Annotated in this window: 57 protein-coding genes, 1 tRNA gene and 1 other RNA gene (2 of these 59 cut by a window edge); 26 read left to right on the top strand and 33 right to left on the bottom strand. The window is 69.6% G+C overall.

Features of this window, described 5'->3' with window-relative positions:
* The 3 genes in view from AC1DG4_RS03130 to AC1DG4_RS03120 are tightly spaced (at most 2 nt apart) and all read right to left on the bottom strand, a layout consistent with a single transcriptional unit that may run on beyond the window.
* Positions 1–767: the 5' portion of an acetyl-CoA C-acetyltransferase gene (locus tag AC1DG4_RS03130; protein WP_477380676.1), read on the bottom strand. 418 nt of this gene lie to the left of the window's left edge; 767 of the gene's 1,185 nt are visible here — the first part of the coding sequence; its start codon is at positions 765–767; its stop codon lies beyond the left edge, outside the window.
* Between the two features lie 2 nt (positions 768–769).
* A complete protein-coding gene (locus AC1DG4_RS03125; protein WP_477380678.1) occupies positions 770–1,414 on the bottom strand; it encodes a 3-oxoacid CoA-transferase subunit B in 645 nt (214 codons plus the stop codon).
* Between the two features lies 1 nt (position 1,415).
* On the bottom strand, positions 1,416–2,207 hold the full coding sequence (locus AC1DG4_RS03120) for a CoA transferase subunit A (protein ID WP_477421064.1): 792 nt from the start codon (positions 2,205–2,207) through the stop codon (positions 1,416–1,418).
* A 104-nt stretch (positions 2,208–2,311) separates the two neighbouring features.
* Between AC1DG4_RS03120 and AC1DG4_RS03115 the strand changes: the two genes are divergently transcribed.
* From AC1DG4_RS03115 to AC1DG4_RS03100, 4 genes are all read left to right on the top strand, one after another.
* Entirely contained in the window at positions 2,312–3,109 is a 798-nt protein-coding gene (locus tag AC1DG4_RS03115; RefSeq protein WP_477421062.1) for an IclR family transcriptional regulator, read from the top strand.
* Between the two features lie 186 nt (positions 3,110–3,295).
* On the top strand, positions 3,296–3,727 hold the full coding sequence (locus tag AC1DG4_RS03110) for a MarR family winged helix-turn-helix transcriptional regulator (protein WP_477380684.1): 432 nt from the start codon (positions 3,296–3,298) through the stop codon (positions 3,725–3,727).
* Positions 3,724–4,953 carry an MFS transporter gene (locus AC1DG4_RS03105; protein ID WP_477380686.1) on the top strand — a complete coding sequence of 410 codons (1,230 nt, stop codon included), beginning with the start codon at positions 3,724–3,726 and terminating at the stop codon, positions 4,951–4,953. Before AC1DG4_RS03110 ends, AC1DG4_RS03105 begins: the two co-directional genes overlap by 4 nt.
* A 101-nt stretch (positions 4,954–5,054) precedes the next feature.
* Positions 5,055–5,330 (top strand): hypothetical protein, encoded by a 276-nt coding sequence (locus AC1DG4_RS03100; protein ID WP_477380688.1) that lies wholly within the window; start codon positions 5,055–5,057, stop codon positions 5,328–5,330.
* A gap of 16 nt (positions 5,331–5,346) precedes the next feature.
* On the opposite strand, the gene AC1DG4_RS03095 is transcribed toward AC1DG4_RS03100, so the two are convergent.
* Positions 5,347–5,742 carry a DUF6855 family protein gene (locus AC1DG4_RS03095; RefSeq protein WP_477421060.1) on the bottom strand — a complete coding sequence of 132 codons (396 nt, stop codon included), beginning with the start codon at positions 5,740–5,742 and terminating at the stop codon, positions 5,347–5,349.
* Positions 5,743–6,505: 763 nt separating this feature from the next.
* On the opposite strand from AC1DG4_RS03095, the gene AC1DG4_RS03090 reads away from it, so the two are divergent.
* Complete coding sequence (locus tag AC1DG4_RS03090) at positions 6,506–7,228, top strand: hypothetical protein (RefSeq protein ID WP_477380692.1); 723 nt, start codon at positions 6,506–6,508, stop codon at positions 7,226–7,228.
* A 128-nt stretch (positions 7,229–7,356) separates the two neighbouring features.
* The gene (locus AC1DG4_RS03085; RefSeq protein WP_477421058.1) at positions 7,357–8,361 is read left to right on the top strand and encodes a helix-turn-helix domain-containing protein; all 1,005 of its coding nucleotides are present in this window, start codon (positions 7,357–7,359) and stop codon (positions 8,359–8,361) included.
* Between the two features lie 98 nt (positions 8,362–8,459).
* Here AC1DG4_RS03085 and AC1DG4_RS03080 read toward each other — a convergent pair.
* Positions 8,460–8,532: transfer RNA gene (locus AC1DG4_RS03080), tRNA-Lys, on the bottom strand.
* Between the two features lie 164 nt (positions 8,533–8,696).
* On the opposite strand from AC1DG4_RS03080, the gene AC1DG4_RS03075 reads away from it, so the two are divergent.
* The 5 genes from AC1DG4_RS03075 (at position 8,697) to AC1DG4_RS03055 (ending at position 14,655) form a co-directional block, all read left to right on the top strand.
* Positions 8,697–9,545 carry an inositol monophosphatase family protein gene (locus AC1DG4_RS03075; RefSeq protein ID WP_477380696.1) on the top strand — a complete coding sequence of 283 codons (849 nt, stop codon included), beginning with the start codon at positions 8,697–8,699 and terminating at the stop codon, positions 9,543–9,545.
* Positions 9,545–10,132, top strand: coding sequence for a hypothetical protein (locus AC1DG4_RS03070; RefSeq protein WP_477380698.1), 588 nt, complete (start codon positions 9,545–9,547; stop codon positions 10,130–10,132). The genes AC1DG4_RS03075 and AC1DG4_RS03070 overlap by 1 nt, the downstream gene beginning before the upstream one ends.
* A gap of 11 nt (positions 10,133–10,143) precedes the next feature.
* Positions 10,144–10,965 (top strand): protein phosphatase 2C domain-containing protein, encoded by an 822-nt coding sequence (locus AC1DG4_RS03065; protein WP_477380700.1) that lies wholly within the window; start codon positions 10,144–10,146, stop codon positions 10,963–10,965.
* 71 nt (positions 10,966–11,036) lie between these two features.
* Positions 11,037–14,207: a tetratricopeptide repeat protein gene (locus AC1DG4_RS03060; protein ID WP_477380702.1), complete on the top strand. Its 3,171-nt coding sequence runs from the start codon at positions 11,037–11,039 to the stop codon at positions 14,205–14,207.
* Between the two features lie 136 nt (positions 14,208–14,343).
* Positions 14,344–14,655: a YciI family protein gene (locus AC1DG4_RS03055; protein ID WP_477380704.1), complete on the top strand. Its 312-nt coding sequence runs from the start codon at positions 14,344–14,346 to the stop codon at positions 14,653–14,655.
* A gap of 84 nt (positions 14,656–14,739) precedes the next feature.
* On the opposite strand, the gene AC1DG4_RS03050 is transcribed toward AC1DG4_RS03055, so the two are convergent.
* Together AC1DG4_RS03050 and AC1DG4_RS03045 are read right to left on the bottom strand one after the other, a co-directional pair.
* A complete protein-coding gene (locus tag AC1DG4_RS03050) occupies positions 14,740–15,921 on the bottom strand; it encodes a M20 family metallopeptidase (protein ID WP_477380705.1) in 1,182 nt (393 codons plus the stop codon).
* The gene (locus AC1DG4_RS03045; protein ID WP_477380706.1) at positions 15,918–17,339 is read right to left on the bottom strand and encodes an MFS transporter; all 1,422 of its coding nucleotides are present in this window, start codon (positions 17,337–17,339) and stop codon (positions 15,918–15,920) included. Before AC1DG4_RS03045 ends, AC1DG4_RS03050 begins: the two co-directional genes overlap by 4 nt.
* Between AC1DG4_RS03045 and AC1DG4_RS03040 the strand changes: the two genes are divergently transcribed.
* Together AC1DG4_RS03040 and AC1DG4_RS03035 are read left to right on the top strand one after the other, a co-directional pair.
* Positions 17,338–18,456 (top strand): AsnC family transcriptional regulator, encoded by a 1,119-nt coding sequence (locus AC1DG4_RS03040; RefSeq protein WP_477380974.1) that lies wholly within the window; start codon positions 17,338–17,340, stop codon positions 18,454–18,456. The two genes, AC1DG4_RS03045 and AC1DG4_RS03040, sit on opposite strands and share 2 nt — an antisense overlap.
* 45 nt (positions 18,457–18,501) lie before the next feature.
* Positions 18,502–18,834, top strand: coding sequence for a DUF7882 family protein (locus AC1DG4_RS03035; protein ID WP_477380708.1), 333 nt, complete (start codon positions 18,502–18,504; stop codon positions 18,832–18,834).
* 44 nt (positions 18,835–18,878) lie between these two features.
* Here the strand turns inward: AC1DG4_RS03035 and AC1DG4_RS03030 are convergent, their stop codons facing one another.
* The 3 genes from AC1DG4_RS03030 to AC1DG4_RS03020 form a co-directional block, all read right to left on the bottom strand.
* On the bottom strand, positions 18,879–20,252 hold the full coding sequence (locus AC1DG4_RS03030) for an Nramp family divalent metal transporter (protein ID WP_477380710.1): 1,374 nt from the start codon (positions 20,250–20,252) through the stop codon (positions 18,879–18,881).
* 242 nt (positions 20,253–20,494) lie between these two features.
* Positions 20,495–20,864: a transfer-messenger RNA gene (gene ssrA / locus AC1DG4_RS03025) on the bottom strand.
* Positions 20,865–21,046: 182 nt separating this feature from the next.
* Positions 21,047–21,385: a hypothetical protein gene (locus AC1DG4_RS03020; protein WP_477380712.1), complete on the bottom strand. Its 339-nt coding sequence runs from the start codon at positions 21,383–21,385 to the stop codon at positions 21,047–21,049.
* 173 nt (positions 21,386–21,558) lie between these two features.
* Here AC1DG4_RS03020 and AC1DG4_RS03015 point away from each other — a divergent pair, with 173 nt between their 5' ends.
* A complete protein-coding gene (locus AC1DG4_RS03015; RefSeq protein WP_477380714.1) occupies positions 21,559–22,215 on the top strand; it encodes an SIMPL domain-containing protein in 657 nt (218 codons plus the stop codon).
* A 37-nt stretch (positions 22,216–22,252) separates the two neighbouring features.
* Here the strand turns inward: AC1DG4_RS03015 and AC1DG4_RS03010 are convergent, their stop codons facing one another.
* A complete protein-coding gene (locus AC1DG4_RS03010) occupies positions 22,253–24,205 on the bottom strand; it encodes an MSCRAMM family protein (RefSeq protein ID WP_477380716.1) in 1,953 nt (650 codons plus the stop codon).
* A gap of 60 nt (positions 24,206–24,265) precedes the next feature.
* Positions 24,266–25,771, bottom strand: coding sequence for a GTPase HflX (hflX, locus tag AC1DG4_RS03005; protein WP_477380718.1), 1,506 nt, complete (start codon positions 25,769–25,771; stop codon positions 24,266–24,268).
* A gap of 74 nt (positions 25,772–25,845) precedes the next feature.
* On the opposite strand from hflX, the gene AC1DG4_RS03000 reads away from it, so the two are divergent.
* A complete protein-coding gene (locus AC1DG4_RS03000; protein ID WP_477380719.1) occupies positions 25,846–26,487 on the top strand; it encodes a class I SAM-dependent methyltransferase in 642 nt (213 codons plus the stop codon).
* 64 nt (positions 26,488–26,551) lie between these two features.
* Here the strand turns inward: AC1DG4_RS03000 and dapF are convergent, their stop codons facing one another.
* Complete coding sequence (gene dapF / locus AC1DG4_RS02995) at positions 26,552–27,424, bottom strand: diaminopimelate epimerase (RefSeq protein WP_477380721.1); 873 nt, start codon at positions 27,422–27,424, stop codon at positions 26,552–26,554.
* Between the two features lie 145 nt (positions 27,425–27,569).
* Here dapF and AC1DG4_RS02990 point away from each other — a divergent pair, with 145 nt between their 5' ends.
* Positions 27,570–28,190, top strand: a complete 621-nt coding sequence (locus AC1DG4_RS02990) for a ClpP family protease (protein ID WP_477380723.1) — start codon at positions 27,570–27,572, stop codon at positions 28,188–28,190.
* A 1-nt stretch (position 28,191) separates the two neighbouring features.
* Entirely contained in the window at positions 28,192–28,836 is a 645-nt protein-coding gene (locus tag AC1DG4_RS02985) for a ClpP family protease (RefSeq protein WP_477380725.1), read from the top strand.
* On the opposite strand, the gene AC1DG4_RS02980 is transcribed toward AC1DG4_RS02985, so the two are convergent.
* Complete coding sequence (locus AC1DG4_RS02980) at positions 28,818–29,189, bottom strand: helix-turn-helix domain-containing protein (RefSeq protein ID WP_477380727.1); 372 nt, start codon at positions 29,187–29,189, stop codon at positions 28,818–28,820. The genes AC1DG4_RS02985 and AC1DG4_RS02980 overlap by 19 nt on opposite strands.
* Positions 29,190–29,348: 159 nt before the next feature.
* Here AC1DG4_RS02980 and AC1DG4_RS02975 point away from each other — a divergent pair, with 159 nt between their 5' ends.
* Positions 29,349–29,600 carry a DUF4242 domain-containing protein gene (locus AC1DG4_RS02975; protein WP_045273768.1) on the top strand — a complete coding sequence of 84 codons (252 nt, stop codon included), beginning with the start codon at positions 29,349–29,351 and terminating at the stop codon, positions 29,598–29,600.
* A gap of 39 nt (positions 29,601–29,639) precedes the next feature.
* On the opposite strand, the gene AC1DG4_RS02970 is transcribed toward AC1DG4_RS02975, so the two are convergent.
* The 13 genes from AC1DG4_RS02970 to AC1DG4_RS02910 all read right to left on the bottom strand — a co-directional run bounded on the left by AC1DG4_RS02970 (position 29,640) and on the right by AC1DG4_RS02910 (position 42,828).
* A complete protein-coding gene (locus tag AC1DG4_RS02970) occupies positions 29,640–30,110 on the bottom strand; it encodes a GNAT family acetyltransferase (protein ID WP_477380729.1) in 471 nt (156 codons plus the stop codon).
* The gene (gene miaA, locus AC1DG4_RS02965; RefSeq protein WP_477380731.1) at positions 30,107–31,045 is read right to left on the bottom strand and encodes a tRNA (adenosine(37)-N6)-dimethylallyltransferase MiaA; all 939 of its coding nucleotides are present in this window, start codon (positions 31,043–31,045) and stop codon (positions 30,107–30,109) included. The genes AC1DG4_RS02970 and miaA overlap by 4 nt, the downstream gene beginning before the upstream one ends.
* On the bottom strand, positions 31,042–32,592 hold the full coding sequence (gene miaB, locus AC1DG4_RS02960) for a tRNA (N6-isopentenyl adenosine(37)-C2)-methylthiotransferase MiaB (protein ID WP_477380733.1): 1,551 nt from the start codon (positions 32,590–32,592) through the stop codon (positions 31,042–31,044). Before miaB ends, miaA begins: the two co-directional genes overlap by 4 nt.
* A 92-nt stretch (positions 32,593–32,684) precedes the next feature.
* Positions 32,685–33,518 carry a regulatory protein RecX gene (locus AC1DG4_RS02955; protein WP_477421056.1) on the bottom strand — a complete coding sequence of 278 codons (834 nt, stop codon included), beginning with the start codon at positions 33,516–33,518 and terminating at the stop codon, positions 32,685–32,687.
* A gap of 37 nt (positions 33,519–33,555) precedes the next feature.
* Positions 33,556–34,608, bottom strand: coding sequence for a recombinase RecA (gene recA / locus AC1DG4_RS02950; RefSeq protein WP_477380736.1), 1,053 nt, complete (start codon positions 34,606–34,608; stop codon positions 33,556–33,558).
* Positions 34,609–34,881: 273 nt separating this feature from the next.
* A complete protein-coding gene (locus AC1DG4_RS02945; protein WP_477380738.1) occupies positions 34,882–35,106 on the bottom strand; it encodes a DUF3046 domain-containing protein in 225 nt (74 codons plus the stop codon).
* Between the two features lie 4 nt (positions 35,107–35,110).
* A complete protein-coding gene (locus tag AC1DG4_RS02940; RefSeq protein ID WP_045273774.1) occupies positions 35,111–35,419 on the bottom strand; it encodes a helix-turn-helix domain-containing protein in 309 nt (102 codons plus the stop codon).
* Positions 35,420–35,560: 141 nt separating this feature from the next.
* A complete protein-coding gene (locus tag AC1DG4_RS02935; RefSeq protein WP_477380740.1) occupies positions 35,561–36,100 on the bottom strand; it encodes a CinA family protein in 540 nt (179 codons plus the stop codon).
* Positions 36,100–36,687, bottom strand: a complete 588-nt coding sequence (pgsA, locus tag AC1DG4_RS02930; protein WP_477380742.1) for a CDP-diacylglycerol--glycerol-3-phosphate 3-phosphatidyltransferase — start codon at positions 36,685–36,687, stop codon at positions 36,100–36,102. The genes AC1DG4_RS02935 and pgsA overlap by 1 nt, the downstream gene beginning before the upstream one ends.
* A complete protein-coding gene (locus tag AC1DG4_RS02925; RefSeq protein ID WP_477421054.1) occupies positions 36,687–39,500 on the bottom strand; it encodes a DNA translocase FtsK in 2,814 nt (937 codons plus the stop codon). The genes pgsA and AC1DG4_RS02925 overlap by 1 nt, the downstream gene beginning before the upstream one ends.
* Positions 39,501–39,593: 93 nt before the next feature.
* Positions 39,594–41,270 carry a ribonuclease J gene (locus AC1DG4_RS02920; protein ID WP_477380745.1) on the bottom strand — a complete coding sequence of 559 codons (1,677 nt, stop codon included), beginning with the start codon at positions 41,268–41,270 and terminating at the stop codon, positions 39,594–39,596.
* Positions 41,271–41,399: 129 nt separating this feature from the next.
* A complete protein-coding gene (gene dapA, locus AC1DG4_RS02915; RefSeq protein WP_292716490.1) occupies positions 41,400–42,377 on the bottom strand; it encodes a 4-hydroxy-tetrahydrodipicolinate synthase in 978 nt (325 codons plus the stop codon).
* Between the two features lie 28 nt (positions 42,378–42,405).
* Positions 42,406–42,828, bottom strand: coding sequence for an EF-Tu/IF-2/RF-3 family GTPase (locus tag AC1DG4_RS02910; protein ID WP_477380747.1), 423 nt, complete (start codon positions 42,826–42,828; stop codon positions 42,406–42,408).
* A 40-nt stretch (positions 42,829–42,868) separates the two neighbouring features.
* On the opposite strand from AC1DG4_RS02910, the gene AC1DG4_RS02905 reads away from it, so the two are divergent.
* A complete protein-coding gene (locus AC1DG4_RS02905; RefSeq protein ID WP_477380749.1) occupies positions 42,869–43,408 on the top strand; it encodes an NUDIX domain-containing protein in 540 nt (179 codons plus the stop codon).
* Between the two features lie 48 nt (positions 43,409–43,456).
* On the opposite strand, the gene AC1DG4_RS02900 is transcribed toward AC1DG4_RS02905, so the two are convergent.
* Genes AC1DG4_RS02900 through AC1DG4_RS02890 form a run of 3 tightly spaced genes read right to left on the bottom strand, consistent with a single transcriptional unit; the run spans position 43,457 to position 45,533 of the window.
* The gene (locus AC1DG4_RS02900; RefSeq protein ID WP_477380750.1) at positions 43,457–44,218 is read right to left on the bottom strand and encodes an SDR family NAD(P)-dependent oxidoreductase; all 762 of its coding nucleotides are present in this window, start codon (positions 44,216–44,218) and stop codon (positions 43,457–43,459) included.
* A 32-nt stretch (positions 44,219–44,250) separates the two neighbouring features.
* Positions 44,251–44,727: a dihydrofolate reductase gene (locus AC1DG4_RS02895; RefSeq protein ID WP_477380752.1), complete on the bottom strand. Its 477-nt coding sequence runs from the start codon at positions 44,725–44,727 to the stop codon at positions 44,251–44,253.
* The gene (locus tag AC1DG4_RS02890; RefSeq protein WP_477380754.1) at positions 44,724–45,533 is read right to left on the bottom strand and encodes a thymidylate synthase; all 810 of its coding nucleotides are present in this window, start codon (positions 45,531–45,533) and stop codon (positions 44,724–44,726) included. The genes AC1DG4_RS02895 and AC1DG4_RS02890 overlap by 4 nt, the downstream gene beginning before the upstream one ends.
* Before the next feature lie 102 nt (positions 45,534–45,635).
* Here AC1DG4_RS02890 and AC1DG4_RS02885 point away from each other — a divergent pair, with 102 nt between their 5' ends.
* Positions 45,636–46,073, top strand: a complete 438-nt coding sequence (locus AC1DG4_RS02885) for a thioredoxin family protein (protein WP_477380756.1) — start codon at positions 45,636–45,638, stop codon at positions 46,071–46,073.
* On the top strand, positions 46,070–46,660 hold the full coding sequence (locus tag AC1DG4_RS02880; protein ID WP_477380757.1) for a DUF4395 domain-containing protein: 591 nt from the start codon (positions 46,070–46,072) through the stop codon (positions 46,658–46,660). Before AC1DG4_RS02885 ends, AC1DG4_RS02880 begins: the two co-directional genes overlap by 4 nt.
* 226 nt (positions 46,661–46,886) lie before the next feature.
* Here the strand turns inward: AC1DG4_RS02880 and AC1DG4_RS02875 are convergent, their stop codons facing one another.
* Positions 46,887–47,321: a hypothetical protein gene (locus tag AC1DG4_RS02875; protein WP_477380760.1), complete on the bottom strand. Its 435-nt coding sequence runs from the start codon at positions 47,319–47,321 to the stop codon at positions 46,887–46,889.
* 140 nt (positions 47,322–47,461) lie between these two features.
* Between AC1DG4_RS02875 and AC1DG4_RS02870 the strand changes: the two genes are divergently transcribed.
* A complete protein-coding gene (locus tag AC1DG4_RS02870; RefSeq protein WP_477380762.1) occupies positions 47,462–48,466 on the top strand; it encodes an ATP-binding cassette domain-containing protein in 1,005 nt (334 codons plus the stop codon).
* Positions 48,463–49,293: an ABC transporter permease gene (locus AC1DG4_RS02865; protein WP_477380764.1), complete on the top strand. Its 831-nt coding sequence runs from the start codon at positions 48,463–48,465 to the stop codon at positions 49,291–49,293. Before AC1DG4_RS02870 ends, AC1DG4_RS02865 begins: the two co-directional genes overlap by 4 nt.
* 63 nt (positions 49,294–49,356) lie before the next feature.
* Here AC1DG4_RS02865 and AC1DG4_RS02860 read toward each other — a convergent pair whose 3' ends face one another.
* Positions 49,357–52,512: an ATP-binding protein gene (locus AC1DG4_RS02860; RefSeq protein ID WP_477380765.1), complete on the bottom strand. Its 3,156-nt coding sequence runs from the start codon at positions 52,510–52,512 to the stop codon at positions 49,357–49,359.
* Positions 52,509–53,255, bottom strand: coding sequence for a 4-hydroxy-tetrahydrodipicolinate reductase (dapB, locus tag AC1DG4_RS02855; protein WP_477380767.1), 747 nt, complete (start codon positions 53,253–53,255; stop codon positions 52,509–52,511). The genes AC1DG4_RS02860 and dapB overlap by 4 nt, the downstream gene beginning before the upstream one ends.
* Before the next feature lie 130 nt (positions 53,256–53,385).
* Here dapB and AC1DG4_RS02850 point away from each other — a divergent pair, with 130 nt between their 5' ends.
* The 3 genes in view from AC1DG4_RS02850 to AC1DG4_RS02840 are tightly spaced (at most 35 nt apart) and all read left to right on the top strand, a layout consistent with a single transcriptional unit that may run on beyond the window.
* Complete coding sequence (locus tag AC1DG4_RS02850; protein ID WP_477380768.1) at positions 53,386–53,865, top strand: GNAT family N-acetyltransferase; 480 nt, start codon at positions 53,386–53,388, stop codon at positions 53,863–53,865.
* Positions 53,855–54,079: a hypothetical protein gene (locus AC1DG4_RS02845; protein WP_477380770.1), complete on the top strand. Its 225-nt coding sequence runs from the start codon at positions 53,855–53,857 to the stop codon at positions 54,077–54,079. The genes AC1DG4_RS02850 and AC1DG4_RS02845 overlap by 11 nt, the downstream gene beginning before the upstream one ends.
* 35 nt (positions 54,080–54,114) lie before the next feature.
* Positions 54,115–54,246 carry the start of a hypothetical protein gene (locus tag AC1DG4_RS02840; RefSeq protein ID WP_477380772.1) on the top strand. It continues 264 nt past the right edge of the window, so the window shows 132 of its 396 coding nt (coding positions 1–132); it begins with the start codon at positions 54,115–54,117; the stop codon falls past the right edge of the window.

The raw sequence follows: 54,246 nt of genomic DNA, 5'->3' as shown, positions 1-54,246 counted from the left end.
GCGCCGTCTGAGATCTGCGAGGAGTTGCCGGCGGTGATCGACCCGCCCTCGGCGAACGCCGGTCGCAGGCCTGCGAGCGTCTCGACGGTCGTGTCGGGCCTGATCCCCTCGTCCGCCGTCAGGACCACCGGCTCGCCGCGCCGCTGAGGCACGCTGACCGGTATGATCTCCCCCTCGAACAAGCCCGAGTCGCGGGCCGCAGCCGCACGCTGGTGCGAACGCGCCGCGACCTCGTCCTGCGCTTCGCGAGTGAGCTCGAAGCGCGGGTTGTGCCGCTCGGTCGACGCGCCCATGCTCTCCTGGTCGTAGGCGTCGGTGAGGCCGTCGTAGGCCATGTGGTCAAGCACCTCGACGGATCCGTAGGTCCAGCCGTCACGGGACCCCATCATCAGATGGGGCGCCCGTGTCATCGACTCCATGCCGGCGGCGACCACCGTGAGGGCGTCTCCGGTGCGGATCATCCGTGCGGCGTCGATGATGGCCGTCAGCCCCGACAAGCACACCTTGTTGACGGAGTGCGAGGGCACGTCCCACCCGATGCCCGCCCCGATCGCCGCCTGCCGCGCAGCGTTCTGCCCCGATCCGGCAGCGAGCACCTGCCCGACGATCACAGCATCGATCTCGGCCGGATCGACTCCGCCCTGCTCGAGCGCGCCGCGGATCGCGAACGACCCCAACTGCGGCGCCGTGAAGGAGGCCAGCTGACCCTTCAGACGCCCCTGCGGCGTGCGCGCGGCCGCGACGATGACGATGTCGTCTGCACTCATGATCACTCCAGCCCTTCCGCGACCAGCAGCGTCGGCTGGGTCGCATCCTTCACATCCTGCACGCTCACCCCTGGTGCGAGCTCCACGAGCCGCAGACCGTCGGGCGTGACGTCGATCACGGCCAGATCCGTGATGATCCGATGCACCACCGCGCGACCCGTGAGCGGCAGCGAGCACTCGTCCACGATCTTCGCGGAGCCGTCGCGGGCGACGTGCTCCATGAGCACGATCACGCGCCCCGCTCCGTGCACGAGGTCCATCGCGCCGCCCGGGCCCTTGACCATCTTTCCGGGGATCATCCAGTTGGCGAGATCCCCGGTGGCGCTCACCTGCATCGCGCCGAGGATCGCGGCATCGATCTTGCCCCCGCGGATCATGCCGAAGCTGAGCCCGGAGTCGAAGAACGCTGCGCCGGGCAGCGTGGTCACGGTCTCCTTGCCGGCGTTGATGAGGTCGGGGTCGACCGCGTTCTCGGCAGGATAGGGGCCGACGCCGAGGATGCCGTTCTCGGACTGCAGCACGAGGGTCACGCCCTCTGGCACGTAGTTGGGCACGAGCGTGGGCAGCCCGATGCCGAGGTTCACGTAGGAGCCGTCGGACAGCTCTCGGGCGGCGCGCGCCGCCATCTCGTCGCGTGTCAGCGCCATGTCAAGCCTCCCCGTTCCCGGAGCCGATCGAGGGGCGCACGGTGCGCCGCTCGATGCGCTTCTCGATGTCGGATCCGACCTCGACCACGCGGTGGACGTAGACACCGGGCAAGTGGATCTGATCGGGATCCAGCTCCCCCGGCTCGACGAGGCGCTCGACCTCCGCGATGCAGATGCGGCCCGCCATCGCGGCGAGCGGGTTGAAGTTGCGCGCGGCCTTGTTGAAGATCAGGTTGCCGTGCCGGTCGCCGAGGGCGGCGTGCACGAGTGAGAAGTCGGTCGTGATCGCCTCCTCCAGCACGAACTCGCGCGGCTGCCCGTGCAGCTCGAAGGTGCGCACGTCCTTGGCGGGCGACGCGATCGCGACCGATCCGTCGGCGGCGTACCGCCGCGGTAGCCCGCCCTCCGCGACCTGGGTGCCGACACCGGTCTGCGTATAGAAGGCGGCGATGCCGGATCCGCCGGCGCGGAGTTTCTCGGCGAGCGTGCCCTGCGGCGTGAGCTCGAGTTCCAGCTCACCGGACAGGAACTGGCGCTCGAACTCCTTGTTCTCCCCCACGTATGAGGAGGTCATCTTGCGGATCCGCTGCGCGCCGAGCAGCAGCCCGAGCCCCCAGTCGTCGACGCCGCAGTTGTTGCTGACCACGCTGAGGCCCGAGGTCCCCTGCGCGAGCAGCGCCGCGATCAGCGCGCTCGGATTCCCGGAGAGCCCGAACCCGCCGACGGCGAGCGAGGCTCCGTCCGGGATKTCGGCCACCGCGTCCGCCGCGGAGGCCCTTTTCTTGTCGATCACGCGCCACTCCTTCGTGTGGGATACGGTTCCACTCTGCGCCGGGCGGACACGGGGTACAAGCCCGTGCTTGCGATGTGGGCGTCGCCGTCGGTAGCGTCCACATCATGGAACAGGCAGCCCCTGCGAAGCGCTCCGTGCCCGGAGCCCAGGCGATCGCGCGCGCCGCCGAACTGCTCCGCCTCGTGACGGCGTCCCCGGACGGCGCCGCGCTGCAGCGACTCGCCGCAACCTCAGGGCTCAGCCGCTCGACCGTGCACCGGCTACTGTCGGCCCTGCGTGCGGAGGGCCTCGTCGACCAGGATCCGCAGACCGCTCTCTGGATGCCCGGCCCCGAGCTCTATCTCATGGGAACAGTGGCCGCGGCGCGCTATGACATCACTGAGCTCGCCCACGACATCGTCCGCTCTCTGGCCGTGAAGACCGAGGAGAGCGCGTTCCTCTCGGTGCGGAGGGCGGACGAGACCGTGTGCCTGCTGCGCGAGGAAGGGGCCTTCCCCATCCGCTCCTTCGTGCTCAGCGAGGGCGTGCGCTTCCCGCTCGGCGTCGCGAGCGCCGGGCTTGCGATCCTGTCCTTCCTGCCTRACCACGATGTGGATGCGTATCTGAGCCGTCACCCCGAGCTCGGCGAGCGCTGGGGGCGCACGCACGCCCAGACTCCGCTGCGCCGACGCCTGGCGGAGACCAAGGCGCGGGGGTACGCCGTCAACCCCGGCCTCATCGTCGAGGGCAGCTGGGGCATGGGGGCCGCGGTGTTCGACCGCGACGGCCGTCCGGAATGGGCGCTGAGCCTCACGGGAGTGGAGTTCCGGTTCGGACCGGATCGCCTGCCGGCGCTCGGGCGTACCTTGCTCGCGCACGCCCATCAGCTGTCCGCCCGCATCGCCGGCCGAGCCGCCCGCTGAGCGACGTCCGCCCGCCCGTCCGCGCGCCCGCCGGTCCTCCGCCCGCCGGTCCGCCCGCGCGCCCGCCGGTCCTCCGCCCGCTCCCGTCGCAGAGGTTGCCGCTTCGCGCGACGTTGAGCGGCATCTTTTGCGACGGGAGCGAGTAGTGTCTTGCCGGTTACATACCATCGGGTATATACTTCAGTTATGAATCACGGAGAGATCCTGCAGTCGATCGTCTTCTCGACGCACGCACTCACCCGGATCGCCGCGCAGGAGGCCGGCAACGACGCTCCCGCAGCGCAGTGGCGGGCGCTGAGCCTGCTCGACGGCGACAACGGGCAGCGCGTGGGCGAGCTGGCGCGCGCCAGTCGGACGACCCAGCCGGGCATGACCCGGATGCTCGGCCAGCTCGAGCAGGAAGGCCTCGTGCTGCGCTCCCCCGACCCCGAGGACTCCCGCGCGACGGTCGTCACGATCACGGCCGAGGGGCGCATCGCCCTGCATGCCTGGCGCGACGAGATCCAGCGGATCCTCGCGCCGCGATTCAGCGACCTCGACGACACGGACTGGGAGCACCTCTCCCGCGCCGCCGAGATCCTGCACACGCATTCGCTTCTGGAAAGGACAGCACGTTGAATTCCACCGGTTCCTCGGTATCGATCTGGCGACAGCCCGCACAGGTCTGGGCGGTCGCCTTCGCCTGCGTCGTTGCGTTCATGGGCATCGGGCTGGTCGACCCGATCCTCCCCGCGATCGCCGCCTCGCTCAAGGCGACGCCGGTGCAGACCGAGCTGCTCTTCACCAGCTACCTGCTCGTCACCGGCGTGGCGATGCTCTTCACGAGCTGGATCTCCAGCCGCATCGGAGCCAAGGCCACCCTGCTGATCGGTCTGTCGCTCATCGTGGTGTTCGCCCTGCTGTGCGCGCTCAGCGGCAGCGTCGACATGATCATCGGCTTCCGCGCCGGCTGGGGTCTCGGCAACGCGCTCTTCATCTCGACCGCGCTCGCGACCATCGTGGGATCGGCGAGCGGCGGATCGAGTGCCGCCATCATCCTCTACGAAGCCGCCCTCGGCCTCGGCATCGCGATCGGCCCGCTGCTCGGAGGCCTTCTCGGCGAGGTCGCCTGGCAGGGCCCGTTCTTCGGCGTCGTCGTGCTCATGGCGATCGGCTTCATCGCCGTGCTGACTCTGCTCCGGGGCCCGTTCGAGCAGCGCCAGCCCGTGCCGTTCTCGGCTCCCTTCAAGGCCCTCGGACGGCCCGCACTGGGCGTGCTGGCCGTGGCCGCACTGTTCTACAACATCGGCTTCTTCGTGCTGCTGGCGTTCTCGCCGTTCCCGCTCGGATTCAGCGCGATCGGCATCGGCCTGACGTTCTTCGGCTGGGGCATCGCGCTGGCGGTCACGAGCGTCTGGGTCGCGCCGATCCTGCTGCGCCGGATGCCGATCACGCGGATCATCCTGTTCGTTCTACCGTTGCTGGCGATCGACCTGATCGTGGCCGGAATCCTGGTGGCGATCCCGATGGCGCTGGTGATCTGCATCATCGTCGGCGGACTGCTGCTCGGCGTCATGAACACCGTGCTCACCGAAGCGGTCATGGAGGCGACAGATCTGCCCCGCTCGGTCGCATCGTCGGCCTACTCCGCGGTGCGCTTCATCGGCGGCGCGGTGGCTCCGCCCGTCGCGGCGCTCCTGTCCCACCTCTGGGGCGACACCGTTCCCTACCTGTTCGCGGGGGTCTCGGTGCTGATCGCCGCGCTCGTGGTGCTCTTCGGCCGTGGTGCGCTCGCGCACATCGACCGCGGCTCGCACGACGCCGCGGAGGATGCGGAGGCGATCCTCATCGGCGACGCCGCCTGAGGATCGGCACCCGACCCGAACGGGTGCCGCGAAACGGCCCGTCCCGCACAACGCTGCGCGGGGCGGGCTTCGTCGTCGGCGGCGGGCTCTACGCTGGAGACATGCTGATCGGTCTCATGCGCCCCGTCGAGTCCAAGACCCACACCGTGCAGGCCGAGGAGCTGGACGAGATCCAGGATCTGCTCGCCGCCGAGACTCCGGAAGGATGGCAGGTCGCGGCCGCTCCGGTCGCGATGGCGAAGAAGGACACGGTCCTCACCGCGGAAGGCACGATCGTGCGCCGTGATGGCGTGCAGGAGATCGAGGCGGATGACATGGCCACGCTCGAGGCGAAGGTGCCGGACGGATATCAGTTGCTCTCCGTGCGGGTCGTCTGAGCGCGGCGGAACGCGCTCAGAGCGCCCGCACGCGGTTGTTCCGCGCGTTGTGCTCCAGTTCCACCAGCCCGAGCTGCTCGAGCAKCGGCGGGAGATACATGCCGAAACGCCCCCGATAGCCCTTGCGCAGGCCGTACCACCCGCCGACGGGGTTGTCCTCCGCGCGGCCGAACGCCTCCACGGTTCCGTCGGCTGCCGGCTTCTGCTCGTCCGCGGCTCCCAACGCGACCCAGTCGCCCTGGGCCACCAGCCAGGCGTGCAGATCCTCGATCGCCCTCGACTGGTAGCGCAGCGTGGTCGACCCCACCTGGCAGACGAGCTCGTCGCCGTCCCGGTGCATCGTGTACTCGCTCGAACCCGGCGCCGTGCGCAGCCGCCAAGGGCTCTCGGCCGTCCCATCCCCATCGATCATGGCGCGAGTCTACTGAGCGCGATCGGCGACGGCGAGGTCTTCGGCCGGCTGCCCGCGCCGATGACCGGTCCTGCGATCGAAGAACGGTGCGGCCGGGGGGACAATCCGGCCGCACCCGCCATCCCCCAATGACGACAGGACTAGCGGGAAAGCGTCGTCAAGCCTCTGGGATTCTCGACGGCGCCCTAGCCATGCACAGGTGAGACGCCAGGAAGCGCGATCGATGACGCGCTCGTCACGAGAGATGCCGGCCAGAGCGATTTCGGTGCGGCCGCTGGGAAACACCGGCCGCACCGAAACCGTCCATTGCGACAGGCTTTATGGGAGGACATCGTCGAATCTCTGGAGCTTCGACGGTGCCGCTGCCTGCGCTGATGAGTTCGCGGAGAACTCACCAGACACGAGACTGCCTCGCACGGTCATCGGGTGGTGACGATTGACTCGATCTGCGGGATGGCAGGTACGGTCTGCGGGCGACCAACTCGATCAGACGCGACCGATCTTCCGTCCGCTGGAAAACGCCCCCAAAAGACGCGACTTCCGCGTTTTCATTACGTGAGTCCTGCGGCGACTTCAGCGTTCGATCGACATGCAGAGCCCGCTTTGGCCATCGTCACCCGCAGTCATGGCCAAAGCGACGGGCGAAGTCGTCGGCCACAAGCACGTAATACAGGCTGGTGCACCAAGCCCCGAGGGGTTCGGGGGATATCAGCTGTGCGCCTGGGGAATCGCGGCGTATATCGACACTGGGGAGAACTATCGCATGAACACGCTCAAAAACGAGGAGAACGCGGGCACGGCCAAAACGGTACATCGACGCACGATCGTCAAGGGGGCCGCGTGGTCGTTGCCCGTGATTCTCGCCGCGACCGCGCTGCCGGGCGCTGCCGCGTCGGGCGCAACCTGCCCCAGTCTGAGCAGCTATTACGGGGACTACTCCGGCTACCAAGCCACGGGGCTCGACAGCCGGAAGCGATGGACATCAACCTCCAGCAGCTCCGTCACCGCGGGTTTGGGCAACACATCGGGCCCGACAGGTTACGCCGCTCTGGCCTACTCGAGTAGCGCGCCCGGGGCCACGACGCTCCAGCTCGTCTCCCTGTCCTATTCGTACACGTTCCACTTCGCGGTCAACTGGACATCCGTTCCGGCCGGATGGACGTTGACATCGACGACCTCCAGCGCGGGAACATGGACGTACACGTTCACCTACAACAACGTCGGGGGCACGACTCTGATCACATCGTCGACAGCCCCCGGTACGGTTGTCGTTCCTAAAGCAAGCGTCGCAGGCCAGATCATCGCGAGCAGCGTGCCGTACGGCACAGACACCAATTCAGCGGCGTTCAACGCGTACAGCTCAGTCATCAATTGGTCGTACATCCCGACCTTCTCGGGCACCCCTGGCTGCACATCAGCCGATGGCAACGACGGCACAGTCCGCGTGCGTCAGGCCGGCTTCACTGGGCAGATGGTCTCGAGCTGAGTGAATCGACGTTCACGGGCGGCCGTCTTGTGACCAGGACGGCCGCCCGTGGCCCTCATCGTCCGCTGATGCAGCCGGTTTCGCTCGACATCGGAGTAAAGTACTGGCTGCGCTCTTAAGGAGGGCACTTGGCCATCTATCTTTCGAACGGAACTGATCGGGCCAACAGCCAGTTCTTCACTCCCGCCTGGCTGGACACGCACGCCGCGAGCGCAAGTGCCGCAGCGCTCTTCGAGCGGCATGGAGTCAGCTTCTTCGGCCGCTACGGCCAAGCGTTCCGGATCAGGTCCGCGGCGTTCCCCACGATGTTCATCGCGCACATCACCACGCCACCTGCGCGGCTGCGTTGGGAGCGATCCGGCGCGAACGCTCACCGACACCTCTTCATGTTCGTCAACAAGGGCAGTATCGAGATCTCCGACTCAGCGCAAAGCCTGGTCACGGACGGCGACGGTCTGTGCGTGCTCCTGGCCGGCTCGGGCACGGCCGAGTTCTCCATGCTCACCACCACCGAGCTCCTGCTCTTCGCCTTCGATTCCCATGAAGCCGATCCGATCGACATCGCAGCGGCCCGTGACAGTGATATCTCGTCCAGGAGCACGGTGTTCCGCGCGGCCTACGCGTTCCTGCTGGCTGTGCTCGATAACCAGGGCCAAGACGAACCACCGCTGACCGAGGCGCTGCAGGTCCTCACCMATAACATCGTCCGAGCGCTGGTGAACGACACCGGCCACTACCCCCGTGGCAGCTCCGGCTTCGCCATGGCCCAGAAGCGCCTGATGGCCTACGCGCCGATCGTCACGTTCACTCCTGACGATCTCGCAGAGCGGCTCAAGATCTCCCGCCGCACCCTGAGTCGCTGGTACAACGCGGAAGGGCTTAGCGTCACGCAGGAGTTGCGGCGATTCAGGGTGGCTCGCGCGCAGGAACTTCTCGCCAGCGGTCAGACGATGTCAATGACCCAGATCGCGGAGGCAAGCGGCTTCGGATCGGACGACACCTTGACGCGGGCGTTTCAAAAGGAGCTCGGGGAAACCCCGGCGGGCTACCGCGAGCGAATCGCCGCCGAAGCAGCTGCCGGTCAAGGCGCATCCGACGGCACCGATCCAGACGCGACGCCCTCGGCGCCGTAGGACCTGCGCGCGGACACAAACCTTGGCCGATAACCCACGAACGGGCACCGGACGCAGAAAAGCCCTGATAGATGGCGAGATCTATCAGGGCTTATCCGTGCACCCCCTGGGACTCGAACCCAGAACCCACTGATTAAGAGTCAGTTGCTCTGCCGATTGAGCTAGAGGTGCTCGGCGGGCCGGTTCCCCGGCCGAGGAATCACATTACCAGCGGATCCGATGGAAGCGAAATCGGCGCCGAGTCCTCGTACATCCCTGGCGTGTCGGCCGCCTGGAGTGCGCGTTGGGCTACGTTCGCCCAGGGAACGGGCTCCCCCGCCGCCTATCCTTGAGACGTGACTGAGACCCGCGCCGAAGCAGACTTCCAGAGCGACCTCGACCTCGCTCTCCGCCTTGCCGATGCCGCCGATGCGCAGTCGCTGCCGCGCTTCGACGCCGCCGACCTGAACGTTTCCCTCAAGGCCGACCACTCCCACGTCACCGATGCGGACCTGGCGACCGAGCGCGCTCTCCGCGAGATCCTGCAGGTCGAGCGCCCGGATGACGGGATCCTCGGTGAAGAGTTCGGCACGTCGGGCGATGCGCACCGGCAGTGGGTCATCGACCCGATCGACGGCACCGCGAACTTCCTGCGCGGCGTGCCGATGTGGGGAACCATGATCAGCCTCGCCGTCGACGGCGTCGCCCGAGTCGGCGTCGTGAGCATGCCGGCGCTCGGCCGGCGCTGGTGGGCCGCTCCCGGTCTCGGCGCCTGGGCTTCGACGGACGCCGAGCCGCGTGCGATCCGGGTTTCCGACGTGTCCAGCCTGGATGACGCGAGCGTGAGCTTCCAGAGCATCGCGCAGTGGGACAAGGCCGGTCATCTCGACGCGCTCATCGCCCTGAGCCGCCGGGTGTGGCGCGACCGCGCCTACGGCGACGTGTTCTCGTACATGATGCTGGCCGAGGGTCGCCTCGAGATGGTCGCCGAGTTCGACGTCAAGGAGTACGACATCGCGGCGGCGTTCGCGATCGTCGCCGAGGCGGGCGGCACGGCCACCGCGTTCGACGGCACACCCACGCTGGCGGGGCGCTCGGCGCTCGCCACGAACGGCGTGCTGCATTCCGCGTTCCTGGAGCAGTTGCATGGCCCGGCGTCCGCGCAGCCCGGCCCGGTCGGACAGCAGAGCCAGGCCGCCCCCTGATGCGCCTCCTCGGACGCGTGGTGCTGTCGCTGGGACTCGCCGTCGGCGTGCTCACCGCGGCCACGGCGTGCAGCGGGGGCGCCCCCACCCCCGCCCCCACCCCCAGCTCGAAACCCACCTCCGGCACGAAGACCATCACCCCCGAGCCGACGACGCCGCCCACCTCCGACACCCCGGCGACACCGCCGGCTGTCCTGAGCTGCGAGACCCTGATCCCCTCCGACACCGTCACCGCGCTGCACAAGCAGGGCTGGGCCGCGATGAAGCGCGACTTCGCCTTCGGCCCCGACGCCGTGCCCGGTGGCATCGAGTGCCTGTGGTCGGATCCGGCCATCGCCTCCGACCGCGGCCTGCTCTACGGCTGGGCGCCGATCGCGGGCGCCGAGGCGAAGGCCCGTCAGGAGAAGCTGATGGCGTCGGGCTGGATCCGCGAGGACAGCGACCGCGGCGTGTACATCACGGCGGACCCGCGTGCCTCGCTCAGTCAGGACGAAGACGGTTACGGGATGACCTATCTGTTCGGCCCGGGCTGGGTGACCGTGTCCGACACCAAGCAGGGCCTGGTCCTGATCGACCCCCGGGGTTGATCAGAGTGCCCGTGCGGACGACCTCCTTCACCCTTCCCGCCGCCTCAGACCGCGAGAACGAGGATGCGATGGCGCTGGCCGCCGGGATCGGCGTCGTGGTCGACGGTGCGGGGATCCCGGCAGAGCTGCGCCGCGGCTGCACGCACGCCGTGGCCTGGTACGCGCGCCGCCTCGCCGACGCGTTCTGCGCCCGGCTGATCGATCGCGCCACGCCGATGCGCGCCGCCTTGGCCGGAGCGATCGCGGAGGTCACCGCGCTGCACGCCGGAACGTGCACCTTCGAAGGCGGGTCGCCGAGCGCGACCGTCGCCGCCTGGCGCGTCGACGGTGCGGAGGTCGAGCATCTCGTGCTGTGCGACGCGTCGATCGTCGTGCAGGACGCATCGGGCCGCGCGCACGAGATCACTGATGACCGCATCGAGAGCTCCGTGGCGCGGCGCATCCGTCAGCTGCTGTCCGCGCGCGCGGGAACCACGGATCCGAGCCCGGACGAACGGGCCGCGCTCCGCTGGCGCGCCCTCGAAGAGTGCCGCAACGCCGCTGGCGGCTTCTGGTGCGCGCAGACGGATCCGGCGGTCGCCGCTCACGCCCTCCTCGGACGTCAGGCGGTCGACCGCACTGCGGCCGTGATCGCCGCCTCCGATGGCGGTACGCGCGGGTTCCAGCTGGTGGACGCCCACGATCTCCCCTCCTTCGCACACAGGGCCGCTGCCGGAGAGCTGGCGGGACTCGCCGCCGAGATCCGCCGCGGCGAGGAGGGACTCCGCACCCGCTCCGGCTTCGACGGCAAGATCCACGACGATCTCACCATCGTGGTCGGATCCTTCGACTGACACCGTTTCCCAACGCCACACGCGTCGGCGAGTTGCCTGCCACCCCGTGGCCTTCTACTGTCGAGAGCGTGATGGCAGATGCGCTCCAGTCCGCGTGGTCCGACGTCTCGAGCCAGGATCCGGTGCGCATCGCCCAGGCTCTCGACGCCTTCCGCGGGCTGCTCCCCGAGGCTCTGATGACCGAGGGCGAGGGCGGGGACGCCCACCGCAGCGCACTGCGCGGGCTCGCATACGGCCTGGACGAGCTCGGTCGCGCGGATGAGGCCAGGGAGATGTACCACACGCTCGCCGAGGTCTGCGAGAGCGCCCTCGCAGACCAGGGGCACCTGGACGAGCACCGCGAGCAGCTCCTCGATGACCGACTGCACTCCCGCGCCGCCGAGCAGATGGTCGGCGGCGGGCCGGCCTCCTCCGCCGTCGTCGCTGCACTGGACGCGCTGATCGCGGAAGGCGAGCAGACGCTCGGCGGTGCGCACGGTCGTGTGCTCTGGCTGCTGGATCGGCGGGCTCAGCTGCTCACCCGGATGAACCCCGCTGAGGGGTTGCACGCCTACGACCTGCTCATCGCTCGCGCCGCAGCCGCGGACGAGCGCGGCGAGAACCACCTGACAGCGCTCGCGGCGAAGGCGACGGAGCTGTCCCGGATCGACGAGGACGAGCAGTCCTCCCTGCTCTGGGGGCAGGTGCTGGACGGCCGCCGCGCGCTCCTCGGCTTCGACGCGCCCTCGACGCTGGATGCGTGGTGGTGGCGAGCCAGGACCCGGTACTGGTCGGGCGATGCCGCCGGAGCCGACGCCGACCTCGCTCTGCTGATCCCCGCTCTGCAGCGGCAGCGCGGGGAGGACGACGCACTCACGCTGGACGCCATGAAGTTCCGCACCACCACGCTGCGCGTGCTCGCCCGTGACGGCGCCGCCGCCGATGATCCGCTGCCGCTCGTGCGTCGGATCGCCGTGCTGGAGACCGCGCGCTTCGGGCCGGGCGCGGACCAGGTGCTCGCGTCCCGGATGATGGCGGTCGAGGTGCAGCTCGACCGAGAGGACCGCGAGGGACTGTGGCCGGGACTCATCGCGGAGGCCCGCGGGATCGTCGATGACACGGCGGACCGCGCCCCTCGCGCCTCGCTCGCGCTGCGCTCGCTCGATCTTCTGGCCCGCGTGCTGCGCGACGCTCGCGCGGAGGTTCCCTCCCCCGCGCTCACCGAGTCGGGGCTCGCCGCCGCCGTCGCGCGGTGCGCGCACGTCGATCGTGCGCGCGAGGAGCTGATGTCTGCCGATCCGGCGGCCACCGCGAGCCCGACCCTCGGGACGGATCCGGATCCGGATCCGTCCCTGGCGTCGCCCGAGCGTCTCGCGAACGAGATCGCGCACGCCTGGACGGACCTGTCCCAGTGGCACGCGCCGCATTCCTCCGAAGCCCTGGATGCGCTGCGCTCGGGTGCCGATCGTCTCCGTGACTTCGGCCCCGCCGGACGTCGGAGCGAGATCGACGTGCGGGACGACCTCGGCTCGGCCTTGCGCGATGCCGGCCGTGGATCCGAGGCGCTTGCGGAGTTCGAACGATCGCTCGCGCTCGAGCTGGGCCTCGCGGCGGAGGCGTCGACCGCGGAGGACCGCCGCACCGCGGCGACCAGGCTCGCGCAGTCCCGGTACGCGCTCGGCGCCACGCTGCGCGGCATCGGGCGCAACGCCGAGGGCGAGGCACTGCTCGCGGACGCCATCGAGATCGCGCAGCACGACGGCGCCTCACCACGGATCATCTCCGAGCTCCGCGACACCCGCGCACTCGCCCTGCAGGATCTGGGACGCAGCGACGAGGCCGCCGCCGAAATGCGCGCACTCTACGACGCCTCGGGCGACGTCGGCCACGCGATCGACCTCGCCGCCGTATACCTGCGCAGCGACCGCGCTGCGGAGGCGGAGGCACTGCTGCGGCCCGTGCTCGCACAGCTGGAGGCGGAGGGGTCCGCCGAAACCGCCCAGGCCTCCCGCGTGATCGGAAACCTCGCCCTCGCCGCGTGCCAGCTCGGACGGGACGCCGAAGCCGCGGCCACCTACGACCGGCTCTACGAGTTGCAGTCGCGCATCCTCGGCCCGGAGCATCGGGACGCTCTGATCACCCTGCACAACCGCGCGCAGGAGGAGCGGCACCTCGGCCGCTACGCCGAGGCCGCGCGACGCTTCGAGTCCGTCCTCGTGCGCCGCACGGCCGCGCTCGGCGCGGACGATCCGCACACCCTCAGTACCCTGTCCGCCCTTGCCGGCTCCGTCGCGGACGCCGGAGACCTGCCCCGCGCCAGGGAGCTGACGGAGCGGGTCGTCGCCGAAACACGCGCCGTCCTCGGCGAGACGGATCCGCAGACGCTGCGCCGGATCCGCGATCTGGACAGCATCCTCGCGCGTCTCGGCGATGCGCAGCAGGACCGCGAAGTTCTCGCCGACCAGGTCAGGGCCGGATTCGCCTCGGCCGAGGGCGCGACCGACGAGGGCGCCACCTCGCCCGGGCTCGCCGCGTTGCGCTATGCCGACCACCTCGCCAGGCAGAGCCGCTATGGCGACGCCCTCGTCGAGTACAGCCGCGCCCGCGACGCGCTGAGCGACACCGCCGGCATCGACTGGCTGAGGGCCGAGCGCGGCGCCGCCGAGTGCTCGAAGCGGCTCGGCGCATACCGCGAGGCCGGCGACGCTTACGCGCGCATCGTGCCGCAGATCGAGCGGCTCCTGCCGGGCGATCACTGGGCGCTCGCCGACACGCTGAACGACCACGGTCTCGTGCTCTCGCACCTGGGCCTCGTGGACGCGATGATCCCCGTGCAGCAGCGGGCGATCGCCGTCGCCGACGGAGCCGGTTCCGACCCCGAACGGGCCGTGCAGCTGCGGATCTGGCTCGGCCGCCGTCTGGCCGAGGCTCGGCGCTTCCCGGAGGCGCTCGCCGCCTACGACGATGCCGCCGAGGCCGGGGCCCGCACGATCGGCGCCGAGCACGCGATCACCCTCGACGCGATCGACGACCGGGCCGAGACCCTGATCTCGCTCGGGCGGCATCGTGAGGCTTTGAAGATCTACCGCACCAACATCCCCGCCATGGAGCGGGTGCTCGGCGCCGACTCCGCCGCCGTGCGCCGCGCCCGCAGCAAGCAGAAGGCGTCGGCCCAGCAGGCGTCCAAGACCCGTTCGGCGATCTCCGGCGGCGTCATCATCGCGGCCATCCTGGTGTATGTCATCTGGACGCGGATGAGCTGATCAACGGCTCGCTCGCAGAACGCTATGAATGCGGATCCGGATCTTCCGCCGCGCTCGCGACTGCGGGATGCTCAGCGTGTCCGTAGCCGTCGACGACGGACACGCTGACGCAGGACCCGAACACGAGGAGCACACCATGACCAACTACCTACTGATCTACCGCGCAGACCCTGCCGCGATGGCCGCGATGCCCGAGCCCACGCCCGAACAGGCCGCCGAGATGACGGATGCCTGGAACGGCTGGGCCGCACGCGCCGGCGACGCCATCGTCAACTTCGGCGACCCGACCGCAGCGGTCTCCCCCGGCGCCGATCCCACAGTGGGCGGGTACTCCCTGCTCAAGGCGGACTCCTACGACGAGATCGCCGCGCTGCTCGAAGGCCACCCGCACACCGCCATGGGCGGCACGATCGACGTCTACGAGACCCAGCCTGTCGCGGGCGGCTGAGCGCGGTCGACACCGATCTGAGGAAGCCCTCGGGATCCAGCGAATACCGCACGGATCGCGGGGGCTCATCGCGCGCCGCACGTCTCAGCCGCGGCTGACGCCGGCAGCACCGGCCAGGAGGCGCTCACGTTCGACGGGGTCGGATGCGAGTGCCGCCGCAGCAGCAGCCAGGCCGTAGGCGGCGTCCAAGACCGCGGCATCGGCGCTGGGCGTCGCCCCGGCCGCGGTGAACTCCGCGGTGTGGTGCACGGCGCCGGCGACGTCGTAACCGATCATCGGATGGATGCTCGGCATACGGTGCGACACGTTGCCCATGTCCGTGGAGCCCACGGCGGGGCCATCGAGCTCGACGACGCGGCCGATGGCCGCCATGGCCGCTGCGTATTCCCGACCGAGCGCTGCGTCCTGGCGCAGGTCCGCGAACGGATGTCCGACCGGCTCGATGGACAGCGTGCACCCTGTCGCCAGCGCACCGGCCTCGTAGCAGCGCTGCACGCGCTCCCACACGATGTCGAGCTGATCCTTGCGGGGCGCGCGCAGCTCCACCCGGGCGGTGGCCCGTGCCGGGATGACGTTCGGCGCAGTGCCTCCATCGACCACGATCGACGACATGATCACGTCGTTGGCGAGCTGCTGGCGCGCGAGCGCCGTCGCGGTCTGCGCGATGACGATCGCATCGAGCGCGTTGACGCCTTCGGTGGGGGCCGCGGCGGCGTGCGCGCCGCGGCCATGGAACGTCATGTCCCAGCATCCGAGCGCCAGCGACGAGGCACCGACTCCGTCTTCGCCGGACGCGTGGGCCATCATCGCGACGGCGACGCCGTCGAAGAAGCCCGACTCGAGGAGATCGACCTTCCCGCCCCATGACTCCTCAGCCGGGGTGCCGAGCGCAAGCACCGTGAGGCCCAGCCTGTCGGCGAGAGGCGCCAGGGCCAGTGCTGCACCGACAGCGGACGCGGCGTTGACGTTGTGCCCGCAGCCGTGGCCGATCTCCGGCAGGGCGTCGTACTCGATACACACCGCGACGACGAACTCCCCCACGCCGTAGGCCGCGGCGAACGCGGTCGGAGCGTCGGGCTGGATGCGATCGAAGGAGAACCCGGCACGCCGCAGCACTTCTGTGACCTTGCTGACCGAGCGGAACTCTTCCCCGCCGAGCTCGGGATCGGCGTGGATCGCGTGACTGAGGGCGATCAGCGTGTCCTGGTGCGCGGTGACGGTTGCGCGCACCTCGTCGCGCACGATGGGCTGAGTCGACACGGTCATGCGGATGCCTCCTGTGCGGCGATCGTGCGCGGATAGGCGAATGCGACGGCTCCGGCGAGCACCGCAGCCGTGATGAGCGTGACCCAGATCGTCACGATGCCGCCGACAGCGATATGCCCGTCGGCAGAAACGAACGCCGTCGAGATCAGCTTGATCGCGGCCGCACCGATTGCGATGCCGACCGAGAGCGCGAGTTCGTTGAGGCCCGCGGCGGTTGCGGTCTCCGCAACGGGAACCCCTTCGACGCTGAGTGTGCGGGTCGCCGCCTGGTACATGCCGATCCCGACATAGAAGACGGAGAACCCGGTGATGTACCCGGCGAGGGTGCCGTGCAGGGCGGCCATCAGCGCGAACCCGAGTGCCAGGAACGCGGCGGCGGTGAACAGTGCCGCACGTTCACCGACGAGCCGCATATACGCGGGCAGCGCGAGCGAGGAGAAGAAGGCGAGCACCGACGTGGCGGCGAGAACGATCGCGATCTGGAGCGGGTTCATCTCGAAGCCGTATGACGTCGCCGCCGCGTCCGCGTGCAGGAAGATGCCGTTCGTGCCGAAGTAGCTGATCGAGGCGAATCCGAAGAGGAAGGTCACGATCGTGATGATGCGGACGCGCGGGATCCGCAACATGCGCAGATCGATGAACTGCGTGACGTTCTTGCGCATGTCGAGCCGCCACCACAGCGCGAGAAGCGCCAGACCGCCTATCCCCGTGCCGAGGGTAAGTGGCGAACCCCATCCCCAGTCGCCGCCCATCGACAGCGCGGTGACGAATCCGATGAGGCCGAGCGTGCACAACGCGAGAGGCAGCGCGGCGAGCGGTTCCCGGGTTCCCTCGAGTCCTTTCGGAAGAACGAAGGACGCCACCAGGGCGATGACGGCGAACGGCACCGCGACCCAGAACCCCAGGGTGGGGCGCTGTGCGCCGACGATGCCGGCCAGCAGCCCGCCCACGCCGACGGTGATCATCAGCGTGGCGATCATCGCGCCGACACCGCTGCGGGTCGCGGCCGCATCTGTTGCGCGCAGGATGCCCATCATCAGCGGGATGAAGCCGACCACGCAGGTCAGCAGCACGATACCGATCGTCACAGTCGCAAGCGTCGGCCACAGAGCCATCAACAGCACCCCTGCAGAGACGATGGCGGCAGTGATGCGCAGGATGAGACGGCATCCCATGCTGTCGCCGAGGCGGGAGATGACGGGGGTCATCACCGCGAACGCCACCGACGAGATGAGGAAGAGCCCGTTGATGGTCGGGTCGTCGATCTTCAGCTCGGGCCCGAGCGCGGGCAGGATCGGGTTGATATAGCCCTGGGTGATGCCGGACAGCGACTCGATGAGAGCCATCGCGACGATGACGCCGACCATGGGAGCGCCGAGTCGTGTGCGCGTCGCCGTCGGGGAGGGAACAGTGGACATGCTCGTGGTCCTTCGCTGGAACGATGTTCACGACATCGTGAACGGGCCAAATGTACGGTTCAACCGTGCACGTCGTGCCAAACTGCTGGAATCAGACATGAGCGGAGTGAATATGCCGAAATCCGCTGAACCGATGGAGATCGATCTTGGATTGATCGGCGCGCTCGAGGTCAACCCGCGTGCGGAATGGACCGCGATCGGCGCAGCCCTCGATGTGTCGCCCACGACCGTTGCCCGCCGATGGGCGGCGCTTTCCGCCGCCGGCGAGGCATGGGTCACGCCAGCGCCGGGGCATCTTTTCGGAGAAGAGGCCGGATGTGCGTTCGTGTTCCTCGCCATCGAGCCGCGCGCGCTTGAGAAGGCGATCCGGCGACTCGGAGAAAGTCCGGTGTTCGCGACGATGTCGCGCGTCACCGGCGATTTCGATCTGATGATCGACTGCTTCGGAGCCACTCTCTCATCACTCCTCGACGAGATCGGCAAGCAGCTCGCCGCTGTACCGGGCATCCAACGCAAGCAAGTGCTCGTCGCGACACGCGTCGTGCGACACGGCACTCAATGGCGGTCCGGCACGATCGCTCGGGACCAGGCGCGCACGCTCCGGCCCGAGCCATTCAACCGGTCGGTGGGACAACGCCGCATCGAGGCGCAGATGGTCAATGCCCTCTCGCTTGACGGCCGCGTGTCGTGGGAGCAACTGGGTGCGGCGCTGGACAGATCCGCGCAGACCGCGCGACGACACGCGAACGCCCTGCTCGACCGAGGCATCCTGACGCTGCGCTGCGACCGTGCGCTTCGATTCGGCTCACCACGCACCGAAGCCTCGCTCCTGGTGAGTGTCCCGGCGCCGAGTCTGGACGGTGCGGCGCGATTCTTCGCCGACCAAGCCTCGTGCCGGCTCAGCTCACAGGTGCTCGGCGCCTGCAACCTCGTCGCGACCTTCTGGATCCGCGATCTCAGCGAACTGCAAAGGATCGAAGCGGAGCTGATGGGCCACTACCCGGAGGCGATCGTGCATCAGCGCACGGTGTCGGCACGCACCGACAAACGGCTCGGGCACGTCCTGGATGTCGATGGGCGCACGGTAGGCATCGTGCCGATGGTGTTTCCGACCTGACGCACGCTGACCTGCGGTCGTCCGTTCGCCGATAAGGTCGTGGCCATGGGCATCCTCTTCTACGGCAGCGCCGAGCACGCGATCGAGATCGACGACATCGCGCTGGCTCACCTCAAGGTCGTGATCGCGACCAAGCTCCGCCGCAACGAGAGCTTCACCCTCTCCTGGAAGCACGACGACAACCAGCCCGTCGGTCGTTCCACGATCTGGCTGCACCCCTCGATCGAGCTGCGGTTCGAGTTCGACGAGCCGGACCCGCCCCAGCTCGACCCCGCCCGCATCCAGGCGTATGCGGACTCCGCCAACACCTCGGGCGGCATCCTCGTCCCGGAAGAACACATCCTCGGATCCGGCAACAGCGCAAGCGGGCCGTCCTAGGCTCGGAGCGCGCTCCGCACCCGCTGTGCTCGGCGCTCTCGGAGTCATCCGCCGGCAATGGTGAACCAGATGCCATACACCCCGGCGATGCACATGAGCACCGTGGTGATCCACCCCAGCGTGGCGGCGAGCTTCCCGTTGCGGTATTCGCCCATGATGGTGCGGTCGCGCGAGATCAGCATCATGATGATCAGGAACGGGCCGGCAGCGATGCCGTTGACGATCGCGCTGAGTACGAGCAGGCCGATCGGGTCGGTGGAGACGATAGCGAGGATCGTGCCGCCGATCATGCCGATGCCGAGGAGCACGTAGAAGAACGGCGCCCTGCGCGGGTTCTTGTCCAGGCCCCAGTTCTTGTTCATCAAGGCGGAGAGCCCTGCCGCTCCGGCCGCCGCGAGCACGGGGACGGCGAGCATGCCTGATCCGATGAACCCGAGGGCGAAGAGGACGCTGGCGAAGTTCCCGGCGATGGGTTCGAGGGCCTTGGCCGCTTCCGCGGCGCTGGAGACCGTCTTATGGTGCACGCCCAGTGTGGCGGCGGAAGACGCGATGATCGCGAACATGATCAGGACGCTGAAGGCCATCCCGGTGAAGACGTCCACTCGACCGTTGCGCAGCTTCCGGTGGGCTTCGCGCGCGGGACGCTCGTCGAGAGCAGGCGCGTCGTCTCCGCCCCGCTTCTCCTCGCGCAGCTCCTCAACACGTTGCGCGGACTGCCAGAAGAACATGTACGGAGAGACGGTCGTGCCGAGGACGCCGACGGCCAGACCGAGATAGGCCGGAGAGAGCTGGAATTGGAGGCCGGCAAGACCGCTCGCGACGCTGCCCCAGCTCACATGCGTGGCGAACAGCACTCCGATGTAGACGAGCAGGACCAGGCACAGCCACTTGAAGATCTTCCCGATCAGCTCGAACGAGCCGAGCATGACCGTCACGAGGATGACGGCACCGGAGACGATGCTCCAGATCCACGCCGGCCCCGCGTGCAGGAGCTGCATGCCCTGTCCGATCGCGTTGAGATCCGCGGCGAGGTTCAGGCAGTTCGCGGCGATCAACGCGACGATCAGAACGCCGATCGACACCCCGACGCCCCGGTGGAATCGGCGGCGGATGAGCTTGCCGAGGCTGTCCCCGGTGGCGAGCGCCATGCGGTCGCAGATCTCCTGGACCGCCATCATGAGCGGCAAGGAGAGAGGGACGGTCCACAGCAGGCTGTTCCCGAATGTCGCTCCTGCCTGTGAATAGGTGGCGACGCCAGACGGATCATCGTCTGCGGCGCCAGTGACGAGGCCGGGGCCCAGCACCCGCAGGAAACGCATGACCGGGTTGCGCTTGGACTCCTTGTGTTCGCTGCCATCCTCATGGGGTGCCCCCGAGGCCCCCTTTTCCGCATCAGCGGTCGGATCGACGACGGCCATTCGAGGCTCCTTCCTGAGTGCGACGCAGCCGACACAGTCGGACGCCGTGAGCCTGCTGCTACGGCTGCCTCTGCACGCTAAGTGCTTGCGCGGAAGGAGCGGCAAGGGCTTGCGCGTCTTCCGAAGAATGCACTAGGCGGCGCCGCGAACCAGGGCCGCTGGCCCGACGAGAAGCACAAGAAAGCCCCCGGCGATCCCCATTCGTCAGGGATCGTCGGGGGCTTCTCACAGCGACAGCGGCACGGTGGAGCTGGGGGGAATCGAACCCCCGTCCAACGCTGAGTCTCCACGCCTTCTCCGGGCGCAGTCTGTGCAGACGTTCTACTCGGCTCCGACCTTTGTCACAGACACCTAAGTCGACAAGCCCAGCCTGGGAAGAGTCCCGTGCGACGTCCAGACGCCATCGCACAGCAAGATTCCTAGATGACGTCAGGATCCGTATCGGAATCACATACGGCCTGACGGACTATCGGGCTCGCTTATGCAGCGAGGGCGAAGTCAGTGCGCTTTGCATTGGCACTTATTGTTTTGCAGGGAGCGTTCACGAGATAACCCTGCATCCTCGGCCCGCTTCTCGTGGATTCACAGGCGCTGTCGAAACCGATCAGCCCCGTGGTCCTTCTTGCGAAGGAGCCGCTGTCGCTCTGTGGAATTACCAGCGGGCGCCGAAGCGCCCGAGCATCTCAGACTACAACGCTTGAGACGCCCGCGCCATTCCGCGGGTCGTGCAAGGCGATGCCCCGCCCCCTTGCTCCAGGGCATCGCCGCTGATCAGAGACCGCAGCGTCGCGCGATCAGTGCCCGCCGCTGCCGTTGCACGCCACCCCAGGTGACGGCACGAACTCCTTCAGGCCGGCTTTCACGAACGACCCGTAGGACTGCACCCCGTGATACCTGTCGACGCCGCCAGGGCTCTGATTCCCACGCATCGCGATCGCGTCGTCATCGAACCCCGGAGGGTTGTTCTCCACCGAGTCCAACCTGTCGAGCCCTGAGTAGGCGCATTCGGACGCGGCGTGCGACGGTCCTGATGTCGGATCTCCATTCCCGTTGGTCTCGCCTGCATATGCCGCGCTGGATCCCGCTGCAACGAGCCCCAGCGCGATCGCGCAACCGATCGCCAGTCGTTTCATCTGATGGTCCTCCTTCACGCAGTTCTTCCTCGCCGAGGCGCGGAACTGCGCCGCGGTGCGCGCAGTCTACGCGCGCCCTTCGTCGGCACTGCACCGTGCTACCACCCGCAGTGAGACGGCGGCGGACCTCTTGGAGACGTCTTGAGGATCCGACCGTGCCGTAGAGTCGCGGCATGAGCGAGGTCGTCATCACCGTCCGCGGCGAGCACGAGGTGCGGATCGCGCCCGAACGCGCCATCGTCACGCTGTCCGTCGCGCTGGACGGCCCGGATCGCGAAGCCGTCGTCGCCCGCACGCTGGCCCTCGCCGAACCCGTGCGCGTCGGCATCGCCGCACAGGAAAAGTCAGGTGCCGTCGAGACCTGGTCGAGCCGCCGCCTCGCCGTACGGTCGGAGCGGCCGTGGAGCAACGACGGCACACGGCTCGCCCTCGTCCATCACGCCTCGGTCGACTTCACCGCGACGTTCGTGGACTTCTCCGCACTCTCCGCGTGGGTCGCCGAGGTGTCGACCGGCGACGGCATCGCCGTGAACGACACCGACTGGATCCTGACGCCCGAGACGCGCACCCGCGTCGAGCAGGAGGTGGCCGCTCAGGCCGTGCGCACCGCGGTCGCTCGCGCAGGCGCTTATGCGACCGCCTTGGGACTCACCAGGGTCGAGCCGATCGAGATCGCCGACGCCGGGCTCATCACCGACCGCGGCGCGGCAGACATGGCCCCGAAGGCGATGCGCGCGTTCGCGGCTCCCCCGTCGGGCGCCGGGCTCGAACTGCAGGGCGACGACATCACGATCTCCGCGACCGTCGAGGCGCGGTTCGTCGCCGCCTGAACGACATGAGCCGCACCTCGAGGACCCGCCGCAGGCTTCAGGCCCTTCGGCGCCGCACGAACGCCAGGGCGAGCACGCCACCGAGCAGCAGCACCGCTCCCGCACCGATCACCGGCAGCGGATCGGCGCCGGTCGCAGGCAGCGCTCCGCTGCCGGATCCGCCGGGAGCCATCGTCGGCGCAGAGGTCGGCGTGACGGTCGGAGTCGGGGTCGGAGTCGGGGTCGGAGTGACGGCCACGGGCGTCAGTACGAAGTCCTGTCCTTCGATCAGCTCGCCGAGCTCGGTGATCGTCGCCGTGCGTGTGGCCGGTGTCGCCCCCGTGAAGCCGTCAGGAACCGCGACGTCGATCGTGTAAACGCCAGGGGCGAGCTCGCCGAACCCGTACGAGCCGTCCGCCGCCGTGGTGACCACGAACGGACCACCGGGGCCCGTGACGGTCACGATCGCACCCGGGTGGGCCGCTCCGCCCTCGTCCGTGACCGTGCCGGCGACGGAGCCGAGGCGAGCGAGCGCGAAGTCCACGTTCGCGACGTCATCGGCAGCGACCGTCTCGGAGCGCGACGCGTCACCCGACACGACGTAGCCCTGCGGGGCCTCCACGCGCACGGTGTAGTCGCCCGCCGGAAGTCTCGGGAACGAGTAGGTGCCATCCGACGCGGTCACCGTCTGCGCGGTGCCGCCGGGTCCTTCCGCGGTGATGACCACCCCGCCGATTCCGGTGCCGGCAGCGGTCACCGCACCGGAGAGAGTCGGCTGCACCCGCAGCACGAAGTCCTTGCCGGTGATCGGCGTCTCGTCGTTCTCCGGCACCGTGAAGGGCGTCGGCGAGGACACCACGGTGTAGCCATCGGGCGTGGTGATCGTGACCGTGTGAGCGCCCACCGGCACGTCGTCGAAGAGGTACGACCCATCCGCGCCGGTGACCACGGTGCGTCCGCCGTCGAGCGTGATGGTGGCTCCAGGGATCGGGGTGCCGTGCTGGTCCTTCACCGTCCCCGAGACGGGGACGGGCACGATGTCGCGCACCGCGAAGTCGGCTGTGCCATCGGCGTCCGTGAGGTCGACCTCGCGCGACCGCACGTCGCTGGTCTTGCCGGCTGGCGGGGTGATCTCGACCGTGTACCCGGCGGTGGCGACGACCCCGCCGAACGAGTAGGTGCCATCGGGTGCCGTCGTGGTCGTGCCGATGACCGTCCCATCAGGGCCGGTCAGGCGCACGCCGACGCCTGCCGCCGGCGTTCCCGCCGTCTGATCTTGGACGGTGCCGGAGACGGCGCGTGTGATCGCCGCGAACCACGTCTGGTAGACCGGGAACCCGGCACGTCGGGTGAAGGTGAACGTGAGCGAGGAGATCGGCGCGTTGGGTTCGAACCACGCGGCCGCGCCGCTCGTATCCGTTGCCGCGGCGTTGCCGGTCAGGGTCAGCGTGGAGGCATCCCAATTCGGCACGTCGGCGGCGTCGCCGGTGCAGGACGGCTTGCCGGCGAGCCCGGGGGCGCAGTAGTTGAACCCTCCGCGGAACCCGAGCTGAGCAGCGGTGAGCGCCTGCCCATCAGGACCGAGCGCCGCGATCCGCACCTGGTCGGCGTCGATGTCACCGAGCACGAACGTCCAGTTCGACGTCGGCGTGGGGTGCGCGAAGGAGTACGTCGTCTCACTGGGCGAGGAGGCGTTGTCGGCGCGCGGGCGCAGGTTCAGGTACTGCTGATCCCGGCTGCTGCCGTACTTCGCACCGACTGCGGTGGACGCGGCGAGCCACGTGCTGGCACCGCTGATGACGCCGACGGATCCGCCGCGCGAGTCGCTCGTGTAGGTCGCCGTCAGCTGGGGCGACGCGATCTGCACATTGCCAGAGTATGCGCCGCTCCCGCCCGTCATATCGCTCCAGTCGGCCCAGGGCGTGCCCGTCGCGGCCGACGCGGGAACAGCGAGCGCGAGCCCGCCGAGGGCGAGCAGGGCGACGACGAGCCCCGAAGCTGCACGTTTCATAGCCTCATGCTGGCATGACTCCGGTCGAAACCGGAATATCGGTCGTCGTCTCGGACGCCGTCAGACCGCGAAAGGTGCGAGTTCCGCGGCGAGGCGCTCGTTGACGTGCGCGTGGATGCGGGTGCCCGCCTCCTCGTGCGCGACCTCGAGCAGCAGCCCGGTCTCATGCACGGCTGCGACGAGATCGCCCCGGTCGTACGGCACGACGGCGCTGATCTCGACCGCCGGCTTCGGCAGCAGCTCGTCGATCGCAACCCGCAGCTCGGCGATGCCCTCTCCGCTGCGCGACGACACGAAGTGTGCACCGGGCACGAGCCCGCGCAGCACCATCCGCTCGTCGTCGTCCAGGAGATCCGCCTTGTTGAACACGATGATCTCGGGGATGCTGCGCGCACCCACATCGCCCATCACGTCGCGCACGGTCTTGATCTGCCCGGCCGGGTCCGGGTGGGATCCATCGACGACGTGCACGACGACGTCAGCGTCGGCGACCTCCTCGAGCGTGGACCGGAACGCCTCGACGAGCTGGTGCGGCAGGTTGCGCACGAACCCGACTGTGTCGGTGAGCGTGTAGACGCGCCCGTCAGCGGTCTCCGACCGGCGCACGGTGGCGTCCAGGGTCGCGAACAGCGCGTTCTCGACGAGCACACCCGCGCTGGTGAGGGCGTTGAGCAGGCTGGACTTGCCCGCGTTCGTGTAGCCGGCGATCGCGACGGACGGGATCGTGTGGCGCTTGCGCTCGGCGCGCTTGGCTTCACGGGCGGGTTTGAAGTCGCGGATCTGCTTGCGCAGCATGGCCATGCGGGTGCGGATGCGACGACGATCGAGTTCGATCTTCGTCTCACCGGGTCCGCGCGAGCCCATGCCCGCGCCGCCCGCGCCGACCTGGCCACCGGCCTGGCGGCTCATCGACTCGCCCCAGCCGCGCAGACGCGGCAGCAGGTACTCGAGCTGAGCCAGCTCGACCTGCGCCCGGCCCTCACGGCTCTTGGCGTGCTGGCTGAAGATGTCGAGGATCACGGTGGTGCGGTCGATGACCTTCACCTTGACGACGTCCTCCAGCGCGCGGCGCTGAGACGACGCGAGCTCGGTGTCGGCGATCACGGTGTCGGCGCCGACGGCGGCCACGATGTCCTTGAGCTCCTGGGCCTTTCCTCGGCCCAGGTAGGTGGCGGGATCCGGATGCGGCCGACGCTGCAGCAGGCCGTCGAGTACGACGGCGCCCGCGGTCTCCGCGAGCGCGGCCAGTTCCCGCAGGGAGTTCTCCGCGTCCTCCTGCGCACCCTGCGGATACACGCCAACCAGCACGACGTTCTCCAGGCGGAGCTGGCGGTACTCGACCTCGGTGACGTCTTCGAGCTCGGTCGAGAGCCCTGCCACGCGCCGCAGCGCATGCCGATCCTCCACCTCCCACTGCTCGCCGTCCGTGGAGGTGTAGCCGGCTGTGGCCGTGTCCTGCAGCGCCTGCGCGGATCCGAAGACGTGCGATTCCGCGCGCCGTTCCGCTGCTGCCAGGACGCGCTCGACCGCGTCGCCGTGCTCGTCATGTGTCGTGGGCTGCGTCATCCGCACCTTTCTCGTGCCCGCCGATTCGGTCGGGCGCCTTAACTTTAGCTGGGAGTGTCCGCTACGCTCGCTCCATGGGCTCGGACCACTACTTCACTGCGGCCCCCGCCAGCCCCGAGAACCTCCGCAGGATCAGGGTGACCCTCGCGGGCAAGGAGACCGAACTCACCACCGCGGCCGGAGTCTTCAGCCCCGATCATGTGGATGTCGGCACCTCCGTGCTCCTCGCGAACACCCCGCCCCCGCCGCCTGGCGGGCACCTGCTCGATCTCGGGTGCGGCTGGGGTCCGATCTCCCTATCGCTCGCTCTCGCCTCGCCGCACGCGACCGTGTGGGCGGTGGACGTCAACGAGCGGGCGCTGGATCTGGTCCGCCGCAACGCCGCCGAACTCGGCCTCGACAACATCAACGCCGTCACCCCCGACGATGTTCCCGCCGACGTGAGCTTCCGCACGATCCGCTCGAATCCACCCATCCGCGTCGGCAAGAGCGAGCTGCACGATCTGCTGGAGCGCTGGATCCCGCGACTGGACGAACGCGCGGACGGCTGGTTCGTGGTGAGCCGCAATCTCGGGGCCGACTCGCTGCAGCGCTGGCTGGCGACCACCTTCGACGACGGCTACAGCGTCTACCGCGCGACGACCGGCCGCGGCTTCCGCGTGTTGAAGGTCCGCCGGCACGGCACACCACCCACCGAGACCATCACGTTGCCTTAACCCCCTTCGGGCGACCCCGTCGGCCGCACCGACGGCAACTCCCTGCGGCGGCAAGCGTCAGGCGTCAGGCGAGCTCGATCTCGCCGGAGAAGGCGAGCTGGGCAGGTCCCGACAGGAAGGCGTGCTCGCCGTCCGCGCCGGGAGCCATCGTCACGCGCAGCGTGCCGCCGGGGACCTCCACGAGCCACTCGTTCGGGGCCGCAGCGCCCGCCCAATGCCGCACCGCGAGAGCGGTGGCCACGACGCCGGTGCCGCAGCTGAGGGTCTCCCCCACGCCGCGCTCGAACACGCGCATGCGCACGCGGCCCACGTCGTCCTGCACGAGCGGCTCCGCCGGTACGACGAACTCGACGTTCGCTCCGTGCTCCGGCATCGGGGCGAGCTCGGGTCCGTGCGTGAGCTCGAGGCCATCGAGCTCCGCGTCCGACGCGATCGCCACCACGACATGCGGGTTGCCGACGTCGATGCCGAGACCCGGGCGGGGAACGCTCAACCCCGTGGCACGGGCGAGCGGATCGTGCCCGGACAGCCGCCAGGCGCCGATGTCGACGCGGTAGCCCTCGGCGCTGCGGGTGACGTCGCGCACCCCGGCTCGCGTGCCGATCGGCATCGATCCGCCCTCGTCCAGGTCGGCGAGCCCCGTGCGCAGCAGGTAGTGCGCGAACACGCGGACCCCGTTGCCGCACATCTCGGCCACAGAGCCGTCGGCGTTGCGGTAGTCCATGAACCACTCCGCGTCGGGGTTCTCCGCGAGGGCAGCGGCACCCTCGGGAAGTGCGCGGGAGCGCACCACGCGCAGCAGTCCGTCCGCGCCGATCCCGAAGTGGCGATCGCAGAGCGCGGCGACCTGATCGGCGCTCAGATCCAGCGCACCCTCGGCGTCGGCGATGATGACGAAATCGTTGCCGGTACCGTGCCCCTTGGTGAATGCGACCATGCGTCGATTCTAGGGGCGGCGCTTCTGCGGCCGCTGCGCGCGCGGTCCGCTCCGCTCCGCTGTCGATCACCTCCTCTGCCGGGAGCGGATCCGCTCCCGGCAGATCCGCTGGCGTCCCGTTCGCCCGGCGACGCACGCTGAGGACATGACCGATGACATGCCCCGCAACCTCTTCGACGCCGACACGCGCCGGATGCTGTTCGCGCGCCGGGTGCTCGTGCTCGACGGCGCCCTCGACGACGACAACGGCGTGCTGCTCATGACCCAGCTGCTCGCCCTGGCCGCCGAGGATCCCGACGCCGACATCACGCTCTGGATCCACTCCCCCGGCGGATCCGTGCCCGCCATGCTCGCGATTCGCGACCTCATGCGCACCGTGCCGTCCGACGTCGCCACGATCGCCTTCGGGCTGGCCTGCAGCGCCGGTCAGTTCCTGCTCTCCGCCGGAACGAAGGGCAAGCGGCGGGCGCTGCCGCACAGCCGGATCCTGCTGCACCAGGGCTCCGCGGGCATCGGAGGTACCGCCGTCGACGTCGCGCTGCAGGCGGCGGATCTGCGGCACACCCGCGACACCGTGCTGGGCCTGATCGCCGACGACACCGGGCAGAGCATCGAGCGGGTCTTCGAGGACTCGCTGCACGACCGCTGGTACAGCGCCGAGGAGGCGCTCGCGTACGGATTCATCGATGAGATCACCACGGACTTCGCGGCCGTCCTGCCGCGTCTCAGCCGCCGAAGCATCGGCCTGACCGCAGAAGGAGCCTGACATGGCCTCGTTCCTCGTCCCCAACGTCATCTCGACCTCACCCCGAGGCGATCGTGTGCTCGACGTGTACTCCCACCTGCTCGCGGAGCGGGTGATCTATCTCGGCACACCGCTGGATGCCGACGTCGCCAACGTGCTCGTTGCGCAGCTCCTGCACCTTGACGCCACGGGCAGCGATCGGGACATCCAGCTCTACATCAACTGCGAGGGCGGGGATCCCAGCGCCATGCTCGCGGTCTACGACACCATGCGCTTCATCCGCTCGGACGTCGCGACGTTCTGCATCGGCCAGGCGGTGTCCGTCGGCGCGGTGCTGCTGGCCGCGGGGGCGGCGGGGAAGCGCGCTGCGCTGCCGCACGCCAGGGTGATCCTGCACCAGCCCGCCGCACAGGGCCGCGGAACGATCCCCGACCTCATCCTTCAGGCCGACGAGGTCGTGCGGGTGCGCGACAGCCTGGAGCAGATCCTCGTCGCTCACACCGGGCAGAGCGCGGAAAGGCTGCGCAGCGACACGGACCGGGATCTCGTGCTCACTGCGGAGGGCGCGCGCGAGTACGGCCTCGTGGACCAGGTCGTGATGCAGGCGCCCGCGATGCCCGAGCCGCCATCCGTCGGGTCAGGACGCGCTCAGGCGGCCAGTGCGTAGGCGGCGCGCGCCGGCTGCGCGGGTTGCCGGATCGGCGTCGCGGCGCCGATCGTGATCCGCTCGGCGACGCCGAGGGTGAGGTCCAGCAGCGTGAGACCGAGCGCCCCGGACACCGCGGCGAGCATTTCGCTGGACGCCTCCTTGCGCCCGCGCTCCATCTCGGACAGGTACTGCGGGGAGACCCCCGCGCGCTGCGCGGTCTCGGCGAGCGTCTCGCCACGATCCGTACGGGCGTCGCGCAGCAGCTCCCCCACGACATTGCGCCACAGGCGCTCCGGTTCGGTTCCCGGGTTCTTCCGGGGCTCGTGCGCGGGGGCGTGCGCGATGCGGAGAGGGTCAGGGGTCGCGGTCATGGCGCCATGCTAGGCACGCCGTCTCCGCGCGCGCGACCGGATCCGCTCTGAGCAGAACAGTTCCCTGCCGCACTAGGGTGCTGGCCCGGATGCGGACGCGATCGTCGAGGAGTGGAATCKGGCGGAGGGGCGGTACGCCCCGCAGGAAGGGATCAGATCATGGCGCTCTACATGGATGTCCACCGGCTCGACGGCCCCGTCACGCTGGACGATGTCGCCGCGGCGCACGCGGCCGACCTTGCGACGCAGGATCAGCACGGCGTGCACTATCTGCGCTACTGGGTCGATGAGGAGGGAGGGAAGATCTTCTGCCTCGTCGATGCGCCGGACGCGGAAGCCGCGAACACCGTGCACCGCGAGGCGCATGGACTCGTCGCGGATGAGATCCATCTCGTCCAGGAAGGTCGCTAACGCTCAGCCCGACGGACGCGGCCCGCGGCGACCGAGCGATCAGACGTCGTGGATGAGCCGCTTGCCGGTGTTCCCGACCTCGAAGCGCTCGTAGCCGAGCTCGTCGTAGAAGCCGAGCACCTGCTCGTTGCCCACCCGCACCATGAGCTGGACCTTGGGGCAGCCCATCGCGCGCAGGAGCCGTTCGGCCTCCGCGACGAGCGCCCGGCCGATACCGCGACCGCGCCGATCCGAGGCGCTGGCGAGGTAGTAGAGCCAGCCGCGATGCCCGTCGTAGCCCGCCATCACGGAGCCGACGATCCGAGCGTCGGCTCCATCGGCATCGTCGCGGGAAGGTTCCGGCGCGCGCTCCTCCGCGACCAGGAAGAGCTCCGGCTGCACCGCGAGCTTGCGTTCGATGTCCGCGCGCGGATCATTCCACGGCCGGGTCAGCCCCGCGTCCTCCCAGAGGGCGACGACAGCGTCCGTATCTGCGCGCTCGAAGGCTCTGATCCCGATGTCGGTGGTCATGCGCTCTCCTCCACGATCGTCCCTGCATCGATCGGCGCCAGCGCGTCGATCCACTCCGCCTCGGCGTACCGGCGGAACCAGGACACCTGGCGGCGCGCGTAGCGACGAGTGAGCGCCTGCGTCTCGGCGATGGCCTCTTCCTGTGTGAGCCCGCCGGCCAACTGGGACAGCGCCTGCGCGTAGCCGATCGCACGGCGTGCCGTCGTACCCTGCTCGAGGCCCTGGCCGCGCAGCCGTTCGACCTCGGCGAGCATGCCCTGCTCCCACATGCGCTCCACCCGCCGGTCCAGCCGCTCGACGAGCGTCGCACGTTCGATGCCCAGCGCCAGCACCCGAGTGCGCGGGTGCCAGGGCACCGGCCGCTCGGGCAGTGCCGCACCGTGCGTGCGCTCACCGAGCGCGAGCACCTCGAGCGCTCGCACGATGCGGCGGCCGTTCTTCGGGTCGATCCGCGCGGCGGCCTCCGGATCCTGCTGCTGCAGGCGCGCAAGCAGGGGCCCCGGACCGTCGTGCTCCAGTTCCGCCTCGAGACGCGCACGCAGCGCATCGTCCCGGGGCGGGAAGCGGAAGTCGTAGAGCACGCTCGAGACGTACAGGCCGGATCCGCCCACGAGGATCGCATCCGCGCCGCCGGTGTGGATCTGTTCGATCGCGGCGCGCGCGTGCGGCTGGTACCAGGCCACCGCCGCGTCCTCGGTGACGTCGAGCACGTCGAAGAGGTGATGAGGGATCCCCCGCCGCTCGGAGGGGGCGAGCTTGGCGGTGCCGATGTCCATCCCGCGGTAGAGCTGCATGGCGTCCGCGTTCACGATCTCGGCGCGGCGCCCGCGCGCCGCCAGCGCCTGTGCGAGGTCGAGCGACAGATCGCTCTTGCCCGTGCCGGTCGCACCCACGATCGCCCACAGACGCGGGGCGGAGGCGTCGGGCGCGCTCACACTCCGACGCGGAGCGTCGGCAGTCCCAGCGACACCGCGCGCGGCGTCCCGTCGGACGCGGGCGCCGCCGGCACCGCGCAGGACTCGGTCTGCGCCCGGTCCCAGGCGTCGCCGCCGCGCGTGCGACGGATCCGCAGCGGCGCGCCGTCGATTGCGTCCGCAAGCAGGTGGAACGGCGCCCCGTGGGTGATGGTCACGGTCACCACGTCGCCCGGACGCGGTCGGTCGGAGCCCTCGGGCAGCTCGAAGTGCACGAGGCGGTTGTCCTGGGCGCGGCCGGTGAGCCGGTGCGTCTCGGCATCCTTCTTGCCCTCCCCGACGGAGACCAGGACTTCGACCTCGCGGCCGACCTGCTTCTGGTTCTCCCCGAGCGAGATGCGTTCCTGCAGCGCGATGAGGCGCTCGTAGCGCGCCTGCACGATCTCCTTGGGGACCTGCTCGTCCATGGTCGCGGCGGGCGTGCCCTCGCGGATCGAGTACTGGAACGTGAAGGCGCTCGCGAAGCGGGCCTGCTCCACGACGCGCATCGTGTCCTCGAAGTCCTCCTCGGTCTCTCCCGGGAAGCCGACGATGATGTCGGTGGAGATCGCGGCGTTCGGGATCTTCGCGCGCACGCGGTCGAGGATGCCCAGGAACTTCTCGCTGCGGTAGGAGCGGCGCATCGCGCGCAGAATCCGGTCGCTGCCGGACTGCAGCGGCATGTGCAGCTGCGGCATGACGTTCGGCGTCTCCGCCATCGCATCGATCACATCGTCGGTGAAGGCTGCAGGGTGCGGGCTCGTGAAGCGGATCCGCTCGAGACCCTCGATCTCGCCGGCGGCACGCAGCAGCTTGCCGAACGCCTGGCGGTCGCCGAACTCGACGCCGTAGGAGTTCACGTTCTGGCCGAGCAGCGTGACCTCGATCGCACCGTCTTCGACGAGCAGGCGGATCTCGTTCAGGATGTCGCCCGGACGGCGGTCCTTCTCTTTGCCGCGGAGACTGGGCACGATGCAGAACGTGCAGGTGTTGTTGCAGCCCACGGAGATCGACACCCAGCCGCTGTGCGCCGAATCACGACGGGTCGGCAGCGTGGACGGGAAGACCTCGAGGGACTCAAGGATCTCCAGCTCGGCCTCGCCGTTGTGGCGGGCGCGCTCGAGCAGACCAGGCAGGGAACCCATGTTGTGGGTGCCGAAGACCACGTCGACCCAGGGCGCCTTGTCGAGCACCGCCTGCTTGTCCATCTGCGCCAGGCAGCCGCCGACCGCGATCTGCATCCCGGCGTGCTTGTCCTTGCGGCTCTTCAGATGCCCCAGCGTGCCGTACAGCTTGCCGGCGGCATTGTCGCGCACCGCGCACGTGTTGATGATGACGATGTCGGCCTCATCGTCCGCGGCGGCGCGGACGTAACCGGCGCTCTCCAGCGAGCCCGACAGACGCTCGGAGTCGTGCACGTTCATCTGGCATCCGAAGGTGCGCACCTCGTACGTGCGCCGCTGCCCGACCTCATCGAGCGCCGCGGCAGAGGGCGCGATGAGCGTGGGCTCTGAGAGGGGAATGGTCATAGTGCCTGCCATTCTACTTTCGCCTGGCGGGAAAGGCCCYGCTCCCCCCGGGCCGGTTTCCCCTCGATGATGGGAAAGTCCGCCCTTCGGCCTCAGCTCTCCTCGAACCGCACCCGCCCGACACCCGAACCGCGCTGCGTCTCGCGCCAGGCCGTGCGTGCGGCGGTCAGCGCCACGCCGCCCCCGTATCCGCGGCGGGACAGCTGCCCGACAAGGCGTCGGATGGCCGTGTCCTCGTCGTAGCGACGCAGACCGGCCACCTTGGACCGCGCGTAGTCGAGCGCCCGCTCGGCGTCGTCGTCATCCAGGACGGACAGCGCCTCGTCGGCGATCTGGCGAGGAATGCCGCRCTGGCTGAGCGTGCGGGCGATCACCACGCGCCCCTGTCCCTTGCGCTCGGATCCGGAGGTCACCAGGAGCTCGGCCAGGGACGCGTCATCGAGATACCCGCGCTGTTCGAACTGCTCGATGACGAGATCGCGCTCATCGGACGCGAGGCCGTTCTCCCTCAGCACGTCGCGCGCTTCCGCGCTGGAGAGCTGCTTGGATCGGAGCTTCCGGACCAGCAGTTCGCTCGCGTCGGCGATCGGATCCTCGGACGCGGAGGCATCGTCTCCGCCATGACGGCGTCCGACGGCACGCAATCCGCGACGGGCCGGCCCGGTGGCCACCGGCGCAGAGCCCTGAGCCGCCTCCGGCGCCAGCGCCGCGGCGGCGGGGTGGCGGGAACTCGGACCGCGTCGCTCGGCCGCGGCCTCCGCAGCCCAGGTCGACCGCCACTCCGCTCCTGTGGACGACTCGGAAGACGCCGGGCTCGAGGGGCGCGGCCGCTCGCCATCGGCAGACGCACCGCTCCCTCCGAACAGCGGGATCACGGGGGCGAGACGATCGTCCTCGGACGATGCCCCGCCCCTTTCATCGTTCACGGCTTACTCCGGTCGCTGAGCGTCGTCGGGGCACATGTCAGGCCGGACGCCGCTGCGCGAGCTCGTCTGCCGCCGTCTCAGCGGGAGCCGCCGCGCCGCCGATGCCGAGCTTCTGCTTGATCTGCGTCTCGATCGTCTCCGCGATATCGGGGTTCTTGAGCAGGAAGTTACGCGCGTTCTCCTTGCCCTGGCCGAGCTGGTCCCCGTCGTAGGTGTACCAGGCGCCGGACTTCTTCACGATGCCGTGGTCGACACCGAAGTCGATGAGGCTGCCCTCGCGGGAGATGCCGATGCCGTACAGGATGTCGAACTCGGCCTGCTTGAACGGCGGAGCCATCTTGTTCTTCACGACCTTGACCCTGGTGCGGTTTCCGACCGCCTCTGTGCCGTCCTTCAGCGTCTCGATGCGGCGGATGTCGAGGCGGACCGACGCGTAGAACTTCAGCGCCTTACCGCCGGCGGTGGTCTCCGGGGAGCCGAAGAACACGCCGATCTTCTCGCGCAGCTGGTTGATGAAGATCATCGTGGTGTTGGTCTGGTTCAGACCACCCGTGAGCTTGCGCAGCGCCTGCGACATCAGTCGCGCCTGCAGGCCGACGTGCGAGTCGCCCATCTCGCCCTCGATCTCCGCGCGCGGCACGAGAGCCGCCACGGAGTCGATGACGATGAGGTCGATGGCACCGGAGCGCACGAGCATGTCGGCGATCTCGAGCGCCTGCTCGCCGGTGTCGGGCTGGGAGACGAGCAGCGCATCGATGTCGACGCCGAGCTTCTTGGCGTACTCGGGGTCGAGAGCGTGCTCCGCGTCCACGAACGCCGCGATGCCGCCGGCGCGCTGCGCGTTGGCGATCGCGTGCAGGGTCAGCGTGGTCTTACCCGAGGACTCCGGGCCGTAGATCTCGACGATGCGGCCGCGCGGCAGCCCGCCGACGCCGAGAGCGACGTCGAGCGCGATGGAGCCGGTGGGGATGACGGCGACAGGAGCACGCTCGTCGCTGCCCAGGCGCATGACCGAGCCTTTTCCGAACTGCTTGTCGATCTGGGCGAGTGCGGTCTCGAGGGACTTCTCGCGGTCTGCGGGAGAGGGCATGACGTGCTCCTTCGTGCTCGTGAACTGCCGCCTGTAGGCTGTCGCGGCTGCCCCGGGTGGGGCGAGCTCTCCGACAAGGCGTATGACCTCGTGGTCATGTCGAACACGCTAGGCGGGGCCTCCGACATTCAGCCGGCGTTTCCGCAAGTCGTGCAGATCCCGATCACGAAATCATCTGTGCAGGACGATACGCGCATCTCGAACATGTCTTCGACGACACGCCGAGAAGAGCGGGGAACGGATCGAACACCGCGCGTCCGGATCCGAACGGATTCAGCGCCGTCTGGGCTCCAGCCGACCCGCACCGTACCGGTGCGACTCCGGCACATCCATCTCGGCGCACAGCGCCAGCCACACATCCCGCGGAGGCACACCGGCCTCCATCGCCTGCGCGGACGTGCGCCCGCCGACGGCGCTCAGAACGAGGTCCGCCACAAGGGAACCGCCACGCGATCCGAACTCCGCGTCAACCGCACGGAGGAATTCGCTGCGCCGCATCCCGTCAGCGCAGCGACAGCTCGGACTCGACCGAGGCCACCAGCTCGTCGGGAACGACGTCGGGGATGACCTGCATGCCTTCGAGCACGGCGATCCGATCGCCGACCTCGCGCATGATGGTGGAGATCGGGACGTCGAGTGCTTCGGCGACCGAGGCGAGGATCTCGCTGGATGCTTCCTTCTGCCCGCGCTCGACCTCGCTGAGGTACCCGAGCGCGACAGATGCTTTGCCGGCGACCTGGCGGAGTGTGCGGCCCTTCTGCAAACGGAAGTCCCGCAGCACGTCACCGATCTCCTGTCGTACGAGAATCATCGGGACCTCCTCTCCCCCATCGCCCGGCCCCAAGCGCCGGATCGGATGGTCAGTCTAACCCGACCTGTCGGGATCGACACTAGTATTTCGTCCTGTGCATTGAATGTGAGCACACTCGACTCAACTTCGTCGAGAAGCACTCTATTCCCGGTCGTTCCGCCCGGGCGCGTCGGCGTCGATCCCCTCACCCGCCACCGCCTCGAAGACCAGTGCGAGAGCCGCCAGAACCGCGGCCGCGCGGATCGCGGAACGATCGCCGTCGAACAGGACTGCTCTGCTGATCGTGCGCTCGGCGACGCTCACTCCGATGTGCACCGTACCGACAGGTTTCCCGTCCTGCGGGGTGGGACCGGCGACACCGGTCGTAGCGACGCCGACGTCCGCGGCGCGCCCGTCCACAGCCAGCGCCGCGCGGGCGCCCGCAGCCATCTGCCGCGCCACCTCCGGATCGACCGCTCCGTGCGTCGCGAGCAGGAGCGGATCCACTCCCAGCACCGAGGACTTGATCGGCGTCGCGTAGGCGACCACCGCCCCGTTGAGCACGTCCGAAGCCCCCGGGATATCCACGAGTGCCGCTGACAGCGCCCCACCGGTGAGCGACTCGGCGACGGCCAGCGTCATCCCGCGCTCACGCAGCGCATCGAGCACGGCGGCCGCGGCGCGAGACGACTCCGCGGCCATCAGGACGCGGCGCCGCGGTCCGCGCGAGAGCCGCGCACCTGCGCCACCACGTAGTCGATGCCGCTCAGGATCGTCAGGATGAGCGCGATCACCATCAGCACCGTGGTCGTGATCGACCACACCGGCATCCCGATCCAGACGTGCAACGGCAACAGCGCCCAGGACAGCGCCACGGCTTGCACGGTCGTCTTGACCTTGCCCATCCACGCCGCGGCGACGACGTGCTCCTTGACGATCATGAAGCGGTGCACGGTGATGCCCCACTCCCGGACCAGGATGACGAGCACCAGCCACCACCACACCTCGCCGAGGATCGCGAGGCCGATGAAGCCCGCGCCGGTGAGCAGCTTGTCGGCGATCGGATCCCAGAGCTTGCCGAAGTCGCTGACCAGGTCGTACCTGCGCGCGAGATAGCCGTCCACCCAGTCCGTCGAGATGGCCAGGATGAACAGCCCCGCCGCGACCCAGCGCAGCGCGGGCTGGGTCACGCCGTTCGTCCCTCCCAGCAACAGGAGCACGAAGAAGACCACGGCGAGGGGAATACGGGCGATCGTGATCGCATTCGGCAGCTGTCGCGGGATCGCCATCAGTCGCGCCCCGTCAGGCCCCAGGCGTCCTCGTCCGTCTCAGCGTCGACCTCTGGGAGCCCGCGGTACTGCGCCTCGAGCGGGTCCTCGCCGTAGCGGTCGTCAGGGCTGTGAGTCGATGCAGGCACCGGGGCGGCGGGACGCGGCGGCATTGCGGCCGCAGCCATGGGCGCGGCAGCCGTCGCTGCGGCCGGCGCGGCGTGCGCGGAGGGCGGATCCTCGCCGCGCAGCTTGGCCAGCACACCGGCCAGCTGCTCGGTGGTGACCAGAACGTCGCGCGCCTTGGATCCCTCGGACGGACCGACGATCTCGCGCGACTCGAGCAGATCCATGAGCCGCCCGGCCTTGGCGAAGCCGACGCGCAGCTTGCGCTGCAGCATCGAGGTCGAGCCGAACTGCGAGGAGACGATGAGTTCGGCGGCGGCGAGGAGCAGCTCGAGGTCGTCGCCGATGTCCTCGTCGACCTCCTTCTTCTTGCCCTCGACCGCTTCGGCCACATCGGGTCGGTACTCCGGACGCGCCTGACCCGTGACGTGCTTGACGACCGCGTCGATCTCGCTCTCGTCGACCCAGGCGCCTTGAAGGCGGAACGGCTTGGAGGAACCCATCGGAGAGAACAGCGCGTCGCCCTGTCCGATCAGCTTGTCGGCGCCGGGGCTGTCCAGGATCACCCGGCTGTCGGTGACGCTGGTCACGGCGAACGCGAGACGTGACGRCACATTGGCCTTGATCAGGCCGGTCACGACGTCGACGCTCGGGCGCTGTGTCGCGAGCACGAGATGGATGCCGCTCGCTCGAGCGAGCTGGGTGATGCGGACGATCGAGTCCTCCACATCGCGCGGGGCGACCATCATCAGGTCCGCGAGCTCGTCGACCACCACGAGAAGGTAGGGGTAGGGCTTGAGCGCGCGCTCGCTGCCAGGGGGCAGCACGACCTCTCCGGCGCGCACGGCGCGGTTGAAGTCGTCGATATGACGGAAGCCGAACGACGCGAGGTCGTCGTACCGCATGTCCATCTCCTTCACGACCCACTGCAGCGCCTCTGCGGCCTTCTTCGGGTTCGTGATGATCGGCGTGATCAGGTGCGGCACTCCGGCGTAGCTGGTGAGCTCGACGCGCTTCGGGTCGATCAGCACCATGCGCACATCGGCGGGGCGCGCGCGCATCAGCAGACTCGTGATCATCGAGTTCACGAAGCTGGACTTGCCGGATCCGGTGGATCCCGCGACCAGCAGGTGCGGCATCTTGGCGAGGTTGGCGATGACGATGTTGCCGCCGACGTCCTTGCCGACGCCGATCGTCATCGGATGCGTGCTCTTCTGCGCGGCCGAGGACCGCAGCACGTCGCCGAGCGCCACCATCTCCTTGTCGGCGTTCGGGATCTCGATGCCGATCGCGCTCTTGCCCGGGATCGGAGAGAGGATTCGCACGTCGTTCGAGGCGACCGCGTAGGCGAAGTTGTTGCTCAGCTGCAGGATCTTCTCGACCTTGACGCCGTGACCGACCTCGATCTCGTACTGGGTCACCGTCGGTCCTCGGGAGAACCCGGTGACCTTGGCGTCGACGTTGAACTGGGTCAGCACGTTCGTGAGCTGCTCGATCACCCGGTCCGTGGCCTCCGAGCGGAGCACCGGCGGCGGCCCGACCTTGAGCACTCCGGGCGAGGGCAGGATGTACGGGGCGACCGGCGCCTGGGGCCCCTTCTGCCCTGGTCCTGCGGTGCCGAAGCCGTCGAAGCCGGCCAGCTCGTCGAGCTCCCCCGTGTCGCCGTCGTCGAGCAGCGCGGTGCTCTGCTGCTCGGCCAGTGCGCCCGCGACGGAGCGCACCTCCGTGAGCAGCTCCGTCGCGGCGTCGTACGGGTCCTCGGTGATGACGGCCTGGTCGTACGCCGGCGTCGGCGCGACGGCGGTGGGGGTATCGTCCTGGGACGTGAGCAGCTCGGTGAGATCCTGCGAGCCGAGCTCGCCCTCCGGATCCTCTTCACGGCCGGTCTTGTTGCGCCGCCACCAGGGCAGCACATCCGGGTCATCGACCTTGTCGGCCTCGTCGACCGCTGCGCCCTCTTCGGCGGGGGCGGCCTTCGGCGTGCGCTCCGCGTCGAACATCCACGCGTACAGGTCGCCCAGGCGCTGGCCGATGCGATTCGGCGGCGTCTTGGTGAGGATCAGCACGCTGAGCGCCGCGAGCAGCGACAGCACGATGTAGGCCGGGATCGAGGTCAGGTAGCTGAGAGGCTGGCCCAGCAGCCAGCCGAACAGGCCGCCGGCGGCGCTGAGCGCCACCATCCCCTGCTTCGGCTGCGGCATCCCGCCCGCGACGTGGCAGAAGCCCGCGAGAGTGATCACGAACAGCCCGAAGCCGATCCCGATCCGCCCGTTGTCGTGCACGGAGGAGGGATGACGGAACAGCCATCCGGCCAGGAGCAGCAGCAGTACAGGCATGATGAACGCGGCGCGCCCGATCAGGGCGCCCACCGAGTAGGCACTGATGTTCGTCGCGACCGTGTTGCCGATGAAGAACCACTCGTTCACGGCGCCCGCAGCGGCGAGCAGCACGAGGAGGAACGGGAAGCCGTCGCGACGCTGATCCTTCTCCAGGGTCTCCAGGCCGAAGGCTCGGAAGAGGCCGCCCACGCCGTGCGCGAGCCCGGTCCAGGCGCGCACGATCACCGGCGGCTTGTCCGGCTCGTCGACGTACTTCCTCGGGGCGGGCGCGGCCTTGGCCCGGCTGCGCGGCTTCGCCCCGGACGTGGAGCGACTGCGCGTCGAGGGCTTCTCGGCCGCGCTCTTGGTCGCATTCGAACTCCTGGGCATGCCCCCACGCTACGGCCGCACGCCGACAAAGGCCCGCAATGACGCGGCTTTCCGCGGGATTGCAGCCTCAGTCGGGCTCCGAACGCCGGGCGTTCAGGCCTCGATGACGAGCGGGACGATCATCGGGCGGCGGCGCAGCTTCTGGTTCACCCATCGGCCGATCGTGCGCCGCACGATCTGCGAGAGCGCATGGCTGTCGCGCACGCCGTTCCCGGCCGCCTCCTTGAGCGCGGCGACGATCTTCGGCGCCACGTCGTCGAACACGGAGTCGTCCTCGGCGACGCCGCGCGCGTGGATCTCCGGGCCGGAGATGATCCGGCCGGTCGTCGAGTCCACCACGACGATGATGGACACGAAGCCCTCCTCGCCGAGGATCCGCCGGTCCTTCAGGTCTGCGTCGGTGATCTCGCCGACCGTGGAGCCGTCGACGTACACGAAGCCGATGTCGAGCTGCCCGGCGACGCGGGCGACGCCGTCCTTGAGGTCGATCACGGTGCCGTTGGAGCCGAGGATCGTGCGCTCCTCCGGGATTCCGGTGTCCTGCGCGAGCTTCGCGTTCGCCATGAGGTGGCGGTACTCGCCGTGCACGGGGAGGACGTTCTTCGGCTTCAGGATGTTGTAGCAGTACAGCAGCTCGCCCGCCGCGGCGTGACCCGAGACGTGCACCCGGGCGTTCGCCTTGTGCACGACGTTCGCACCGAGCTTGGTCAGCCCGTCGATCACGCGGTAGACCGCGTTCTCGTTGCCCGGGATGAGGCTCGAAGCCAGGATGACGGTGTCACCGGGGCCCGGCTCGATCGCGTGGTCGAGGTTCGCCATCCGGCTGAGCACGGCCATCGGCTCGCCCTGGGATCCGGTCGACATGTAGACGATCTGGTCCTCGGGGAGGTCGCGCGCCTTCTTGTAATCGATGAGCACGCCGTCCGGCACCTTGAGGTAGCCGAGCTGCTCCGCGATCGTCATGTTGCGGACCATGCTGCGTCCCAGGAAGGCCACCCGACGACCGTTCGCGTGCGCGGCGTCGATCACCTGCTGCACCCGGTGCACGTGGCTGGAGAAACTGGCGACGATCACCCGGCGCGGCGCCTTCGCGATGACCTGGTCGAGCACGGGGCCGATCGAGCGCTCGGTCGGCGTGAAACCGGGCACGTCGGCGTTGGTCGAGTCGACGAGGAACAGGTCGACGCCCTCCTCGCCAAGGCGTGAGAACGCACGAAGATCCGTGATGCGCCCGTCCAGCGGGAGCTGGTCCATCTTGAAGTCGCCGGTCGCGAGTACCATGCCCGCAGGGGTGCGGATCGCCACGGCGAGCGCGTCGGGGATGGAGTGGTTGACCGCGACGAACTCGAGGTCGAACGGACCGACCTTCTCGTGCTGTCCCTCCTTCACCGTGAGGGTGAAGGGCCTGATCCGGTGCTCCTTGAGCTTCGCCTCGACGAGGGCCAGGGTGAGGCCGGATCCGATCAGCGGGATGTCGCCCTTGAGGCGCAGCAGGTACGGCACGGCGCCGATGTGATCCTCGTGGCCGTGCGTGAGCACGACGCCGACGATGTCGTCGAGGCGGTCCTTGATGGGCTCGAAATCGGGCAGGATCAGGTCGACGCCCGGCTGGTGCTCCTCGGGGAAGAGCACGCCGCAGTCAACGACGAGGATCTTGCCGTCGTACTCGAAGATGGTCATGTTGCGACCGATCTCTCCGAGTCCGCCCAGGGGCGTGACGCGGAGCGTGCCGGGCGCGAGCGCTTCGGGGTCGGCGAGGGTGATGGTCATGTGGTGCCTCCTAGGCGGGGCGCACGGCGCGCCCGATGTTGGTGGTCCCCCTGCCGGCCGGGGCCGGATCCGTCTGCGCATTCCGCGCGGATCCGTTCCTTCCGGCTCCGATGCTCATCGGCCACGCCCTCATCGGGTCGTGCCGTGCACCTTGGGGAGTGCGCCGCCGGCGGCGGCATTGCGGTCGGGGCGGAAGTCGGAGAAGTCCGCGCCGGGGATGTCCTTGACGAGCGCGAGCTCGTCCTCGATGAGGGCGGCCTCCCACTCCTCCGGCCCCACCAGGGGCAGGCGGACGCGGGGGCTGGTGATGCGGCCGAGACCGTGCAGGATGTACTTCGCCGATACGGTGCCGGGCACATGCGTCATCGCGGCGCGAACGAGCGGCTCGAGGCGCTTGTGCTCCGCGGTGGCGGTAGCGAGGTCGCCACGGTTCACCGCGTCGACGATCGCCCGGTACGGTGCCGAAGTGATATTCGCCGTAACGCCGATGAGACCGGTGGCGCCGATCGAGAGGTGCGGGAGCACGTTCGAGTCGTCACCGGAGAAGTACATCAGGTCGGTCTGATTGAGCACCCGGCTGACCTCGGAGAAGTCGCCCTTGGCATCCTTCACCGCGAGGATGTTCGGGTGCTTGGCGAGACGGAGGATCGTCTCGTACTTGATCGGCACGCCGGTGCGGCCGGGGATGTCATAGAGGATCACCGGCAGGTCGGTGGCATCCGCGACGAGGCGGAAATGCGTGAGGATGCCCGCCTGGGTGGGCTTGTTGTAGTACGGCGTCACGATCATGATGCCGTCGGCGCCGGCCTTCTCGCTGGCCTTGTACAGCTCGATCGCGTGCGCGGTCTCGTTGGATCCGCCGCCCGTGATGATCTTCGCGCGGCCCGCCGCGACGTCCTTGCCGACTTCGACGAGGCGCAGCTTCTCGGCGTCGGTGAGGGTCGAGGTCTCCCCCGTGGTCCCTGTGACGACGATGCCGTCCGCGCCGTCCGAGATGACACGGTCGATGTGCTTCTCGACGGAAGGCCAGTCGACCTCGCCGTCGGCCGTCATCGGGGTGATGAGGGCGACGAGCACCTGTCCGAAGGGATTGCCCGTGTGCGTCATGGGTCCAGCGTAATGGTTCAGGCGATGCTCACGCTGTCGGGGTGACGCGGATGACGTCGCCGCGGGCCAGATCCGCCTGGGGCTTGAGCAGCAGCCCTGCGGCGACGCCCACCGGTGCCTCGTCGGCCTTCTTGCGGAGCATCTCGATGCCGGTGATCGTGCTGGTGCCCGTCTGCGTGGACCCGCGGAGCACCACGACGCGGTCGCCGACGCGCATCGTGCCCGTCGTGGTCCTGCCCGTGGCCACTTGGCCGCGCCCGGTGATCGTGAAGACGTCCTCGACGACGAACTCGGACGTCCCGGAGCCGGTCGAGACCGTGCCCGCGACCGAGGCGATGGCCGTGCCCTGAGCGATCCCGGCGGCGGCCAGGCGCTGGGCCTCCTGGGCGTTGTACTGCCGCAGCATCTCGTTCGCGTCCTGCGGATCCTTCTTCTTCCCGAACCAGCCCATGCATTCGAGCCTAGAGGGACGGGCGGTTAGGCTCGCGCTCATGGCCTGGCAGACACGGGAATCGCGCATCGTCTACGACAACCGCTGGATCTCGGTGCGGGAGGACCAGGTCTCCGGACCCGCCGGCGACGGGATCTACGGCGTGGTCACCCTGAAGAACCCGGCCGTGTTCGTGGTCGCGATCGACGAGGCGGACCGCGTGTGCCTCGTCACGATCGACCGCTACACCACGGGGCGCTCGGTCGAGGTGCCTGCCGGGGGCACGGACGGGGAGGATCCGCTCCTCGCCGCGCGTCGGGAGCTGCGGGAGGAGACAGGGCTGGAGGCGGACGAGTGGACGCCGATCGGCACCATGAACGCTCTCAACGGCGTGACTGTGGCGCCCGAGCACGTGTTCCTCGCCCGGGGCCTGCGTCAGGCCGGGGACAGTGCGCACACGCAGGCAGAAGAGGGCATCGACGAGATGGCGTGGGTGCCCTTCGCCGAGGCGCTCGCGATGATCGCCGACGGGCGGATCCGCGACGGCGAGACGGTCGCCGCTCTGGCCTATGCCGGGATTCGGCTGGGCCGGTTCGCCTAGACCGGGCATTCGCCACGCCTGCGCCGGCGTTGGTCCGGCTCCGGCGCCCTACATGCGGCCGCGGCGGGCGATGCGCGCCGTGAGCGCGCGGGGAACCAGTCGCGCGCCGACGATGACCGCCTTGTAGCGCAGCGACGGGACCACGACGGATCTGCCTCGCGCGGCCGCGCGCAGGCCCTGGCGGACGACGAAAGGAGCGTCCAGCCACAGGAACGGCGGCACGCCCTCCTCGCCGGTTCCGAGACCCATCCGGGAGTGGAAGGTGGTGTGCACGAAACCGGGGCAGAGCGCGGTGACCGTGACGCCGTCGGCCGCGTACTCGCCGTTCGCCCAGCGGCTGAAGCCGATGAGCCACGCCTTGCAGGCGGAGTACGTGGACCGCGAGATGAAGCCCGCCACCGAGGCGACGTTGATGATCCGTCCTCCGCGTCCGCGCATGGCCCCGAGCGCAGCGTGCATGAGCCGCATCGGCGCCTCGACGTGCACGCGCAGGTGGCGCACCTCGTCCGCGATCTCGTTGTCGGCGAAGTGCAGCGGCAGCCCGAACCCGGCGTTGTTCACGAGCAGGTCGATCGGGCGCTCGGCATCGGCGATCCGCCGCGCGACGCGATCGACGTCCTGCTCGTCGGCGAGGTCCGCGACGAGCACCTCGACGGTGACGCCGTGACTCGCGCGGAGCTGCGCGGCGAGCGCCTGCAGCGCGTCCTCCGAGCGGGCGACCAGCACGAGGCCGGCCCCGCGATCGGCGAGCTGGCGGGCGAACTCGGCGCCGAGCCCGGCGCTGGCGCCGGTGATGAGAGCGGTGGGCATTCGGATCCTCCTGCGGGTGGGAACGATGCGGGTCAGCGCTGGTAGCCGAGGAAACGGAAGCGGATCCCGGTCCTGCTGGTCTGCCACTCCCCCGCGGAGTCCAGGCGGAAGCCCTCGCGCGAGGGGGCGAACGCGTCGCCCTGGACGTCCAGGTCGAGCTCGGTCACTTCGAGTCGGCCTGCGTCGCCGATCACCTCGCGGAAGATCTCTCCGCCGCCGATCACCCATGCCTCGTCGAGGCCGTCGAGCGCCTCAGCGATCGATCCCGCGGTCCGTGTGCCGTCGGCGGACCAGCCCGCCTGACGCGTGATCACGATGTTGTCGCGCCCGGGAAGCGGTCTGAACCTCTCAGGCAGCGACTCCCAGGTGCGCCGCCCCATGACGACGGGCGCGCCCAGGGTGACCTCCTTGAAGTGCGCGAGGTCCTCCGGCACGTGCCAGGGCATCGTGCCTCCGGCGCCGATCACTCCGCCGTGCGCCTCGGCCCAGATCAGCCCGATCCGGGTCATACCGCGACCGCTGCCCGGATGGCCGGGTGGTGCTGGTAGTCCTCGACCGCGAAGTCCTCGTAGGCGTAGTCGAAGATCGACTCCGGCTTCCGCGTGATCCGCAGAGTCGGGTACGGGTACGGCTCGCGGGTGAGCTGCTCTCGCACCTGCTCGAGGTGGTTGTCGTAGATGTGGCAGTCGCCACCCGTCCATACGAAGTCGCCCGGCTCGAGGCCGGTCTGCTGCGCCACCATCAGGGTGAGCAGCGCGTAGGACGCGATGTTGAACGGCACGCCGAGGAAGAGGTCGGCGCTGCGCTGGTAGAGCTGGCAGGACAGCTTGCCGTCGGCCACATAGAACTGGAAGAGCGCGTGGCAGGGGGCGAGCGCCATGTTCGGGATGTCGGCCGGGTTCCACGCCGACACGATGATGCGGCGCGAGTCCGGCGAATTCCGGATCTGGTCGATCACCTGCTGCAGCTGGTCGATGTGGCCGCCGTCCGGCGTGGGCCAGGAGCGCCACTGCACGCCGTAGACCGGGCCAAGGTCGCCGTCGGCGTCCGCCCACTCGTCCCAGATGGTGACGCCGTTCTCCTGCAGCCACCGCACGTTCGAGTCGCCGCGCAGGAACCAGAGCAGCTCGTACGCGATGGACTTGAAGTGCACGCGCTTGGTCGTGACGAGCGGGAAGCCCTGCGACAGGTCGAACCGGATCTGCCGGCCGAACACGCTGGTCGTGCCGGTGCCGGTGCGATCGTCCTTGTGCGTGCCGCCGGCCAGCACGTCGCGGAGCAGGTCTTCGTACGGCGTGGGGATCGCGGCGCTCATGCGTTTCAGCGTACCGGCGGCGACCGACGCGCGGGTCGTCGCGTGCTGACTCGAACCGTCATATCCGCCCGTTCCCCCACCGGGCGGACGTAGCCTCGGAGCATGTCCCTGCCGATCGCCGTCGCCGTGGTCGCCGCCCTCCTGGCGGCGACCGTGCTCGCGGGCGTGCTGCTGCGGCGCAGGGACGGCCGCGCGGTGGCGGTCCACGGCGACCGGCATGTGGATCCCGCCGACCTCATGCGACCGCTGGGAACGCGCGCGACCCTGGTGCAGTTCAGCACTGAGTTCTGCGCGCGCTGCCCGCAGGTGCGGCGCATGCTGGGATCCGTCGCCGCCGAACGCACGGGTGTCGTGCACGCAGAGGTCGATCTCACTTCGCGCGCCGACCTCGCCGCTCGGTACAAGGTGCTGTCCACTCCGACGACGTTCATCGTCGATCCGGACGGCCGGATCCGCTCCCGCTTCACCGGTGCACCCACCCGTGCGGCGGTGCTCGCAGCCCTCGACGGCGCCGACCACCTTCAGGAGGCCTCCACATGACCGCTCCCGCCGGCATCGATCCCCGCGGCCCGCGTTTCGCGGCGTGGATCACATCCGCCCTGCTCCTCGTGGCCACGGTGCTCGGGCTGGTCGCAGGATCTGCCCCCGCCACGCTCTCCTTCGGCTGGTTCGCGTATCAGCCGCTCGCGGATGCCACGCTCGCGTCCGGCGACTTCGCCTTCGTCGCCGGTCTCCCGTTCGGCGTGCAGCTGCTGCTGCTCCGTGCCACTCAGCCCGCGTTCTTGCTCACCCTCGTGATCGCGCTGCTCTTCCTCTGGAGCGTGCTCTCGCCGCGCACCCAGCCGTGGAGCGTGCTGTTCCGCACCCTCGTGCGCCCGCGCCTCGCGCCGCCCCACGAGCTGGAGGACCCTCGTCCGCCGCGCTTCGCTCAGGGCGTCGGCCTGCTCGTCGTGACGGTCGGGCTGCTCCTGCACCTGCTCGGTGTGCCGTGGGCGCTGCCGATCGCGACGGCGATGGCGTTCGTCGCCGCTTTCCTGAACGCCGCGTTCGGCCTGTGCCTGGGCTGCCAGCTGTACCTGCTGCTGCAGCGCGCCGGGATCCTCGGCAGGGCCCCGCGACTTCCCTGAGAAGTACGGATGCGTCCCGGTCCGGTCGCTAGGCTGGCACCCTCACCCATCCCGATCGGAGGATCCTCATGTCCGTCACGAGCGAAGCCGCTGCCACCTGGACCGGAAGTCTCATCGAGGGCGAGGGATCCGTCTCCTTCTCCTCCTCCCACCTGGGCACGTTCCCCTTGAACTGGAAGGCGCGGTCTCCCTCGGGAATGCAGCCATTTGCGCACGTCGAAACGGGCTATCGGGCCAGGCGGATCGCGGCGCGGATCGCGGCGCGCGCGTCCTTGCGGTGACCCGCCGCATCGTGCACCACGCCGAGGCGGTATTGCGCGCGCCAGTCTTCGGGCTCCGCGACCGCGGCGGATCCGTACTCCGAGACCAGCCGAGCGGCGTCCTCCGGGAGCAGCCGACCGTTCGGGCGCAGGTTCTCCGGCGCCTCGGGCATCCCGCCCTCGTCGTTCAGGGTGCGGCCCAGACGATCCGCGGCGAGGCCGAATTGCAGCTCGCGCACGAGCGCCCAGGCGCCGATCAGCGGCATCACGAGCAGCGCGATGCCCATCGTGATCCCCAGCGCCTGTCCCGAGCCGAGCAGCACCACGGCTCGCCAGCCGACGAGCGCGATGTACAGCACGAGAAGCGCGGCCATGACGACGACGCCGATGCGGGAAACCATCCCTCCATCCTAGGTCGGCCCGTCCTCCGCGACCCGCGCCAGTTCGCCAGCGGAAGCGCACGGAAGCGCACGGAAGCGCGCGACAGCAGGAGACAGCGGCGCGACAGTGCTCCGACAGCGGGACGGCGGATGCTCGGAGCATGACGAATCCCACCACCGACTGGGCCCTCGAGGCCGACGGACTCGTGAAGGTGTTCGGTGAGAACCGCGCGGTCGACGGCGTCGACCTGCGCGTGCGCACCGGCACCGTCTACGGAGTCCTCGGCCCGAACGGCGCCGGCAAGACCACCACCATCAACATGCTCGCGACCCTCATGCGCCCCGACGGCGGATCCGGTCGCGTCTTCGGCCACGACGTGGTGCGCGAGGCGCACATCGTGCGCCAGCTCATCGGCGTCACCGGGCAGTTCGCTTCGGTCGATGAGACCCTGTCCGCCACCGAGAACCTCATGATCTTCGCCCGGCTGCTGGGTCTCGGCCGCAGCGAGGCGAAGGCGAAGTCCACCGATCTGCTGGAGCGCTTCGGTCTCACCGAGGCCGCGCGCCGGCCTCTGAAGCAGTTCTCCGGCGGCATGCGCCGACGGCTCGATCTGGCGGCGTCGCTGCTCGCGCAGCCCCCGCTGATCTTCCTCGACGAGCCCACCACCGGCCTGGATCCTCGCACCCGCGGCCAGATGTGGGACACGATCCGCGAGCTCGTGAACACGGGCTCCACCGTGCTCCTCACGACCCAGTACCTCGATGAGGCCGACCAGCTCGCCGGCCGCATCGCCGTGATCGACCACGGCAAGGTCGTGGCGGAGGGCACGCCTGACGACCTCAAAGCCTCGGTCGGCACCTCCTCGCTGCAGCTGCGCGTGCGCGACGATGCCGACACCGCCGACGCGCTACGGGCGATCGAGCAGACGCTCGGGGTCCGCGGCGTCCTCTCCCCCGAGGCGTCGAGGATCACGGCTCCTCTCGCGGATGCGGATCGGGTCGCCGAGCTGCTGATCATGCTTCGCGAGGCCGGCATCGGTCTCTCCGAGGTGAGCGTGCAGAAACCCACGCTCGACGAGGTGTTCCTCACCCTCACCGGCCACCCGGCCGACGAGGAGCCCGCCGACGGCTCCGCCACCGCACAGATCCAGGAGGTCAGCGCATGAGCACCCTCGCCCCCACCGCCGGACGCATCGTCCCGGCCGCCGAGCGCCGGCTGAGCCCGCGCGCGAGCCTCTCCCTGACCCTGCGCAACACGATCACGATGGCGGCGCGCGGTCTCATCAAGATCCGGCGCACGCCGGAGCAGCTCGTCGACGTGACGGTGCAGCCGATCCTGTTCACCCTGATGTTCACGTACATCTTCGGCGGCGCGATCTCGGGCAACGTCACGAACTACCTGCCCGTCATCATCCCCGGCATTCTCGTCCAGACCGTCATCACCACCTCGGTGGTGACCGGTGTGCAGCTGCGCGAGGACATGGACAAGGGCGTGTTCGACCGGTTCCGCTCGCTGCCGATCGCACGCATCGCCCCGCTGTCCGGTGCGCTGCTGGCCGACACGATCCGCTACGGCATCGCCACCGTGCTCACCTTCGTGATGGGGTTCCTCATGGGCTTGCGTCCCGCGGGCGGGCTCGGCGCCGTGATCGGCGCGGGGCTCCTCGTGATCGTGTGCTCCTGGGCGATCAGCTGGATCTTCGCCTTCGCGGGAGTGATCGCGCGGACCGCGTCGAGCGTGCAGGGCATCTCGATGATGATCCTGTTCCCGCTGACGTTCCTGTCCAACGCGTTCGTCCCGGTGAACACGATGCCGGGCTGGCTGCAGTGGTTCGTGAACGTGAACCCGGTCTCCCACCTCGTGACCGCCGTGCGCGACCTGGTCAACACCGGCACGTTCGGCGTCGACGCCTGGGTCTCGCTCCTCGGCGCCGCCGTGATCGTGGCGATCTTCGCCCCGCTCACCGTGCGCGCGTACATGCGCAAGGCCTGAACCGGCCGGCCAGGGGCGTCCTCGATGAGGGCGCCCCTTCGTCGTGCCCGGCGCGTCCTGCGCTCAGCGAGAGCCCAGGACGGCGATGCCTCGCGCCACGCGGTCCGCAGGATCCAACGCGGCCGCATCCCTCCTCGCCGCGGCGACGGCCTCGGATCCAGCGATCCGCTCCGCATCCGCGAAGTGCATCGCGAGGTCGAGGCTCGGCATGTTCTGCCGCCCGCCGAGCACCTCGGCGAGCGCGATCGCCTCCGTGCCCCGCGCGATCAGCTCCGGCTGCCGCAGAGCCCAGGCCGACCAGCCGATCAGCGCCGTACCGAGGACGGGCCTGTCCACGCCTTCCCGCCTTTGCCGGCATGCGGCGATCGTGCGGGTGCGCAGACGCCGCTCCCAGACGGCGAGCTCCGCCTCCGGCACCGCGAGCTCTCGCGCGGCCGCGGAGACGTAGCCGGACAGCGCCATCAGATACCAGGGCGAGCGGCGGTGCACAGGATCGGCGAACGCTGCCATCGCGCGTCCGAACGCCTCGGTCGCCCCTGCCACGTGCCCGTCCAGGAGCTCCGCCTCCGCGAGGCCGTACAGCCCGATCGACCCGAGTTCCACGCCGTCCTGGCTGAGGCCGCCCTCGTCGATGAGCCGAGTGAACAGAGCCCGCGCCTCGCGGCTGCGCCCCAGGCAGAGCAGCGCGCCGCCGCGCACCCATTCCTGGTGGTTCATCTGATCCTGCGCGTCGAACTCCTCGAACACGACGGTCGCACGCTGGATCCAGGTCATCGCCTCGGCCGGGCGCGCCGACTGCGCAGCCAGCTGCGCCGCGAGATCGGCGGCCATGCCCTCGGCCCAGCGCTCGTCGAGACGGCGCGCCCGATGCCAGGCGCTGCGGGCGGCCTCCATCGCGACCTCGGCCTCGCCGTCGTTCTCCGCACGGTGGGAGCGCAGCACATCCGCCGTCAGTTGCGCGCGCGGATCCGTTCCGCGCTCGAGCTCCGACACCGACCCCATCGGCCCACCCCGGCCGACCGCGAGCAGGGCGTCCGCCAGCAGCTGCCAGGACGGCGCGAGCGCGTCACCGGCGGCGCGCACGGCGCGGGTGACGAAGGCGAGTCCGCGCGCGGCGAGAGGATCCCCGCTGATCATGCAGCCGAGCGACGCCATCACGACCGCCATGACCTGCAGATCGGGCTCGATGTCGCCGGCCGGCAGCGCGTCCACGATCTCGATCATCGGTCCGGCATAGCCGATGAACTCGGTGAAGGATCCGCGGATGAACCATGACTGCCCGAGGACGGTGAAAAGGCGCACCGCATCGGCGCCGCGGCGCGCAGCCACCAGGTGCCTGAGCACATGCACGAGGTTGTCGTGCTCACGCGTGATCGCGAGGTGCGCCCGTGCGGTCAGCCCAGAGGGGAACGCCCTGGCTCTGGCGCCGTGCTCGGCGACGAAGGCGAGCGCCCAGGCGACCACCGCCTCCCACGCGTCATCCTCCGCACCGGTCTCGGCGAGGCGGTCGTGCCCGAACTCGCGCACGGTCTCCAGCATGCGGAAGCGCACGGCGCCGTCGGCGACCTCGATGACGTTCAGCAGCGATTGCGAGACGAGGCCTTCCAGAACGTCGTCCGCGGCCCCCGAAAGCACAGCGTCGGCGGTCTCCCCGGAGAAGCCTCCAGGAAGCACGGACAGCAGCGCGAGCGCCTGCCGCGCGTCGGGAGAGAGCAGGTCCCAGCTCCACTCGATCACGGCCTCGAGCGTGCGATGACGCTCGGGGGCCGCGCGGTCTCCCGAGGTGAGCAGCGCGAAGCGGTTCTCCAAGCGCTTCTCGATCTGCTCCGGCGTCATCGTGCGCACGCGCGCGGCCGCGAGCTCGATCGCGAGCGGCAGCCCGTCCAGGCGCGCGCACAGTCGCGCGACGACCTCGAGATCGAGCGTCGCGCCGGGGCGCGCGGCGTGTGCGCGCTCCGCGAAGAGGCGCACGGCGGGAGCGGCGTGCGTCGCCTCGATCTCGAGCGGCTCCAGGGGCAGCACGCGTTCCGCGGCGATCGCGAGCGGCGTGCGGCTCGTGGTCAGGATCCGCAGCGAGGGCACTGCGGCCAGCAGATCCGCGGTCCACCGCGCGACGCCGTCGATGACCTGCTCGCAGTTGTCCAGCACCAGCAGCGTCGTCCGGTCGCCGAGGGCGGCCACGAGGCGCGCGCCGAGGTCGGGGCGCGGTCGCTGCTCGGAGAGCCTGCCACCCGGGACGTTCTCGCTGATCCCCAGGGCAGCGGCGATCGCCAGCGGCACGCCCGCGTCCGCGCGCACGCCCGCGAGCGGGACGACGACGACCGCAGGGGCCATCGACTCAGCCGCCAGCGCCTGGGCGAGCCGCGTCTTACCCAGGCCGCCGGCGCCCATGATGGTCACCAGCCGTGCCGAACGCAGCAGCGAACGCGCGCTCGTGACGGCTTCATCGCGGCCGATGAGCTCGTTCGGGGCGGCCTGCACGCCGATCCGGACCCGCGGACCGTCATCCTGTCCGCGCAGCAGCTGTGCGTTGAGTTCGACGAGAGCAGCGCTGGGCGAGCTGCCCAGGGCATCGGCGAGCGTGCCGCGCAGCCGGGCGAAGACGCTGAGAGCCTCGGGCGCTCGGCCGTCCTCGGCGAGGGCGGTCATCAGCGCGGCGTGCGCTGTTTCGTCAAGCGGGTGCGATGCTGCGAGCTCCTCGAGGATCCCGATGCCCTCGGCCGCCTGCCCTGAGTCGACCAGCGCCGCGGCGAGGCAGCCGCGCAGTGCGGCGCGCAGCTCCTGCGCCTCGGTCGCGAGATCCTCCGCGATCGGAGCTCCGGCCAGGTCTGCACCGGGTTCGCCCCGCCAGAGGGCGATCGCCGCGCGCAGCAGCCGGATGCGGTCGGGATCGCCGTCATCGAGCGTCTCCGCCTCGGCCCGTAGCCGCCGCGCGGTGTGCAGATCGGTGTCGTCTGTGCCGAGCGCGTAGCCTCCTGGTGCACTCGCGATCGCGTCGGATCCGGCCAGCGCCCTGGCCCGGGACACGAGCGTCTGCAGCGCGGCCTTCGGGTTCTGCGGCTGATCCTCGCCCCAGACTTCGTCGGCCAGCGCCGGCACCGAGCGGGTCGTGCCGGTGCCGGCGAGGACGAGCGCGGCCAGCAGCGCGCGCATGGGCGTCCCTCCGGCGTCGCGATCCGCGATCCGCACCGGGCCGAGCACGCCGATGCGCGCCGTCATGCGCGCGGCCGGATCCCCAGGTCGATCACGTTCTCCAGGCCGACGACCACACCGCGCAGGTCCCGCGCGTACGGCAGGGCGAGGCGGATGCCGGGGGCGTACGCCGCAGCGGACTGCACGGTGTCGTGCACGATCGACAGCGACTCCCCGGGCCCGGAGAGGATGACCTCCTGCTTCGCGATCACGCCGGGGCGCCGCAGCGAATGCACGGGCACGTTCGCCACCTGCTGTCCGCGGGCACGCTGATCGACGTGCGGCGCGTCCACGGGCCCCTGCTCGGCACGCGCGGCGGCGATGAGTTCCGCGGTGCGCACGGCCGTGCCGCTGGGCGAGTCGATCTTGGTGTGCTGGTGCGCCTCGATGATCTCCACGGATCCGAAGAACGGCGCCGCGAGGGCGGCAAGGGCCGTCCCGAGCACGGATCCCAGCGAGAAGTTGGGCACGAACAGGGCGCCGGTGCCGGCGGCCTCGATCGCCGGGCGGACCTGTGCGATGCGGTCGGCAGACCATCCGGATGTGGCGATGAGGAGGTTGATGCCCCGGTCGGTCGCAGCCCGCACGATCTCGACGCTGGACGCCGGAGTGGTCGCGTCGACCACGAGGTCCACGCCGTCGAGCTCGTCCATAGTGCTGGCGGATCCGAGCACCGCCCCGATCTCGAATCCGTCGAGATGCGCGATCACGTCGCCGATGATGGTGCCGAGCTTGCCGGAGGCGCCCACCAGGGCCACGCGCGTCGTCATGCCCTCAGTCTATTCAGCGCCTCCGACGCGGGCTCCCCGCCGATCGTCGCCCTCCGCGGCACGGGGCGTCTCCCCGGGGCGTTCGCCGCGTCCTGGTTGCCTGGCCCGCGACATCGATTACCGTCGGATCATGCCCACGTTCCGCATCGTGTCCCCCGAGGACGTCGACGCCCACGCCGTGCTCGTCGACTACTTCACCCTGCGCGCGGCGGAGTTCCCCGGCGGCAGCTACTCCCCCACCTATCCGACCGCCGCGGCGTTCCAGGCCCCGGACGGAGTCTTCCTCCTGTTCGAGGACGAGGGCGAGATCGTCGGCTGCGGCGGGATCCGCCGTATCGGGATGCCCGATGACGAAACGGATGTGTTCGAGATCAAGCACGTCTTCCTGCGCCCAGAGACCCGCGGTCGTGGCTGGGGCCGCCTGCTGCTGGACGAACTGGAGCGTCGCGCTCGCGGCTTCGGGGCCGCCGCTCTCGTGCTCGACACCCATCACACGCTCGAAGCCGCGGGGCACCTGTACCGCAACAGCGGCTTCGCCGAGATCCCGCGCTACAACGACAATCCCAACGCGACGGTTTGGCTACGTAAGGAGCTTGCTAATGGCCGATGACACTCTGCCGTCTGTCCTGACCCCGGAAGAGGCTTTTCGCGCCGCATACTTCATGATCCAGATCTACGGCGATGTTGAGGATTGGCGATCCGAGGATCTGGTCCTCCTAGCCCAGTACATGCGCTCAGACCCGGCCCGCGCATCTGATTGGAAGAACGCAGTGCAGATGGCCCTCGAACAACCGGATGCAGTGTCATCGGAACTGGATTTGTAACCGCTCGTGACTGTTTGCCTACCTGGGGAGCACCGATGACCGACCCTGAACGCGTGATTCAGCAGCGTATGCGCAACCGTGTGATCGAATACCTCGAACTCGCTGGGTCGTTCGACGCACAGCGGACCTACGACTCACACCGCATGGTCAACGTCGCATACGAGGTG

This window comes from Microbacterium sp. 05N427 (assembly GCF_056397105.1).
Note: the sequence above shows the minus strand (reverse complement) of the source record. Positions and strands in the feature narration are given on the sequence as shown.

Excerpts from the sequence above, each read along its gene's own strand:
- AC1DG4_RS03125 (WP_477380678.1), bottom strand. The coding sequence starts at position 1,414 with ATGGCGCTGACACGCGACGAGATGGCGGCGCGCGCCGCCCGAGAGCTG.
- AC1DG4_RS03110 (WP_477380684.1), top strand. The coding sequence starts at position 3,296 with ATGAATCACGGAGAGATCCTGCAGTCGATCGTCTTCTCGACGCACGCA.
- AC1DG4_RS03100 (WP_477380688.1), top strand. The coding sequence starts at position 5,055 with ATGCTGATCGGTCTCATGCGCCCCGTCGAGTCCAAGACCCACACCGTG.
- AC1DG4_RS03090 (WP_477380692.1), top strand. The coding sequence starts at position 6,506 with ATGAACACGCTCAAAAACGAGGAGAACGCGGGCACGGCCAAAACGGTA.
- AC1DG4_RS03070 (WP_477380698.1), top strand. The coding sequence starts at position 9,545 with ATGCGCCTCCTCGGACGCGTGGTGCTGTCGCTGGGACTCGCCGTCGGC.
- AC1DG4_RS03060 (WP_477380702.1), top strand. The coding sequence starts at position 11,037 with ATGGCAGATGCGCTCCAGTCCGCGTGGTCCGACGTCTCGAGCCAGGAT.
- AC1DG4_RS03055 (WP_477380704.1), top strand. The coding sequence starts at position 14,344 with ATGACCAACTACCTACTGATCTACCGCGCAGACCCTGCCGCGATGGCC.
- AC1DG4_RS03050 (WP_477380705.1), bottom strand. The coding sequence starts at position 15,921 with ATGACCGTGTCGACTCAGCCCATCGTGCGCGACGAGGTGCGCGCAACC.
- AC1DG4_RS03040 (WP_477380974.1), top strand. The coding sequence starts at position 17,338 with ATGCTCGTGGTCCTTCGCTGGAACGATGTTCACGACATCGTGAACGGG.
- AC1DG4_RS03045 (WP_477380706.1), bottom strand. The coding sequence starts at position 17,339 with ATGTCCACTGTTCCCTCCCCGACGGCGACGCGCACACGACTCGGCGCT.
- AC1DG4_RS03035 (WP_477380708.1), top strand. The coding sequence starts at position 18,502 with ATGGGCATCCTCTTCTACGGCAGCGCCGAGCACGCGATCGAGATCGAC.
- AC1DG4_RS03030 (WP_477380710.1), bottom strand. The coding sequence starts at position 20,252 with ATGGCCGTCGTCGATCCGACCGCTGATGCGGAAAAGGGGGCCTCGGGG.
- AC1DG4_RS03020 (WP_477380712.1), bottom strand. The coding sequence starts at position 21,385 with ATGAAACGACTGGCGATCGGTTGCGCGATCGCGCTGGGGCTCGTTGCA.
- AC1DG4_RS03015 (WP_477380714.1), top strand. The coding sequence starts at position 21,559 with ATGAGCGAGGTCGTCATCACCGTCCGCGGCGAGCACGAGGTGCGGATC.
- AC1DG4_RS03010 (WP_477380716.1), bottom strand. The coding sequence starts at position 24,205 with ATGAAACGTGCAGCTTCGGGGCTCGTCGTCGCCCTGCTCGCCCTCGGC.
- hflX (WP_477380718.1), bottom strand. The coding sequence starts at position 25,771 with ATGACGCAGCCCACGACACATGACGAGCACGGCGACGCGGTCGAGCGC.
- AC1DG4_RS03000 (WP_477380719.1), top strand. The coding sequence starts at position 25,846 with ATGGGCTCGGACCACTACTTCACTGCGGCCCCCGCCAGCCCCGAGAAC.
- dapF (WP_477380721.1), bottom strand. The coding sequence starts at position 27,424 with ATGGTCGCATTCACCAAGGGGCACGGTACCGGCAACGATTTCGTCATC.
- AC1DG4_RS02990 (WP_477380723.1), top strand. The coding sequence starts at position 27,570 with ATGACCGATGACATGCCCCGCAACCTCTTCGACGCCGACACGCGCCGG.
- AC1DG4_RS02985 (WP_477380725.1), top strand. The coding sequence starts at position 28,192 with ATGGCCTCGTTCCTCGTCCCCAACGTCATCTCGACCTCACCCCGAGGC.
- AC1DG4_RS02980 (WP_477380727.1), bottom strand. The coding sequence starts at position 29,189 with ATGACCGCGACCCCTGACCCTCTCCGCATCGCGCACGCCCCCGCGCAC.
- AC1DG4_RS02975 (WP_045273768.1), top strand. The coding sequence starts at position 29,349 with ATGGCGCTCTACATGGATGTCCACCGGCTCGACGGCCCCGTCACGCTG.
- AC1DG4_RS02970 (WP_477380729.1), bottom strand. The coding sequence starts at position 30,110 with ATGACCACCGACATCGGGATCAGAGCCTTCGAGCGCGCAGATACGGAC.
- miaB (WP_477380733.1), bottom strand. The coding sequence starts at position 32,592 with ATGACCATTCCCCTCTCAGAGCCCACGCTCATCGCGCCCTCTGCCGCG.
- recA (WP_477380736.1), bottom strand. The coding sequence starts at position 34,608 with ATGCCCTCTCCCGCAGACCGCGAGAAGTCCCTCGAGACCGCACTCGCC.
- AC1DG4_RS02945 (WP_477380738.1), bottom strand. The coding sequence starts at position 35,106 with ATGCGGCGCAGCGAATTCCTCCGTGCGGTTGACGCGGAGTTCGGATCG.
- AC1DG4_RS02940 (WP_045273774.1), bottom strand. The coding sequence starts at position 35,419 with ATGATTCTCGTACGACAGGAGATCGGTGACGTGCTGCGGGACTTCCGT.
- AC1DG4_RS02935 (WP_477380740.1), bottom strand. The coding sequence starts at position 36,100 with ATGGCCGCGGAGTCGTCTCGCGCCGCGGCCGCCGTGCTCGATGCGCTG.
- pgsA (WP_477380742.1), bottom strand. The coding sequence starts at position 36,687 with ATGGCGATCCCGCGACAGCTGCCGAATGCGATCACGATCGCCCGTATT.
- AC1DG4_RS02920 (WP_477380745.1), bottom strand. The coding sequence starts at position 41,270 with ATGACCATCACCCTCGCCGACCCCGAAGCGCTCGCGCCCGGCACGCTC.
- dapA (WP_292716490.1), bottom strand. The coding sequence starts at position 42,377 with ATGACGCACACGGGCAATCCCTTCGGACAGGTGCTCGTCGCCCTCATC.
- AC1DG4_RS02910 (WP_477380747.1), bottom strand. The coding sequence starts at position 42,828 with ATGGGCTGGTTCGGGAAGAAGAAGGATCCGCAGGACGCGAACGAGATG.
- AC1DG4_RS02905 (WP_477380749.1), top strand. The coding sequence starts at position 42,869 with ATGGCCTGGCAGACACGGGAATCGCGCATCGTCTACGACAACCGCTGG.
- AC1DG4_RS02900 (WP_477380750.1), bottom strand. The coding sequence starts at position 44,218 with ATGCCCACCGCTCTCATCACCGGCGCCAGCGCCGGGCTCGGCGCCGAG.
- AC1DG4_RS02895 (WP_477380752.1), bottom strand. The coding sequence starts at position 44,727 with ATGACCCGGATCGGGCTGATCTGGGCCGAGGCGCACGGCGGAGTGATC.
- AC1DG4_RS02890 (WP_477380754.1), bottom strand. The coding sequence starts at position 45,533 with ATGAGCGCCGCGATCCCCACGCCGTACGAAGACCTGCTCCGCGACGTG.
- AC1DG4_RS02885 (WP_477380756.1), top strand. The coding sequence starts at position 45,636 with ATGTCCCTGCCGATCGCCGTCGCCGTGGTCGCCGCCCTCCTGGCGGCG.
- AC1DG4_RS02880 (WP_477380757.1), top strand. The coding sequence starts at position 46,070 with ATGACCGCTCCCGCCGGCATCGATCCCCGCGGCCCGCGTTTCGCGGCG.
- AC1DG4_RS02875 (WP_477380760.1), bottom strand. The coding sequence starts at position 47,321 with ATGGTTTCCCGCATCGGCGTCGTCGTCATGGCCGCGCTTCTCGTGCTG.
- AC1DG4_RS02870 (WP_477380762.1), top strand. The coding sequence starts at position 47,462 with ATGACGAATCCCACCACCGACTGGGCCCTCGAGGCCGACGGACTCGTG.
- AC1DG4_RS02865 (WP_477380764.1), top strand. The coding sequence starts at position 48,463 with ATGAGCACCCTCGCCCCCACCGCCGGACGCATCGTCCCGGCCGCCGAG.
- AC1DG4_RS02860 (WP_477380765.1), bottom strand. The coding sequence starts at position 52,512 with ATGACGGCGCGCATCGGCGTGCTCGGCCCGGTGCGGATCGCGGATCGC.
- dapB (WP_477380767.1), bottom strand. The coding sequence starts at position 53,255 with ATGACGACGCGCGTGGCCCTGGTGGGCGCCTCCGGCAAGCTCGGCACC.
- AC1DG4_RS02850 (WP_477380768.1), top strand. The coding sequence starts at position 53,386 with ATGCCCACGTTCCGCATCGTGTCCCCCGAGGACGTCGACGCCCACGCC.
- AC1DG4_RS02845 (WP_477380770.1), top strand. The coding sequence starts at position 53,855 with ATGGCCGATGACACTCTGCCGTCTGTCCTGACCCCGGAAGAGGCTTTT.